This window comes from Paraburkholderia steynii, from assembly GCF_900100565.1.
GTDB classification, from domain to species: Bacteria; Pseudomonadota; Gammaproteobacteria; order Burkholderiales; family Burkholderiaceae; genus Paraburkholderia; species Paraburkholderia terrae.
Window position 1 is genome coordinate 1 of the sequence record NZ_FNDI01000043.1, and the last position, 56734, is coordinate 56734.

The 56734-nt window shown below is 61.7% G+C and carries 56 protein-coding genes and 1 tRNA gene (1 of these 57 cut by a window edge); 38 read left to right on the forward strand and 19 right to left on the reverse strand.

The features are described 5' to 3' along the window. Positions 1-461 precede the first annotated feature (461 nt). From BLT65_RS41840 to BLT65_RS41850, 3 genes are read right to left on the reverse strand one after another with little or no spacing between them, the layout of a single operon-like run. A complete protein-coding gene (locus BLT65_RS41840) occupies positions 462-1175 on the reverse strand; it encodes a diacylglycerol kinase (RefSeq protein ID WP_091789886.1) in 714 nt (237 codons plus the stop codon). A gap of 40 nt (positions 1176-1215) precedes the next feature. Then, a complete protein-coding gene (locus tag BLT65_RS41845; protein ID WP_042316805.1) occupies positions 1216-2247 on the reverse strand; it encodes a glycosyltransferase family 4 protein in 1032 nt (343 codons plus the stop codon). Between the two features lie 35 nt (positions 2248-2282). Next, positions 2283-3224, reverse strand: a complete 942-nt coding sequence (locus BLT65_RS41850) for a UDP-2,3-diacylglucosamine diphosphatase (RefSeq protein WP_042316807.1) — start codon at positions 3222-3224, stop codon at positions 2283-2285. A gap of 146 nt (positions 3225-3370) precedes the next feature. On the opposite strand from BLT65_RS41850, the gene BLT65_RS47515 reads away from it, so the two are divergent. Beyond that, positions 3371-3538 carry a hypothetical protein gene (locus BLT65_RS47515; RefSeq protein ID WP_167306648.1) on the forward strand — a complete coding sequence of 56 codons (168 nt, stop codon included), beginning with the start codon at positions 3371-3373 and terminating at the stop codon, positions 3536-3538. Between the two features lie 790 nt (positions 3539-4328). Here the strand turns inward: BLT65_RS47515 and BLT65_RS41855 are convergent. The 4 genes from BLT65_RS41855 to BLT65_RS41870 all read right to left on the reverse strand — a co-directional run bounded on the left by BLT65_RS41855 (position 4329) and on the right by BLT65_RS41870 (position 6680). Beyond that, positions 4329-4802, reverse strand: a complete 474-nt coding sequence (locus BLT65_RS41855; RefSeq protein ID WP_091789889.1) for an RDD family protein — start codon at positions 4800-4802, stop codon at positions 4329-4331. Between the two features lie 113 nt (positions 4803-4915). Then, entirely contained in the window at positions 4916-5674 is a 759-nt protein-coding gene (locus tag BLT65_RS41860) for a DUF3106 domain-containing protein (protein ID WP_091789892.1), read from the reverse strand. Between the two features lie 17 nt (positions 5675-5691). Beyond that, positions 5692-6120: a DUF3619 family protein gene (locus tag BLT65_RS41865; RefSeq protein WP_091789896.1), complete on the reverse strand. Its 429-nt coding sequence runs from the start codon at positions 6118-6120 to the stop codon at positions 5692-5694. After that, the gene (locus tag BLT65_RS41870; protein WP_007588182.1) at positions 6117-6680 is read right to left on the reverse strand and encodes an RNA polymerase sigma factor; all 564 of its coding nucleotides are present in this window, start codon (positions 6678-6680) and stop codon (positions 6117-6119) included. Before BLT65_RS41870 ends, BLT65_RS41865 begins: the two co-directional genes overlap by 4 nt. 420 nt (positions 6681-7100) lie before the next feature. On the opposite strand from BLT65_RS41870, the gene BLT65_RS41875 reads away from it, so the two are divergent. From BLT65_RS41875 to BLT65_RS41900, 6 genes are all read left to right on the forward strand, one after another. Further along, positions 7101-8864, forward strand: a complete 1764-nt coding sequence (locus BLT65_RS41875) for an acetolactate synthase 3 catalytic subunit (protein WP_042316827.1) — start codon at positions 7101-7103, stop codon at positions 8862-8864. A 111-nt stretch (positions 8865-8975) separates the two neighbouring features. Next, entirely contained in the window at positions 8976-9467 is a 492-nt protein-coding gene (gene ilvN, locus BLT65_RS41880) for an acetolactate synthase small subunit (RefSeq protein ID WP_007588180.1), read from the forward strand. 21 nt (positions 9468-9488) lie between these two features. Beyond that, positions 9489-10586, forward strand: a complete 1098-nt coding sequence (gene ilvC, locus BLT65_RS41885) for a ketol-acid reductoisomerase (protein ID WP_224100115.1) — start codon at positions 9489-9491, stop codon at positions 10584-10586. A gap of 123 nt (positions 10587-10709) precedes the next feature. After that, entirely contained in the window at positions 10710-11348 is a 639-nt protein-coding gene (locus BLT65_RS41890) for a phosphatidylserine decarboxylase (RefSeq protein WP_007588177.1), read from the forward strand. A 20-nt stretch (positions 11349-11368) separates the two neighbouring features. Beyond that, positions 11369-12241 (forward strand): CDP-diacylglycerol--serine O-phosphatidyltransferase, encoded by an 873-nt coding sequence (gene pssA, locus BLT65_RS41895; protein ID WP_007588176.1) that lies wholly within the window; start codon positions 11369-11371, stop codon positions 12239-12241. 1117 nt (positions 12242-13358) lie between these two features. Continuing rightward, complete coding sequence (locus BLT65_RS41900; RefSeq protein ID WP_091789899.1) at positions 13359-14909, forward strand: 2-isopropylmalate synthase; 1551 nt, start codon at positions 13359-13361, stop codon at positions 14907-14909. Between the two features lie 130 nt (positions 14910-15039). Here BLT65_RS41900 and BLT65_RS41905 read toward each other — a convergent pair whose 3' ends face one another. Further along, entirely contained in the window at positions 15040-15564 is a 525-nt protein-coding gene (locus tag BLT65_RS41905) for a hypothetical protein (RefSeq protein WP_091789902.1), read from the reverse strand. Between the two features lie 177 nt (positions 15565-15741). Between BLT65_RS41905 and BLT65_RS41910 the strand changes: the two genes are divergently transcribed. The 28 genes from BLT65_RS41910 (at position 15742) to BLT65_RS42045 (ending at position 42834) form a co-directional block, all read left to right on the forward strand. Beyond that, positions 15742-17025 carry a branched-chain amino acid ABC transporter substrate-binding protein gene (locus BLT65_RS41910; protein ID WP_091789905.1) on the forward strand — a complete coding sequence of 428 codons (1284 nt, stop codon included), beginning with the start codon at positions 15742-15744 and terminating at the stop codon, positions 17023-17025. A gap of 170 nt (positions 17026-17195) precedes the next feature. Further along, positions 17196-17468: a 30S ribosomal protein S15 gene (rpsO, locus tag BLT65_RS41915; protein WP_007588169.1), complete on the forward strand. Its 273-nt coding sequence runs from the start codon at positions 17196-17198 to the stop codon at positions 17466-17468. 316 nt (positions 17469-17784) lie between these two features. Further along, positions 17785-19923: a polyribonucleotide nucleotidyltransferase gene (gene pnp, locus BLT65_RS41920; protein ID WP_091789908.1), complete on the forward strand. Its 2139-nt coding sequence runs from the start codon at positions 17785-17787 to the stop codon at positions 19921-19923. Positions 19924-20050: 127 nt separating this feature from the next. Beyond that, on the forward strand, positions 20051-21067 hold the full coding sequence (locus tag BLT65_RS41925) for an NAD(P)H-quinone oxidoreductase (RefSeq protein ID WP_042314722.1): 1017 nt from the start codon (positions 20051-20053) through the stop codon (positions 21065-21067). Between the two features lie 155 nt (positions 21068-21222). Next, positions 21223-22002: a triose-phosphate isomerase gene (gene tpiA / locus BLT65_RS41930; RefSeq protein ID WP_091789910.1), complete on the forward strand. Its 780-nt coding sequence runs from the start codon at positions 21223-21225 to the stop codon at positions 22000-22002. A gap of 87 nt (positions 22003-22089) precedes the next feature. Continuing rightward, entirely contained in the window at positions 22090-22479 is a 390-nt protein-coding gene (gene secG / locus BLT65_RS41935; RefSeq protein WP_091789912.1) for a preprotein translocase subunit SecG, read from the forward strand. 112 nt (positions 22480-22591) lie between these two features. Then, positions 22592-22676, forward strand: a tRNA-Leu gene (locus BLT65_RS41940). A gap of 171 nt (positions 22677-22847) precedes the next feature. Further along, positions 22848-23207 carry an NADH-quinone oxidoreductase subunit A gene (locus BLT65_RS41945; RefSeq protein ID WP_007588164.1) on the forward strand — a complete coding sequence of 120 codons (360 nt, stop codon included), beginning with the start codon at positions 22848-22850 and terminating at the stop codon, positions 23205-23207. A 62-nt stretch (positions 23208-23269) separates the two neighbouring features. Beyond that, positions 23270-23749 (forward strand): NuoB/complex I 20 kDa subunit family protein, encoded by a 480-nt coding sequence (locus BLT65_RS41950; protein ID WP_006052903.1) that lies wholly within the window; start codon positions 23270-23272, stop codon positions 23747-23749. 21 nt (positions 23750-23770) lie between these two features. After that, entirely contained in the window at positions 23771-24373 is a 603-nt protein-coding gene (locus BLT65_RS41955) for an NADH-quinone oxidoreductase subunit C (protein ID WP_091789915.1), read from the forward strand. 9 nt (positions 24374-24382) lie between these two features. Beyond that, complete coding sequence (locus BLT65_RS41960; RefSeq protein ID WP_042314718.1) at positions 24383-25636, forward strand: NADH-quinone oxidoreductase subunit D; 1254 nt, start codon at positions 24383-24385, stop codon at positions 25634-25636. Between the two features lie 160 nt (positions 25637-25796). Next, a complete protein-coding gene (gene nuoE, locus BLT65_RS41965) occupies positions 25797-26282 on the forward strand; it encodes an NADH-quinone oxidoreductase subunit NuoE (protein WP_091789918.1) in 486 nt (161 codons plus the stop codon). After that, the gene (nuoF, locus tag BLT65_RS41970; protein ID WP_042314717.1) at positions 26279-27607 is read left to right on the forward strand and encodes an NADH-quinone oxidoreductase subunit NuoF; all 1329 of its coding nucleotides are present in this window, start codon (positions 26279-26281) and stop codon (positions 27605-27607) included. Before nuoE ends, nuoF begins: the two co-directional genes overlap by 4 nt. Positions 27608-27728: 121 nt before the next feature. Further along, the gene (gene nuoG / locus BLT65_RS41975) at positions 27729-30062 is read left to right on the forward strand and encodes an NADH-quinone oxidoreductase subunit NuoG (protein ID WP_091789920.1); all 2334 of its coding nucleotides are present in this window, start codon (positions 27729-27731) and stop codon (positions 30060-30062) included. Continuing rightward, on the forward strand, positions 30063-31127 hold the full coding sequence (nuoH, locus tag BLT65_RS41980) for an NADH-quinone oxidoreductase subunit NuoH (RefSeq protein WP_042314715.1): 1065 nt from the start codon (positions 30063-30065) through the stop codon (positions 31125-31127). It abuts the gene before it with no gap. 14 nt (positions 31128-31141) lie between these two features. Further along, positions 31142-31630: an NADH-quinone oxidoreductase subunit NuoI gene (gene nuoI, locus BLT65_RS41985; RefSeq protein WP_007588142.1), complete on the forward strand. Its 489-nt coding sequence runs from the start codon at positions 31142-31144 to the stop codon at positions 31628-31630. Positions 31631-31786: 156 nt separating this feature from the next. Next, positions 31787-32455: an NADH-quinone oxidoreductase subunit J gene (locus BLT65_RS41990; RefSeq protein ID WP_091789923.1), complete on the forward strand. Its 669-nt coding sequence runs from the start codon at positions 31787-31789 to the stop codon at positions 32453-32455. Between the two features lie 18 nt (positions 32456-32473). Continuing rightward, positions 32474-32779: an NADH-quinone oxidoreductase subunit NuoK gene (nuoK, locus tag BLT65_RS41995; RefSeq protein WP_007588140.1), complete on the forward strand. Its 306-nt coding sequence runs from the start codon at positions 32474-32476 to the stop codon at positions 32777-32779. Between the two features lie 18 nt (positions 32780-32797). Continuing rightward, positions 32798-34864 carry an NADH-quinone oxidoreductase subunit L gene (gene nuoL, locus BLT65_RS42000; RefSeq protein ID WP_091789925.1) on the forward strand — a complete coding sequence of 689 codons (2067 nt, stop codon included), beginning with the start codon at positions 32798-32800 and terminating at the stop codon, positions 34862-34864. Between the two features lie 23 nt (positions 34865-34887). Further along, positions 34888-36381, forward strand: a complete 1494-nt coding sequence (locus tag BLT65_RS42005) for an NADH-quinone oxidoreductase subunit M (RefSeq protein ID WP_091789927.1) — start codon at positions 34888-34890, stop codon at positions 36379-36381. A 25-nt stretch (positions 36382-36406) separates the two neighbouring features. After that, the gene (nuoN, locus tag BLT65_RS42010) at positions 36407-37882 is read left to right on the forward strand and encodes an NADH-quinone oxidoreductase subunit NuoN (RefSeq protein ID WP_091789929.1); all 1476 of its coding nucleotides are present in this window, start codon (positions 36407-36409) and stop codon (positions 37880-37882) included. Then, the gene (locus BLT65_RS42015) at positions 37882-38178 is read left to right on the forward strand and encodes a DUF2818 family protein (protein WP_091789931.1); all 297 of its coding nucleotides are present in this window, start codon (positions 37882-37884) and stop codon (positions 38176-38178) included. The genes nuoN and BLT65_RS42015 overlap by 1 nt, the downstream gene beginning before the upstream one ends. 41 nt (positions 38179-38219) lie before the next feature. Then, positions 38220-38810 (forward strand): NUDIX domain-containing protein, encoded by a 591-nt coding sequence (locus BLT65_RS42020; RefSeq protein WP_036003845.1) that lies wholly within the window; start codon positions 38220-38222, stop codon positions 38808-38810. 237 nt (positions 38811-39047) lie between these two features. After that, on the forward strand, positions 39048-39491 hold the full coding sequence (locus tag BLT65_RS42025; RefSeq protein ID WP_042314709.1) for a DUF1178 family protein: 444 nt from the start codon (positions 39048-39050) through the stop codon (positions 39489-39491). A gap of 54 nt (positions 39492-39545) precedes the next feature. Continuing rightward, positions 39546-40742 (forward strand): acyl-CoA dehydrogenase family protein, encoded by a 1197-nt coding sequence (locus tag BLT65_RS42030; protein ID WP_042314729.1) that lies wholly within the window; start codon positions 39546-39548, stop codon positions 40740-40742. A 10-nt stretch (positions 40743-40752) separates the two neighbouring features. Continuing rightward, a complete protein-coding gene (locus BLT65_RS42035; RefSeq protein ID WP_091789933.1) occupies positions 40753-41880 on the forward strand; it encodes an acyl-CoA dehydrogenase family protein in 1128 nt (375 codons plus the stop codon). A 34-nt stretch (positions 41881-41914) separates the two neighbouring features. Next, positions 41915-42373 carry a MaoC family dehydratase gene (locus BLT65_RS42040; RefSeq protein WP_042314707.1) on the forward strand — a complete coding sequence of 153 codons (459 nt, stop codon included), beginning with the start codon at positions 41915-41917 and terminating at the stop codon, positions 42371-42373. Then, positions 42370-42834 carry a MaoC family dehydratase gene (locus tag BLT65_RS42045; protein ID WP_091789935.1) on the forward strand — a complete coding sequence of 155 codons (465 nt, stop codon included), beginning with the start codon at positions 42370-42372 and terminating at the stop codon, positions 42832-42834. The genes BLT65_RS42040 and BLT65_RS42045 overlap by 4 nt, the downstream gene beginning before the upstream one ends. A gap of 26 nt (positions 42835-42860) precedes the next feature. Here the strand turns inward: BLT65_RS42045 and BLT65_RS42050 are convergent, their stop codons facing one another. The 6 genes from BLT65_RS42050 to BLT65_RS42070 form a co-directional block, all read right to left on the reverse strand. Further along, positions 42861-43562: a glutathione binding-like protein gene (locus tag BLT65_RS42050; RefSeq protein ID WP_091789937.1), complete on the reverse strand. Its 702-nt coding sequence runs from the start codon at positions 43560-43562 to the stop codon at positions 42861-42863. Between the two features lie 843 nt (positions 43563-44405). After that, complete coding sequence (locus BLT65_RS42055; RefSeq protein WP_091789939.1) at positions 44406-45623, reverse strand: acyl-CoA dehydrogenase family protein; 1218 nt, start codon at positions 45621-45623, stop codon at positions 44406-44408. A 66-nt stretch (positions 45624-45689) separates the two neighbouring features. After that, complete coding sequence (locus BLT65_RS42060) at positions 45690-46778, reverse strand: phosphotransferase (RefSeq protein ID WP_091789941.1); 1089 nt, start codon at positions 46776-46778, stop codon at positions 45690-45692. A gap of 33 nt (positions 46779-46811) precedes the next feature. Then, positions 46812-47543 carry a histidine phosphatase family protein gene (locus BLT65_RS42065; RefSeq protein WP_091789943.1) on the reverse strand — a complete coding sequence of 244 codons (732 nt, stop codon included), beginning with the start codon at positions 47541-47543 and terminating at the stop codon, positions 46812-46814. Then, entirely contained in the window at positions 47540-48328 is a 789-nt protein-coding gene (locus BLT65_RS47720) for an oxepin-CoA hydrolase, alternative type (protein ID WP_042314700.1), read from the reverse strand. The genes BLT65_RS42065 and BLT65_RS47720 overlap by 4 nt, the downstream gene beginning before the upstream one ends. Beyond that, positions 48329-49897 carry a 3-hydroxyacyl-CoA dehydrogenase gene (locus BLT65_RS42070; protein ID WP_208545891.1) on the reverse strand — a complete coding sequence of 523 codons (1569 nt, stop codon included), beginning with the start codon at positions 49895-49897 and terminating at the stop codon, positions 48329-48331. A gap of 127 nt (positions 49898-50024) precedes the next feature. Between BLT65_RS42070 and BLT65_RS42075 the strand changes: the two genes are divergently transcribed. Further along, the gene (locus BLT65_RS42075) at positions 50025-50672 is read left to right on the forward strand and encodes a glutathione S-transferase family protein (RefSeq protein ID WP_091789945.1); all 648 of its coding nucleotides are present in this window, start codon (positions 50025-50027) and stop codon (positions 50670-50672) included. A gap of 94 nt (positions 50673-50766) precedes the next feature. On the opposite strand, the gene BLT65_RS42080 is transcribed toward BLT65_RS42075, so the two are convergent. Continuing rightward, positions 50767-51957 (reverse strand): pyridoxal phosphate-dependent aminotransferase, encoded by a 1191-nt coding sequence (locus BLT65_RS42080; protein ID WP_091789947.1) that lies wholly within the window; start codon positions 51955-51957, stop codon positions 50767-50769. A 145-nt stretch (positions 51958-52102) separates the two neighbouring features. Next, positions 52103-52621, reverse strand: a complete 519-nt coding sequence (locus BLT65_RS42085) for a putative toxin-antitoxin system toxin component, PIN family (protein WP_091789950.1) — start codon at positions 52619-52621, stop codon at positions 52103-52105. 57 nt (positions 52622-52678) lie between these two features. Here BLT65_RS42085 and yaaA point away from each other — a divergent pair, with 57 nt between their 5' ends. Then, positions 52679-53461 (forward strand): peroxide stress protein YaaA, encoded by a 783-nt coding sequence (gene yaaA / locus BLT65_RS42090; protein ID WP_091789952.1) that lies wholly within the window; start codon positions 52679-52681, stop codon positions 53459-53461. Positions 53462-53490: 29 nt separating this feature from the next. Next, positions 53491-54657 (forward strand): M14 family metallopeptidase, encoded by a 1167-nt coding sequence (locus BLT65_RS42095; protein ID WP_091789955.1) that lies wholly within the window; start codon positions 53491-53493, stop codon positions 54655-54657. 123 nt (positions 54658-54780) lie between these two features. On the opposite strand, the gene BLT65_RS42100 is transcribed toward BLT65_RS42095, so the two are convergent. The 3 genes from BLT65_RS42100 to BLT65_RS42110 form a co-directional block, all read right to left on the reverse strand. Beyond that, positions 54781-55461, reverse strand: a complete 681-nt coding sequence (locus tag BLT65_RS42100; protein ID WP_091789957.1) for a BspC domain-containing protein — start codon at positions 55459-55461, stop codon at positions 54781-54783. A 198-nt stretch (positions 55462-55659) separates the two neighbouring features. Next, the gene (locus BLT65_RS42105) at positions 55660-56334 is read right to left on the reverse strand and encodes an energy-coupling factor ABC transporter permease (protein WP_007588105.1); all 675 of its coding nucleotides are present in this window, start codon (positions 56332-56334) and stop codon (positions 55660-55662) included. A 109-nt stretch (positions 56335-56443) separates the two neighbouring features. Continuing rightward, on the reverse strand, positions 56444-56734 hold the end of the coding sequence (locus BLT65_RS42110) for a response regulator transcription factor (protein ID WP_091789962.1). The gene runs 591 nt beyond the window's last position; only the last 291 of its 882 coding nucleotides appear in the window; its start codon lies beyond the right edge, outside the window — the gene reads right to left on this strand; it ends in the stop codon at positions 56444-56446.

A 56734-nucleotide genomic window follows, 5' to 3' on the forward strand; every position in this document is an offset into this window, starting at 1 on the left:
CTCGGCGCTCTGACAGGGTGGAGCGCGTGCGCTATCGGTCCGAAGTGATGCGTGTGGAGCACAAGGGGCCGACACACAGTTTGCCACCTGGGCGGCGGTGGACTATCTGGCAAGGTGTGCTGTGACGCGGGTGCATGAAGCGGGTGAGGCGTACAGGGAGAGCGTTAGCAACGAGCGCGGACTGGTGCGTTGCCGCGTGAAGCGTAAGAACCTTCGGGGGCCCTCAGGCAGGAACAAGAACTGGCGGTGTTAGCCGCTTTCTTTTGCCTACTTTTCTTTGCGGCGGCAAAGAAAAGTAGGTGCCGCCCCGCACAGGGGCGACGCGTGAAGCACGCGAACAAAACGCGGATGCCAGCGCAAAGGCCAAAACACCGAACAGCGACGCATGAAACACGAAGGCAAATCCCGGATGCCAGCGAAAAGCAAACCGTCACAGCGTCGCAGACATATCGAAACGAAATCTACTGCATTGCCCGAACCCACCCACTCACCCAACGCACAACAAGCGGCCCAACGAGCAAACCCCACGTCATCACGCAGATAAAAAGCGCAACCATAACAGCGGCGCTACCAAGATCCTTCGCACGCCGCGACAGTTCATGCCGCTCGAGCGAAATCCGATCAATAGCCGCCTCAACGCTAGAGTTGAGCAACTCGACAATCAGCACAAGAAACACAGACCCCAGCAACAGCACACGAGACACCGGCTCAACAGGCACCAAAACGCCGCACGGCAAAAGAATCGCCGCCAACGTCAGCTCCTGCCGAAACGCGCTCTCCTCACGAATCGCAACCCGAAACCCGGCAAACGAATTCTTCATCGCATGCCACGCGCGGGTGATCCCGCGATTGCCCTTGTATGGATTGAAGGGCAGCGGCGCGAGCGGATCATCGGGACCCAATGGCTCGAGCGATTCCGGCGCATCGGCTTTCGCGCCATTCAGCGCGTCTTCGCGAGCTTGCGCGGCATCGCGCGTAGTAGATGACATGGCAGAAACAGGAGTGGAGCTGGACTCTCCAGCATACCGCGCCCGCGCCTGCGGCGCGCCGTCCTCGTGCATATCATGCACATCATCGAACGGTTCGCCATACGGCTCCGCGTTCGACACTGCCGCCTTCGCGTCGCGCAGCGATTCCTGCGGAGCGCGCAATGCGTTCGATTGTCTCGTTTGCATGGGCGTAGCGAGAAGTGAGGGCGCTTGCGCGTCGGGCGGATCAGGCGGCGGCGCTTTCCTCTCGGTAAGCGGGACGCGACAGCGGCTTCAGATGCGCAGCGAACTGCTCGGACGCAGCCGCCCACGAAAAACGTTCGGCCCACGCGCGCGCATCGTTGCGATCGATCTTCAGCGCCTGCAGGCAAGCTTCGCGCAAGTCTTCGTGCATCGCGCCCGCGCCACCGTCGCCGAGTACATCGATCGGACCCGTCACAGGATACGCCGCGACAGGCGTGCCGCACGCGAGCGCTTCGAGCAGCACGAGACCGAACGTGTCGGTCCTGCTCGGGAACACGAACACGTCGGCGGCCGCATAGACCTTCGCGAGTTCGGCCTGCGTCAGCACGCCGAGATAGTTGGCGGCCGGATAGCGCGACTTCAGTTCGGCAAGCGCCGGGCCTTCACCGCACACCCACTTCGAGCCGGGCAGATCGAGCTTCAGGAACGCTTCGACATTCTTCTCGACGGCCACGCGCCCGACGTACAGAAAAATCGGCCGCGCGGTGTTGAGCACCTTCGATTCCATCTGCCGGAAAATCTCGAGATCGACGCCGCGCGTCCACAACACGACGTTCGTGAAGCCGAACTTTTCGAGGTCGGTCTTGACGACCGGCGTCGGCGCCATCACGGCAAGCGATGCCTTGTGAAACCAGTGCAGGAAGCGGTACGTCCACGCGACGGGAACGCCGAAGCGCGCCTCGACGTATTCGGGAAAGCGCGTGTGATAGGCCGTCGTGAACGGTAGCTTGTGCTCGATCGCATACTTGCGCGCTGCCAGCCCGAGCGGGCCTTCCGTCGCGATGTGCAGCGCGTCCGGCTGGAACTCGTCGATGCGCTGGCGCAAGTGGCGTCGCGGCATCAGCGACAGGCGAATCTCCGGATACGTCGGGCACGGAATCGTCTTGAACTCGAGCGGCGTCAACAGATCGACCTTGTGGCCGATCGCCGTCAGTTCGCGCGTCGTGTTCTTCAGCGTGCGAACGACGCCGTTGACCTGCGGTTCCCACGCATCGGTGACGATCATGATCTTCATGCGATTGGCCCTCTCGTAGTGGTGATGGTGTGCGCTCACGCTGTGGCGCGGGCTTTCGTCGTGTTCGCTTCAGGCGAGCGCATCACGGTCCAGTAGATGACCTTCAGCTCGCCTTCGTAGGTCTCGACGAGCGCCGACAGGCTCTCGACCCAGTCGCCGTCGTTGCAATACAGCACGCCGTCGATCTCGCGGATCTCGGCCTTGTGAATGTGCCCGCACACGACGCCGTCGCAGCCGCGGCGGCGCGCTTCATCCGTCATCACGTTCTCGAACGCCGAGATGAAGTTCACCGCGTTCTTCACCTGATGCTTCAGGTACTGCGACAGCGACCAGTACTGGAAACCGAGCTTGATGCGGATGCGGTTGAACCAGCGGTTCAGCACGAGAATCATCGTGTAGAGCGTGTCGCCGAGATACGCGAGCCACTTCGCGTGCTGGATCACGCCGTCGAACAGATCGCCGTGAACGATCCACAGGCGTTTGCCCTGCAGCGTGGTGTGGAACGCTTCGCCGCGCACGTGGATGTCGCCGAACGCGAGATCGCAGAACTGGCGCGCGCCTTCGTCGTGATTGCCGGGGATGTACACGACCTGGGTGCCCTTGCGAGCCTTGCGCAGGATCTTCTGCACGACGTCGTTGTGCGCCTGCGGCCAGTACCAGCCTTTCTTCAACTGCCATCCGTCGATGATGTCGCCGACGAGGTACAGGTACTCGGATTCGTTATGGCGCAGGAAGTCGAGCAGATAGTTCGCCTGGCAGCCGCCGGAACCGAGATGGATGTCGGAGAGCCAGATGGTGCGATAGCGGTGCGAATTCTCGTGACCGTCGTCGTGATCGCTTTCAGAAGGTGTTGGCGTCACCGGCAGATGCGGGAGCGGCGGCAGGCCAACTGAGGGGGTGCGGGGGCCGAAAGCGACGGGATCGACGCTCGGGCCATTCTGGCGGAAGAGGGAAGTCGCGGACGTGTTGTTGTCCATGGCTCACGCGTCGAGTTGCAGTACCCGCATTGCGCCATTGCTGCGTGACGGAGCCGTGACATTCACGAGAAGTTCTTATTACGTATCGGCAATTGTCGGCTTGATGCAACGTTGCGATTGATGGGTTCGTGATCGCGCGAGGGCGGATGCTTTCGTTCATCGTGACGCCCGCGATGGTTGGCGTGATGGGCGTCGCGAGGGTCGCCGCCGGGCTGGGTACGGCCGTCAATTCGATTTGTAGCGACAGCAACGCCACCACCGATATTGGGACTCTGCGCGCGTTGCCGTTGCCGTTTTGTGTGTTGGCGTTTTAGCTGGCATCCGCGTTTTGTTAGCGTGCGTCAGGCGTCGCCCCTGTGCGGGGCGGCACCTACTTTTCTTTGCCGCCGCAAAGAAAAGTAGGCAAAAGAAAGCGGCTAACACCGCCAGTTCTAGTTTTTGCCTGAGGGCCCCCAACCGGTCCCACACTTCACACGGCAACCTGCCTGTTCGCGTTCGTTGCCAACGCTCTAATCCAGCGCATCACCCACTTCACGCACCCGCGTTGCAGCACGCCGTGCCAGATGTCCTCCGCCGCCCAGGTGGCAAACTGTGTGTAGGCCGTAGCACCTCACACGCTTCACTTCGGACCGATTGCGCACGCGTTCCACCCTGTAAGAGCGCTAGGCTATACGCCGCGACAACCTACACACAGTTTGCCACCTGGGCGGCAGAAACCATTCGCCGCCGCTAGCTCGTGTACGGGTGTTTGAAGTGGGTGAGGCGTTCATTCGAAGCGTTGGCAACACACGCGAACAAGGACGTTGCCGTGTGAAGCGTAAGACCGGTTGGGGTCCCTCAGGCGGGAAGAAATGTTGGCGGTGTTAGCCGCTTTCTTTTGCCTACTTTTCTTTGCGGCGGCAAAGAAAAGTAGGTGCCGCCCCGCACAGGGGCGACGCGTGAAGCACGCTAACAAAACGCGGATGCCAGCGCAAAGGCAAACACACCGCGCCGGAGCTCGCGCAGCAAACACCATAGCGCGGATGCCAGCGAAAACCCAAGCACACCAAACTGCAAAGGAGCAAACCCCGCATCAACAGCAAAAAACCGCCGCAGGCAAAAAACTCACCGCGGTAGCGAAATAACCGCAGTCCCCGCCAACCGGTCATGCAGAAACTGTCGATTCACGCCGACCCGGCCAACGGCGGCATATAAAACGAACCACACAACAGCAACAATCAGCGTCTGCGGCACCGTAAGTCCAAAAAGCGGATGCACCGCCAACGGCGGCAAAAACCACAACCACGCAAACACATACCGCACCACCGCGCGCAGCACAGAAAGTCGCCCGCCATCCCTGGCGGCCACCACCCGTAATCGCCAGGTCTTCATCGGCAGCGTCTGGCCGCCGTGTGTCCAGAACCAGACGAAATACACCCCGACCACCAGCCCCACCCAGGCCGCGAGCCAGTTGTGATGAGTCAGCCCATTGCGCTGCTGCGTAAGCGTGCTAAACAGATACCCCGCCAGGAACACCACGCCAAACAGCAGCACACCTTCATACATCAGCGCGGCAAGCCTCCGACGCACAGTCGGCATCGACGGTTCTACGGATTCGGGTGGGAGCGGCACGGCTGCAGAGTCGACGGAAGTGGACACGGGCGAGGCCTCGGTTGCCGTTGATGAGCCCGCGACGCAGGCTCGCAGAGGGATTATGAGCCGTTGAAGATGGACGGCGCGTCGGACGGCGAGACGGGCGTCGGCGTCGCCGGCACGAAGCTCCCGGTCGCGGGAATGGCGGGCGCGCCGGGCGAGGGCGCCGCGACGCCGGCGGAGGCGCCTGCCGTCGCCGGCGGCACAGGCACGCTCGCGAGCTTGTCCTTGCCGTTCACCAGCCGGTTGATGTCCTTGATCTCGGACTTGCCCGAAGGCGGCGCGCTGACGACCGTTGGCCGGCGCTTGCGCTCGCTGGCAGCAAGTTTTTGCTTCTGCTCTTCAGGCAGCTGCTGGTATGCCTTCCACGCGTTCTGGCGCGCTTCACGCGGCAGCTCTTTCGAGACCTGATAGTTTTCGCGAGCGACGCGCCGCTGCTCAGGCGTCATGCGCACCCACTCCGCCATGCGCTCGTGCAATACCTTTTGCGCTTCCGGCGTCATCTTCGGATAACGCGACGCAATTTTCAGCCACTTGCGCTTGCGCTCCTCGCTGAAGGCGTCCCATTGCACTGCAAACGGCGCGAGCGCGACGTGTTCGGCGTTGGAAAGCTTCGACCACGCGAGCGGACTGGTCGAGATGGGCAAGCCCGGCAGGTCGACCGTCAACGCCGGCGCGGCCGCCTTCGCGGGTGTACCGCTGGCGGGCGCCGCGACAGGCGTGGGTGTCGGGTAGAAGCGCGGATAGGTGGCGGCGAATGACACCAAGGCTGCAATCACGCATCCGGATACAACGGCAAGGCCGCGCTTGTAACTCACCCGTCAACTCTCCCCGGTCAGTGGTTACGCGTCAGGTACGCGTTGAACCCGTGATCGAGATAGGCATTGAGCGGCAGGTCGTCGCTCAGCATGGCGGCATCGATATCGGCGAGCTCGGCCGTGCGCTGGTGGTCTTCCCACCACGCGATACCCGCGAGTCCGATGACCAGCGCGAGCACCGGCCAGGCGAGCGCGAGCTTGCGCAGGCGCGGCAGACGGCGCGACGGTTCCGGTTGCGGCATGTGGGCAAGCGTCCCCGCGCCGACGAACACGGGCGCGAAAGCAGGCGCATGCACGGCTTCAGGCTTCTTGCGAGCGAGGGCGGCGCGGCGCGCCGCGGCGAGCCGGTCGGTCGTGGCGGACGGAATGCGGGCAGCGTTTTCGTCGAGAGCGCGCCGAAGCTGCAGCGCAAACTCGAGTTCTTTTGTTTCGGGAGCGGAGCTCATAGCGTGATTCCTTTGGCCCTGAGCGCTTGCGCCAGCGTGTGCGTGGCTCGCGAGCAGTGCGTTTTCACACTGCCTTCCGAGCAGCCCATCGCGGCGGCAGTCTCAGCGACATCCATATCTTCCCAGTAACGCATCAGAAACGCCTCCCGTTGACGAGCCGGCAACTTTTGGATTTCGTCGTCGATCAACTGCAGGACCTGTTCGCGTTCGAGCCGCTGCTCGCTGCTTTCCACACCCGTCGAGCCGTCCTGGCTTTCGAACGTCTCCAGCGGGTCGAAGTCTTCGTCGTCGGCGTTGCCCAGCGACGAGAACAGGGTCACCCAGGTATTGCGCACCTTCTGCCGACGGAAATAGTCGTGCATCGCATTCTGGAGAATACGCTGAAACAAAAGCGGTAGCTCAGCGGGAGGACGGTCGCCGTATTTTTCGGCGAGCTTGATCATCGCGTCCTGCACGATGTCGAGCGACGCGTCATCGTCCCGCACGGCGTAGACCGTCTGCTTGAACGCGCGCCTTTCGACGCCCGCCAGAAAATCGGCGAGTTCCTTGTCTGATGCCATCCGTTGGGGGTCGGCGCAGCGAGTGTGCGCGGAATCGGTCGAAAAATGTCGTAAAACTCGCGGATGCTAACAAACTTTCACCCGCACCGGGGAAAAACGCCGCAGGCTTTTGCCCAGTATCGGCTTTGGGCCGCGAAATATGCCGCTTTCGTCAAGGCGACCGCAAGGTGCGCGTAACGCGTATGTAAACCGGTCAGAAGTGGACGACGAAAGCGGGTTTGCCGTCAATCATGGAAATATTTGCTTGACCATCGGACATATCGTAGATATCGTCTACGGTTCGCAACATAAGTGACTTGTCTCATTTGAGGTTGGCCCAAGAAGCCTTCCTGTCAAACTGGACGCGCCGCTTGAACCCGAGCCACAAGCCCGGCAGAGAGCACCCGATCAATTTTTTGCCGAAAATTCGAAAGGTGAACGATGAATATGCCCAGCGCGGAATTCTCCACGTCGGATACCACTCCACATCACGAAGCTGACTCTATCGGCGCCACCGTGCTCATGAAGGCACTGGCCGACGAAGACGTCGAATTCGTCTGGGGCTATCCCGGCGGCTCGGTACTCTACATCTACGACGAGCTTTACAAGCAGGACAAATTCCAGCACGTCCTCGTGCGCCACGAGCAGGCCGCGGTTCACGCCGCCGACGCCTACGCGCGCTCGACCGGCAAGGTCGGCGTCTGTCTCGTGACCTCCGGCCCCGGCGTCACCAACGCGGTGACGGGTATCGCGACGGCCTATATGGACTCGATCCCGATGGTGGTCATCAGCGGCCAGGTGCCGACTGCTGCGATCGGTCAGGATGCGTTCCAGGAGTGCGATACCGTCGGCATCACGCGTCCCTGCGTGAAGCACAACTTCCTCGTGAAGGACGTGCGCGATCTCGCTGCCACCGTCAAGAAAGCTTTCTATATCGCCCGTACCGGTCGTCCCGGCCCGGTGCTGATCGACATTCCGAAAGACGTGTCGAAGGCGCCTTGCCAGTACGAACCGCTCAAGAGCGTGTCGCTGCGCTCATACAACCCCGTCACGAAGGGCCACTCGGGCCAGATCCGCAAGGCCGTCGCGCTGCTGCTGTCGGCCAAGCGTCCGTATATCTACACGGGCGGCGGCATCATCCTCGCGGATGCATCGCGCGAACTGAACCAGTTCGCCGATCTGCTCGGCTATCCCATCACAAACACGCTGATGGGCCTGGGTGGCTACCGCGCGAGCGACAAGAAATTCCTCGGCATGCTCGGCATGCACGGCACGTACGAAGCCAACATGGCGATGCAGCACTGCGACGTGCTGATCGCGATCGGCGCGCGTTTCGACGACCGCGTGATCGGCGACCCGGCGCACTTTTCGTCGCGTCCGCGCAAGATCATTCACATCGACATCGACCCTTCGTCGATTTCGAAGCGCGTGAAGGTCGACATCCCCATCGTCGGCGACGTGAAGGAAGTGCTGAAGGAACTGATCGAGCAGTTGCAGACGGCCGAGCATGGCCCGGACACCGCGGCGCTCGCCGACTGGTGGAAGGACATCGAAGCCTGGCGCTCGAAAGACTGTCTCAAGTTCGACCGCAAGAGCGAGATCATCAAGCCGCAATACGTGGTGGAAAAGGCGTGGGAACTGACGGACGGCAATGCCTTCGTGTGTTCCGACGTCGGCCAGCACCAGATGTGGGCGGCGCAGTTCTATCGCTTCAACAAGCCGCGCCGCTGGATCAACTCCGGTGGTCTCGGCACGATGGGCTTCGGCCTGCCGGCGGCGATGGGCGTCAAGATGGCGCACCCGGACGACGACGTGCTCTGTATCACGGGCGAAGGCTCGATCCAGATGTGTATCCAGGAGCTGTCGACCTGCAAGCAGTACGACACGCCCGTCAAGATCATTTCGCTGAACAACCGCTATCTGGGCATGGTGCGCCAGTGGCAGCAGATCGAATACAGCAAGCGCTATTCGCATTCGTACATGGATGCGCTGCCTGACTTCGTGAAGCTCGCCGAAGCGTACGGCCACGTCGGCATGCGGATCGAAAAGACCGCTGACGTGGAACCGGCGTTGAAGGAAGCACTGCGCCTGAAAGATCGCACGGTGTTTCTCGACTTCCAGACTGATCCGACCGAAAACGTCTGGCCGATGGTCCAGGCCGGCAAGGGCATCACAGAGATGCTCCTCGGATCGGAAGATCTATAACGAGCGCTTTCCTGCGCCGGCTCCGTCATGCACATCTCCACAAAAGGTGAGCGCGGGCGGAGCAGTGCGGAACGCACGCATCGCATACATCGATATCTGGAAGAAGCGAACATGAGACACATTATTTCCGTACTGCTGGAAAACGAACCGGGCGCGCTGTCGCGTGTGGTTGGCCTGTTTTCCGCACGCGGCTACAACATCGAAACCTTGACGGTGGCGCCGACCGAAGACCGTTCGCTGTCGCGCATGACCATCGTTTCCATTGGCTCGGACGACGTGATCGAACAGATCACGAAGCATCTGAACCGCCTGATCGAGGTGGTGAAAGTGGTCGACCTGACAGAGGGCGCCCACATCGAGCGCGAGCTGATGCTGATCAAGGTTAGGGCGGTCGGCAAGGAGCGTGAGGAGATGAAGCGGATGTCGGATATTTTCCGCGGCCGCATCATCGACGTCACCGAAAAGACCTACACGATCGAACTGACGGGCGCGAGCGAAAAGCTCGACGCGTTCATCGAAGGGCTCGACGCCACCGCGATTCTCGAAACGGTCCGCACGGGCGGTTCCGGCATCGGGCGCGGCGAGCGTATCCTGAAGGTTTAACGACCCGGCAATATCGGTTCGATCCGCGCCGGGCGTTGCGTCAAGCGCCCGGCCCAAGCACTACACACGCAACATTTTTCTGAATTTCGCCAAGGAACAGACATGAAAGTTTTCTACGACAAGGACGCCGACCTCTCCCTCATCAAAGGCAAGCAGGTCACCATCATCGGTTATGGCTCGCAAGGCCATGCGCACGCGCTGAACCTGAAGGAAAGCGGCGTGAACGTCACGGTCGGTCTGCGCAAGGGCGGCGCATCGTGGAGCAAGGCTGAGAACGCTGGTCTCACGGTGAAGGAAGTGGCAGAAGCCGTAAAGGGCGCTGACGTCGTGATGATGCTGCTGCCCGACGAGCAGATCGCCGAAGTCTATGCGAAGGAAGTGCATGGCAACGCCAAGCAGGGCGCGGCGCTCGCGTTCGCGCACGGCTTCAACGTGCATTACGGCCAGGTGATCCCGCGCGCGGATCTGGACGTCATCATGATCGCGCCGAAGGCCCCGGGCCACACGGTGCGCGGCACGTACTCGCAAGGTGGCGGTGTGCCCCACCTGATCGCAGTTGCGCAAGACAAGTCGGGCGCAGCACGCGACATCGCGCTGTCGTACGCAGCGGCGAACGGCGGCGGCCGTGCCGGCATCATCGAAACCAACTTCCGTGAAGAAACGGAAACCGACCTGTTCGGCGAGCAAGCCGTGCTGTGCGGTGGTACGGTCGACCTGATCAAGGCTGGCTTCGAAACGCTGGTCGAAGCGGGTTACGCGCCGGAAATGGCGTACTTCGAGTGCCTGCACGAACTGAAGCTGATCGTCGACCTGATCTACGAAGGCGGCATCGCGAACATGAACTACTCGATCTCGAACAACGCCGAGTACGGCGAGTACGTGACGGGTCCGCGCATCATCACGGATGAAACGAAGAAGGTGATGAAGGAAGTCCTGAAGGACATCCAGACGGGCGAGTACGCGAAGAGCTTCATCATCGAAAACCGCGCTGGCGCGCCGACGCTGCAATCGCGTCGCCGTATCACGGCTGAGCACCAGATCGAGCAGGTCGGCTCGAAGCTGCGCGCGATGATGCCGTGGATCGCGAAGAACAAGCTGGTCGATCAGTCGAAGAACTAATCTGCCCGTTTTTCTTGCTCCGGCGCACGAAATGCGCCGGAAGCGTCAAAAAGCCGTCCAGGTGTGCTGAACCCTGGACGGCTTTTGCTATCCTACGGTTTTACAAAAAGACTGAACCCATTTATGAATTACCCTCATCCGATCATCGCGCGCGAAGGCTGGCCGTTCATTGCCATCGCGGCCGTCGTTGCGTTGTTGATCCACTTCATCGCAGGGTTCGGCATTGCCTGGATTTTCTGGCTGTTGCTCATCTTTGTCGTGCAGTTCTTCCGCGATCCGGCACGTCCCATTCCGACGCAGGCCAACGCGGTGCTGTGCCCGGCCGACGGCCGCATCGTCGCTGTCGAAACCGCCCATGATCCGTACGCGAACCGTGAAGCGCTGAAGATCAGCGTGTTCATGAACGTGTTCAACGTGCATTCGCAGCGCTCGCCCGTGGATGGCGCGATCTCGAAGGTCGAATATTTTCCGGGCGCATATCTGAACGCCGCTGTCGACAAGGCGTCGACGGAAAACGAGCGCAACGCGGTCGTGATCGAAACGGCGAGCGGCGCGACGGTGACGTCGGTGCAGATCGCGGGCCTGATCGCGCGGCGCATTCTCTGCTACGTCAGGGCGGGCGAGCCGCTCACGCGCGGCCAGCGCTATGGTTTCATCCGCTTCGGTTCGCGTGTCGACGTGTATCTGCCCGTGGGCAGCCGCCCGCGTGTGTCGATCGGCGAGAAGGTTTCGGCTTCGTCCACGGTTCTGGCTGAACTATAAAGCGGCACAGGGAGGGTTCGATGGCCGCATTCAAACCGCGTCGTCCTCGTAGCAGCGGTGCGCCGCAGCCGCGACCGTTCAGGCGCAACAAGCCGTCCGCCGTCACGGAATCCGTGATCGACAGCCGGCGCGCCGCGCGACAGCAGTTTCTGCGCAAGCGCGGGATTTACCTGCTGCCCAATGCGTTCACGACAGCGGCGCTTTTCTGCGGGTTCTTCGCCGTCGTGCAGGCGATGAACGTGCGCTTTGAAGTCGCTGCGATTGCGATTTTTGTCGCGATGGTGCTCGATGGCATGGATGGGCGTGTTGCGCGTATGACGCATACGCAGAGCGCTTTTGGCGAGCAGTTCGACAGTCTGTCGGACATGGTGTCGTTTGGCGTTGCGCCGGCGCTTGTGATGTATGAGTGGATTCTGAAGGATCTCGGGCGCTGGGGCTGGCTCGCGGCGTTTGTTTATTGCTCGGGCGCGGCGTTGCGGCTGGCGCGGTTCAATACGAATATTGGTGTCGTCGATAAGCGGTTTTTTCAGGGCATGCCGAGCCCGGCTGCGGCTGCGTTGATCGCTGGTTTTGTCTGGCTTGCTACCGATAATCGCGTGCCTTTGAAACTGGTCTGGTTGCCGTGGGTTGCTTTTGCTTTGACTATTTACGCGGGCGTGACCATGGTGTCGAATGCGCCGTTTTATAGCGGTAAGGCGCTGGATGTGCGGCATCGCGTGCCGTTTGCGGCGATTTTGCTTGTTGTGGTCGCGTTTGTGCTCGTTTCTTCTGATCCGCCTTTGATGCTGTTTGGGCTGTTTGTGCTTTATGGCCTGTCGGGGTATGTGTTTTGGGCGTATCGCGTGGTTAGGGGGATGGGGAATCCGGCTCGTTCCTCGCAGCGGCCGGGTTAGTGGGTTTTGGTTGTCTGCGACGCTGGTTTTGGTTTTTTTGGGTTTTCGCTGGCATCCGCGTTTTGTTAGCGCGCTTCACGCGTCGCCCCTGTGCGGGGCGGCACCTACTTTTCTTTGCCGCCGCAAAGAAAAGTAGGCAAAAGAAAGCGGCTAACACCGCTAGTTCTTCTTCCTGCCTGAGGGACCCCAACCGGTCCCTCACTTCACACGGCAACTTTCCTGTTCGCGTTCGTTGCCAACGCTCCAATCCAGCGCATCACCCGCTTCACACACCAGCGTCGCAGCGTGCCGTACCAGATATTCAACGGCCGCCCAGGTGGCAAACTGTGTGTAGGCCCAAGGTGCTCCGCACGCCTCACTCCGGACCGACAGGGCAAGCGTCCCACCCTGTAACAGCGCCGAGTTATACGCCGCGACAACCTACACACAGTTTGCCACCTGGGCGGCGCAGACCATTCGCTGCCGCTAGCTCTTGTTCGGGTGTTTGAAGTGGGTGAGGCGGTCATTCGAAGCGTTGGCAACGAACGCGAACAGAGATGCTGCCGTGTGAAGCGTAAAACCCGTTGGGGGCCCTCAGGCAAGAAGAAATGTTGGCGGTGTTAGCCGCTTTCTTTTGCCTACTTTTCTTTGCGGCGGCAAAGAAAAGTAGGTGCCGCCCCGCACAGGGGCGACGCTTGAAGCGCAAACACCGTAACGCGGATGCCAGCGAAAAGGCCGAAACACGGTAACGCCGATGCCACCGCAAACCCCAAAACACCAAACAAAACCGCCCGCGCCGCGAAGGCGCCAACCCGAATACCAGCGCAAAGCCACCTAAACCAAACCGCCCGCGCAGCAAAAACCCAAAACCAAACCAAAAAGCCCGGCCCGCAGGGCCCCCAATTGCACGTTTCCGGCATTGCCGCTATAGTCTCTGGCATGGCACTTTCCAAGTTCCCCTTCCTGTCTCTTCAAGCCGGCAAGCTACTACGCTCGCTAGCTCTAGCGCGCCTGCCGCGCTGATCGTTTTCGCCCTCCGTCTGCCTCGTTTGTTGTTTAGCGTCGTCTGCGGTGATGGCGCAAACACTCGAATTCCGTTTTCCAATTCAAATTGACCGAATCCCCCTGGAGACCCGAGATGGCAGACAAGCTCATCATTTTCGATACGACGTTGCGTGACGGCGAACAATCGCCCGGTGCGTCGATGACGAAGGAAGAAAAGATCCGTATCGCGAAGCAGCTCGAACGGATGAAAGTCGACGTGATCGAGGCCGGCTTCGCCGCCAGCTCGAACGGCGACTTCGACGCGATCCACACGATCGCCGGCATGATCAAGGACAGCACGATCTGCTCGCTCGCCCGTGCGAACGACAAGGACATCCAGCGTGCCGCCGAAGCCCTGAAACCCGCCGATCACTTCCGCATCCACACGTTCATCGCGACGTCGCCGCTGCACATGGAAAAGAAGCTGCGCATGACGCCCGACCAGGTGTTCGAGCAGGCGAAGCTGGCCGTGCGTTTCGCGCGCAAGTTCACGAATGACGTCGAGTTCTCGCCGGAAGACGGCAGCCGCTCGGACATGGACTTCCTGTGCCGCGTGCTCGAAGCCGTCATCGCGGAAGGCGCGACGACCATCAACATCGCCGATACCGTTGGCTACGGTGTGCCGGAGCTGTACGGCAACCTCGTGAAGACGCTGCGCGAACGCATTCCGAACTCGGACAAGGCCGTGTTCTCGGTTCACTGCCATAACGACCTCGGCATGGCCGTCGCGAACTCGCTGGCAGGTGTGCAGATCGGCGGCGCGCGTCAGGTGGAGTGTACGGTCAACGGTCTCGGCGAGCGCGCAGGCAACACGTCGCTCGAAGAAATCGTGATGGCGGTGCGCACGCGCAAGGACTATTTCGGCCTCGAACTCGGCATCGACACGACGCAGATCGTGCCGGCATCGAAGCTCGTATCGCAGATCACGGGTTTCGTCGTGCAGCCGAACAAGGCGGTAGTCGGCGCGAACGCGTTTGCGCACGCGTCAGGCATCCACCAGGACGGCGTGCTGAAGGCGCGCGACACCTACGAAATCATGCGCGCGGAAGACGTGGGTTGGACCGCGAACAAGATCGTGCTCGGCAAACTCTCGGGCCGCAATGCGTTCAAGCAGCGTCTGCAGGAACTGGGCATCTCGCTCGACAGCGAAACCGAACTGAACCTCGCGTTCCAGCGCTTCAAGGAACTCGCGGACCGCAAGTCCGAAATCTTCGACGAAGACATTATCGCGATCGTCACGGAAGAATCGGCCGAAGCGCAGGAGCGGGAGCATTACAAGTTCGTGTCGCTGTCGCAGCACTCGGAAACGGGCGAGCGTCCGCATGCGCGCATCGTGTTTTCGGTCGCGGGCAAGGAAGTGGTCGGCGAAGCGAACGGCAACGGCCCCGTCGACGCAACGCTGAACGCGATCGAAACGGAAGTGGGCAGCGGCTCGGAACTGCTGCTGTACTCGGTCAACGCCATTACGACGGGCACGCAGGCGCAAGGTGAAGTGACCGTGCGTCTGTCGAAGGCCGGGCGCATCGTGAACGGCGTCGGCACGGACCCGGATATCGTCGCCGCATCGGCGAAGGCGTATATCTCGGCGCTGAACCGTCTGTATGCCGGTCACGACAAGCTGAATCCGCAACGCTCGGAAATCTGATCCGCGTTGGCCGCATTCAGTCGCAATGAGAAAACCCCGCCGCGGCGGGGTTTTTCTTTTCGGCCGCGTGAGGAAGAATCATGAAAAAACCGCCTCGCGAGGCGGCTTTTCCGTTTGGCGCCGAAGCAACTCAGAACAGGCTGCGGCGATCCGGATCGTGCAGCGGATCGGGCGTCTTTTGCGTCAGACGCAGGATGCCCTGATCGTCGAAATAAAAGCTGTACATCATGTACCAGACGTTGTCTTCCAGATAGCGATACGTCCACACTTCGCGCTTCATCAGCGGGAAATAGTTCGTTTCGACCGGGCGTCCGAAGTTGACGAGCACGTCGTCCCGCGTCCATTTGCCGATTTCCGCGCGATAGAACTCGTTCGGCTGCAGCACCTGGCGCACGTTCACGATCTTGCCCGACGCGTCGACGTCGGCGGCCGTGGTGGTTTCGCCCATCGGCTGCGTCGGCCACATCAGGCGCTTGCCGCCGTTGGGCAGGTCGTACACTTCGCGCGGCGGACCGAGGCGGGCGACGATCGTCGACTGATCCGCGCCCGCCTGATAGTTCTGCCAGGGCTGCGCGCAGCCGGCGAGCGTCACGGCGCACGCGAGAGCCGCTAGCGCGCCGCGCGCCGGGCGCACGAATGAAAGGCGGTTGAACATGACACCTCCGGTGGTGTTCGATGAGTGGTTGTTCTTCTAGGCTGATATTTTGACACGCGCCGCGTCAAAAGATTTTCGGGCATTCGCCCGCCGGGACGGGCCTTCGCGCGCGATTCGCTTGCTTGCGGCCCGCACGCCGTCCTATGATCCGCGCTTCGATCGACAGATGAGACGCTGATGAAAGCAAAGTGGGCAAAAGCGATAGTGACGGCGATGACGCTGGCCGCGACGACGATTCCTGCAGCCAATGTGCATGCTCAGGGTGCGCAGGCAGGCGCGCCGATCCGTATCGCGATGATCGAAGGCATGTCCGGCCCGTTCGCGAACGCCGGCGCGGCTGTCGAGCGGAACCTGCGGTTCGGCGTTGAAACGGTCAACGCGCGCGGCGGCGTGAAACTGGCGGACGGCGTGCATCCGCTGGAGCTCGTCGTGCTGGACAGCAAGGGCAGCGCGGAAGAGGCGCTCGTGCAACTGCGCGCAGCCGCCGACAAACACATCGGTTTCATCGCGCAAGGCAACAGTTCGGCCGTGGCTGCCGCCTTGCTCACGGCGATCGACAAGCAGAACACGCGCGAGCCGGACAACCGCGAGCTATTCCTCAACTATTCCGCCGACGACCCGGCGCTCACCAACGCGAACTGCAGCTTCTGGCATTTCCGCTTCGACGCGCACGCGGGCATGCGGATGGACGCGCTCGCCGATGTCATCCAGAGCGACAAGTCGGTGAAGAAAGTCTATCTGCTGAATCAGGACTACAGCTTTGGGCATGACGTGAGCACGCTGGCGCGCGCCGCGCTCGCGTCGAAGCGGCCGGATGTCGCGGTGGTCGGCGACGAGTTTCATCCGATCGGACGCGTGAAGGATTTCGCGCCCTACATCGCGAAGATTCGCGCGAGCGGCGCGGACGCGGTGATCACGGGCAACTGGGGCAACGATCTGACGCTGCTCGTCAAGGCTGCTCGCGAGCAGGGCCTCGACACGAAGTTCTACACGTTCTACGGCAACAGTCTGGGCGCGCCCGCCGCGCTTGGCGACGCGGGCGTGAAGCGCGTGATCGCCGTGGCCGACTGGCATCCGAACGCGGGCGGCGCGGCGTCGGACGCGTGGTACGCGTCGTTCCGCCAGCGTTTCCCGGCTGCGCAGGACGATTATCCCGTGCTGCGCATGCCGCTGATGATTGAGATGCTGGCGGCGGCGATGACCCGTGCGGGCAGCGCGCAGCCGGAGAAGGTCGCGAAGGCGCTGGAAGGGATGAAGTACGACAACGGTTTTCATGCGTCGTGGATGCGTGCCGACGACCACCAGTTGATCCAGCCCCTTTACGTGATGGAAATGGACAAGGCAGGCACGCCGGGCGTCCATTTCGACAACGAAGGCTCGGGTTACGGCTTCAGAACGGTGCTGGCGCTGCCGCCCGAGCGCACGGTGCCGCCCACGACATGCCGGATGAAGCGGCCCTGAGCGGCCCGTGAACGTCCAGCCGCGGCCGGATTCAGGCCTGGGCAGAAGCACGGCCCGAAACCGTGGGGTTCGCCGGATGAATGGGCTGTGCTACAATACGCGACTCGTTTTGTTGTAACCACGGCACGGCCTTTCTTCCGTGACCGCCTGTCGATTCAAAGGAAATCAACATGTCCGTAGCTGAAATCACCAAGAAATCCGACGTCGTCGCGCAATTCGCACGCGCTGCTAACGACACCGGATCGCCCGAAGTTCAGGTCGCTCTGCTGACCACGCGTATCAACGAACTGACGGTTCACTTCAAGGCCCACACGAAGGACCACCACAGCCGCCGCGGTCTGCTGCGCATGGTGAGCCGTCGTCGCAAGCTGCTCGACTACCTGAAGGGCAAGGACGCTGACCGTTACCGCGCTCTGATCGAGAAGCTGGGTCTGCGTAAGTAATCCGGCGCATCGGACTTTCTGTCAGCAAGATGCCTGTGTCAGTTCCGCTGATACAGGCATTTTGTTTTTCAACGGTGCGCTTCGTGTGAGGTTTGCCGTTGATACCACCCGTCAGGCGTGCCGGTTGCGCCGCGGGTAAAGCGAAATAAAGCCGGGCTTCAGGGTAGGGCGCTGTGTCATTCCAGCGGTTCGCGTGCAAATGGTTGCATCCACGTGATTCTCTGGAATGGCATAACACTCCTCTACCCGAAAGGTCCGGTCCTGACGGTGCCGCGCGCGGTTTTGCGCGGCATGACCAAAAGATCAAGGAGGACAAATGTCTCTGTTTAACAAGGTCGTCAAAGAGTTCAAGTGGGGCCAGCATACGGTCCGCATGGAAACGGGTGAAATCGCCCGCCAGGCGAGCGGTGCCGTGCTGGTCGACGTCGAAGACACCGTCGTGCTGGCGACTGTCGTCGGCGCCAAGACGGCAAAGCCGGGCCAGGACTTCTTCCCGCTGACCGTCGATTACATCGAAAAGACCTACTCGGCAGGCAAGATCCCCGGCGGCTTCTTCCGCCGCGAAGGCCGTCCGTCGGAAGGCGAAACGCTGATTTCGCGTCTGATCGACCGTCCGCTGCGTCCGCTCTTCCCGGAAGGCTTCTACAACGAAGTGCAGGTCGTCATCCACGTGATGTCGATCAACCCGGAAGTCCCCGCTGACATCCCCGCGTTGATCGGCGCATCGGCTGCACTCGCCGTGTCGGGCCTGCCGTTCAACGGTCCCGTCGGTGCTGCGCGCGTCGCGTACATCAACAACGAGTACGTGCTGAACCCGACCCGTTCGCAAGTCAAGGAATCGAGTCTGGACCTCGTCGTGGCCGGTACGGAGCGCGCGGTGCTGATGGTCGAATCCGAAGCGGATCAACTGCCGGAAGACGTGATGCTGGGCGCTGTCGTGTTTGGTCACGAGCAGATGCAAACGGCTATCGACGCGATCCATGAACTGGTCCGTGAAGGCGGCAAGCCCGAGTGGGACTGGCAAGCGGCGCCGAAGAACGAAGCACTGATCTCGCGCGTCAACGAAATCGCGGGCAACGAACTGCTGTCGGCGTATCAGACGCGCGACAAGCAGGCTCGCTCGACGAAGCTGAAGGCCGTCTACGCAGCCACGCAAGCCAAGCTCGAAGAAGAAGCAGCGGCAGCGGGCACGGTGGCAGCGGACAAAGCATCCGTCGGCAACGTGCTGTTCGACATCGAAGCGAAGATCGTCCGTTCGCAGATCCTGAACGGCGAGCCGCGTATCGATGGCCGCGACACGCGCACGGTTCGTCCGATCGAAATCCGCACGGGCGTCCTGCCGCGTACGCACGGCTCGGCGCTGTTCACGCGTGGCGAAACGCAGGCGCTGGTCGTTGCGACGCTCGGCACGAAGGGCGACGAACAGATCATCGACGCGCTCGAAGGCGAATACCGCGAGCGCTTCATGCTCCACTACAACATGCCGCCGTTCGCGACGGGCGAAACGGGCCGCGTCGGCTCGCCGAAGCGCCGTGAAATCGGCCACGGCCGTCTGGCGAAGCGCGCGCTGGTTGCGTGCCTGCCGAGCGCCGAAGAGTTCGGCTACTCGATCCGTGTCGTGTCGGAAATCACGGAATCGAACGGTTCGTCGTCGATGGCTTCGGTGTGCGGCGGCTGCCTCGCGCTGATGGACGCCGGCGTGCCGATGAAGGCGCACGTCGCCGGCATCGCGATGGGCCTGATCCTCGAAGGCAACAAGTTCGCCGTGCTGACCGACATCCTCGGCGACGAAGATCACCTCGGCGACATGGACTTCAAGGTGGCGGGCACGGAAGCTGGCGTGACGGCACTGCAGATGGACATCAAGATCCAGGGCATCACGAAGGAAATCATGCAGGTCGCGCTCGCGCAAGCGAAGGAAGGCCGCATGCATATCCTCAGCAAGATGACCTCGGCTGTCTCGGGTGCGAACACGGAACTGTCCGACTACGCGCCGCGCATGATCACCATCAAGATCAATCCGGAAAAGATCCGCGACGTGATCGGCAAGGGCGGTTCGGTGATTCGCGCGCTGACGGAAGAAACGGGCACGACGATCGACATTTCGGATGACGGCGTCGTCACGATCGCGAGCACGAGCAGCGAAGGCATGGCTGAAGCGAAGAAGCGCATCGAGAACATCACGGCGGAAGTCGAAGTTGGCCAGGTCTACGAAGGCACGATTCTCAAGCTGCTGGACTTCGGCGCGATCGTCAACCTGCTGCCGGGCAAGGATGGTCTGCTGCACATCTCCGAAATCGCCAACGAGCGTATCAAGGACATCAACGACTACCTGAAGGAAGGCCAGCAAGTGAAGGTCAAGGTCATCCAGACGGACGAGAAGGGTCGTGTGCGTCTGTCGGCGAAGGCGCTCCTGAACGAAGCAGCACAAACGGAGCCGACGCCGCAGCAGTAACGCGGTGAAAGCAGGAACGGCCGGTAGTGCAACTGCGCTCCGGCCGTTTTTCATGTAGGGTGGATTGCAGTGCGAACGGGTTTGCACGGCCGGTTTGCAGCGCAATCCAGACCTGGGAGAGACGACGATGAACGCAATCGAAATCACCGAATTCGGTGCGCCGGAAGTCTTGAAGCTCGCCGAGCGGCCGATGCCCGAACCGAAAGCGGGTGAAGTCCTGATCAAGGTGTCCGCGTCGGGCGTGAACCGCCCGGACGTGTTCCAGCGTAAAGGCGGCTATGCACCGCCGCCGGGCGCATCGGACCTGCCGGGGCTGGAAGTGGCGGGCGAAATCGTCGGCGGAAACATCGACGAGAAGCGCAATCCGTTCGGTCTGAAGATCGGCGATCGCGTGTGCGCGCTGATGGCGGGCGGCGGGTATGCGGAATATGCCACCGTGCCGCTGCTGCAATGCCTGCCCGTCCCGAAGGGTTTCTCCGATATCGAAGCAGCTGCGTTGCCCGAGACATTTTTCACGGTCTGGAGCAATGTTTTTGACCGTGCGATGCTCGGCAGAGGCGAGGGCGGCGAGAACGAAACGTTTCTCGTGCAGGGCGGCTCGAGTGGCATTGGCGTGACGGCAATCCAGATTGCGCATGCGCTCGGCTTTCGCGTGTTCGCGACGGCTGGCACCGACGAGAAGTGCCGCGCATGCGAGGAAATCGGCGCCGAGCGGGCGATCAACTACAAGACGGAAGATTTCGTCGAGGTGATCAAGTCGCTCACGAACGACCGTGGCGTCGACGTCATCCTCGACATGGTGGCGGGCAGCTACGTGCCGCGTGAACTGAAGGCGCTCGCCGACGGCGGTCGTCTCTGCATCATCGCGCTGCTGGGCGGGGCGAAGGCGGAAGTGAATCTGAACGACATTCTGCGTCGCCGGCTCACGGTTACTGGGTCGACGCTGCGTCCGCGGCCTATCGAGTTCAAGGCGAAGATTGCGGCGCAACTGAAAGAGCGCGTCTGGCCGCATCTCGAAGACGGCACGATCAAGCCGGTGATCTTCAAGGTGTTCCCCGCTGCCGAGGCTGCGCAGGCGCACGAGCTGATGGAGAGCAGCACGCACGTCGGCAAGATCGTGTTGAATTGGGGCGCGGGTGCTTGACAGCGGTCGTTTAATTGAGTTTGACCCAGTCTGTCAGCACACAGTAAAATCGCGTGTTTTGCGCGTTCTGCATGGTTTTTGCATGCGGAGCGGGTACCGAGCGCCGACGAAGCGGACGCGTTCTTCACCCGTACCACGATAAAACGAGCGAGACGATGGCGAATCAACGAGCAAAACTGGTAGTCGGTAACTGGAAGATGCACGGCCGGCTGGCTGATAACCGCGTGCTGCTGCAGGCGGTATCGCGCGGCGCCGAAGATCTTCCGGACGATGTGCGAGTCGGCGTGTGCGTGCCGTGCCCGTATCTGGCGCAGGCGCAAACGCTGCTCGAAAGCGGCCGCGTTGCGTGGGGTGTGCAGGATATCTCCGCGCATACGCAAGGCGCGTTTACCGGCGAGGTCGCGGCTGAAATGGCTGCCGAGTTTGGCGCGTCGTACGCGATCGTCGGGCATTCGGAGCGTCGTGCGTATCATCGCGAAAGCCCCGAGATCGTCGCTGTGAAGACGCAGCGTGCGCTCGAAGCAGGTTTGACGCCGATCGTCTGTGTCGGCGAAACGCTTGAAGAGCGCGAGGGTGGCAAGACCGAGCAGATCGTTGGTGAGCAACTGGATGCAGTGCTCGTGAAGCTGTCGGTGGAAGAGGCGGCTCGCCTCGTGGTCGCGTATGAGCCTGTGTGGGCAATTGGCACTGGCAAGAGCGCGACGGCGCAGCAGGCACAGGACGTTCACGCGTTCCTGCGCGCGCGTCTCGTCGCAAAGGGCGGCGATGCCGCCGACGTGCCGTTGCTGTATGGCGGCAGCGTGAAGCCGGAGAACGCGGAAGACCTGTTCAGCCAGCCGGATATCGATGGTGGCCTGATTGGTGGCGCGTCGCTGAAGGACAAGGATTTCCTGGCAATCTGCACGGCAGCTGTCGCGGCAACGGCCGCGCGCTGAGCATCAAGGCAGAGTGCCCGGGCGAGGATGACCCATTGCGTGCAGCATGTCGTGCTGTGCGGTTAAATAAAGACTCAGGTGAGTGTGATGCTGTATTTGAAAACGTTGATCATTGTCGTGCAGTTGCTGTCGGCGCTTGGCGTCATCGGCCTCGTGCTTCTGCAGCACGGCAAAGGTGCCGATATGGGCGCCGCTTTTGGTAGCGGTGCATCGGGCAGTCTCTTCGGCGCGACAGGCTCTGCTAATTTTCTGTCACGTACCACTGCGATACTGGCAGCTGTGTTCTTCGTCACCACGTTGACACTGACGTACCTCGGCGCTTATCACTCGAAGCTTTCGGCGGGCGTCCTGGGTAGCATGCCGGCAACGGCACCTGTTGCTGCATCGGTTGCTCCTGGCGCTTCGGCACCGGCTAATGCATCGGCTTCAATTGCTGCGTCTGCAGCTTCTGCGCCAGGCCAAGACGTGCCGAAATAAATTTTCGGGAAAAACACGTTTGTGCGTTGAACAAACTGTTTGGCCGGGTTACAATTCAAGTCTTAAAGCGATTCGCGGGTTTTACAAGTTGTTTTCCCGGATTGCAGACAGTGCCGACGTGGTGAAATTGGTAGACACGCTATCTTGAGGGGGTAGTGGCGAAAGCTGTGCGAGTTCGAGTCTCGCCGTCGGCACCAATGTTATCTAATGCCAGCCGCTTGCTTCAGCTTCGGCTGGCATTTTCACTTCTGAGGTGGTGTTTGCTGTGGGCTTTCAACATCAAGCATCCCGAAGTGTTTCGCGTCAGGGGTTGTTCAGCGTAGTCAACGTCTCCTGACGTCACTCAGAACCAACCGATTGAGGATACTTTGAACCTCGCAGCCTATTTCCCCGTCTTGTTGTTTCTCCTCGTGGGCACCGGTTTAGGCGTAGCACTGGTCAGTATTGGCAAGATCCTCGGTCCGAATCGACCGGACACCGAAAAGAACGCGCCGTACGAGTGCGGCTTCGAGGCATTCGAAGATGCGCGCATGAAGTTCGATGTGCGCTACTACCTGGTCGCCATTCTCTTCATCATTTTCGACCTTGAAACGGCATTCCTGTTCCCGTGGGGCGTGGCCCTGCGCGATATCGGCTGGCCCGGCTTCATCTCGATGATGATTTTTCTGCTCGAATTCCTGTTGGGCTTCGCCTATATCTGGAAGAAAGGTGGTCTCGACTGGGAATGACGGGTTAATCGCCGGTATGTGTAGGTGGCGATGGCTCGCCGCCTGTCTGGAGTGGAAAACAAATGAGTATCGAAGGGGTCTTGAAGGAAGGGTTTGTCACCACCACGGCTGACAAGCTGATCAACTGGACGCGTACCGGTTCGCTGTGGCCGATGACGTTCGGTCTCGCGTGTTGCGCGGTCGAGATGATGCATGCGGGCGCTGCCCGTTATGACCTTGACCGTTTCGGCGTGGTGTTTCGTCCGAGTCCGCGTCAGTCGGACGTGATGATCGTCGCCGGCACGCTGTGCAACAAGATGGCACCTGCGCTGCGCAAGGTGTACGACCAGATGGCCGAGCCGCGTTGGGTGATCTCGATGGGTTCGTGCGCGAACGGCGGCGGCTACTATCACTATTCGTACTCGGTGGTGCGTGGCTGTGACCGTATCGTGCCTGTCGATGTGTACGTGCCGGGCTGTCCGCCCACAGCTGAAGCGCTGGTGTACGGCGTGATCCAGTTGCAGGCGAAGATCCGCCGGACCAACACCATCGCCCGTCAATAAAAGCCCAAGCCTCCCCACAATATGGCAAGCAAACTCGAGACTCTCAAAGCGAACCTCGAGGCGGCCTTTGGCGGCCGCCTGACGAGCATCACCGAATCGATCGGTGAGCTGACCATCGTCGTGAAGGCAGGCGATTACCTCGAAGTGGTGAAGCGTCTGCGCGACGACGCGACGCTGCGTTTCGAGCAGTTGATCGACCTCTGCGGTATCGACTATCAAACCTACGGTGAAGGCGCTTACGAAGGTCCGCGTTTTGCCGCCGTCCTGCATCTGCTGTCCGTGTCGAACAACTGGCGCCTGCGCGTGCGTGTGTTCGCGCCGGACGACGAAGTGCCGCTCGTCGCGTCGGTCGTCGACATCTGGAGTTCGGCCAACTGGTACGAGCGCGAAGCGTTCGACCTGTACGGCATCGTCTTCGAAGGCCACCCGGACCTGCGCCGCATCCTGACCGATTACGGTTTCATCGGTCACCCGTTCCGCAAGGATTTCCCTGTCTCCGGTTACGTCGAAATGCGTTACGACCCGGAAGAGAAGCGCGTCGTCTATCAGCCGGTGACGATCGAGCCTCGGGAAATCACGCCGCGCGTGATCCGCGAGGATCGCTATGGCGGCCTGAAACACTAAGAGAACGCCATGGCAGAGATCAAGAACTACACGCTCAACTTCGGCCCGCAGCACCCGGCAGCGCACGGCGTGCTGCGCCTCGTGCTCGAACTCGACGGCGAAGTGATCCAGCGCGCCGATCCGCACATCGGCCTGCTGCATCGCGCGACTGAAAAGCTCGCGGAAACCAAGACTTTCATTCAGTCCGTGCCGTACATGGACCGCCTCGACTATGTGTCGATGATGGTCAACGAGCACGGCTACGTGTTGGCCATCGAAAAGCTGCTCGGCATCGATGTGCCCATCCGTGCGAAATACATCCGCGTGCTGTTCGACGAAGTCACGCGCGTGCTGAACCACCTGATGTGGATCGGTGCGCACGCGCTCGACGTCGGCGCGATGGCCGTGTTCCTCTACGCCTTCCGCGAGCGCGAAGACCTGATGGACGTGTATGAAGCGGTGTCCGGCGCACGGATGCACGCGGCGTACTATCGTCCGGGTGGTGTGTATCGCGATCTGCCGGACGCGATGCCGCAGTACAAGGCATCGAAGATCCGCAATGCGAAGGCCTTGTCGAAGATGAACGAGACCCGTCAGGGCTCGCTGCTCGACTTCATCGAAGACTTCTTCAATCGCTTCCCGAAGTGCGTCGACGAGTACGAAACGCTGCTCACCGACAACCGCATCTGGAAGCAGCGTCTGGTTGGCATCGGCGTCGTGAGTCCGGAGCGCGCGCTGCAACTGGGCATGACGGGCGCGATGCTGCGCGGTTCGGGCATCGAGTGGGATTTGCGCAAGAAGCAGCCGTACGAAGTGTACGACCAGATGGATTTCGACATTCCCGTCGGCGTGAATGGCGACTGCTACGACCGCTATCTGGTGCGCGTCGAAGAAATGCGTCAATCCACGCGGATCGCGAAACAGTGCATTGAATGGCTGCGTAAGAATCCTGGTCCTGTGATGACCGACAATCACAAGATCGCGCCGCCGTCGCGTGTGGGCATGAAGTCGAACATGGAAGAGCTGATTCACCACTTCAAGCTCTTCACGGAAGGCTTCCATGTGCCGGAAGGCGAAGCGTATGCCGCTGTCGAGCATCCGAAGGGCGAGTTCGGCATCTATCTGGTGTCGGATGGCGCGAACAAGCCGTACCGCCTCAAGATTCGCGCGCCGGGTTATGCCCATCTGTCCGCGCTCGACGAAATGGCGCGCGGCCACATGATCGCGGACGCCGTGACGATCATCGGGACACAGGACATCGTGTTCGGTGAAGTCGATCGCTAACGCGATCGTCGCAAGCGGTTTTCATCAAGGCACGCGCTCACGTAGCCGATAAAGCATGAGAAGCGGAGCGCGCGTCAAGCAAAGGAACGCCGGGTCTGTCGCAACACGCAGTGCGCGACAGGTTTTCGTTCGGTAGGAATTGAAAGAGTCGTGTCTGAAAATGATCTCAGCTGAAGGCCTGAAAGAAATCGATCGCGCGATCGCCAAGTATCCCGCCGATCAGAAACAGTCCGCCGTTATGTCGGCGTTGGCGGTCGGCCAGGAAGAGCTTGGCTGGCTGTCGCCCGAACTCATGCAGTTCGTCGCGGACTATCTCGGCATGCCGGCCGTCGCCGTGCAGGAGGTTGCGACCTTCTACACGATGTATGAGACATCGCCCGTCGGCAAATACAAGATCACGCTCTGCACGAACCTGCCGTGCCAGCTCGGTCCCGATGGCGGTTCGGACAGCGCCGCCGACTATCTGAAGCAGAAGCTCGGTATCGACTTCGGCGAAACCACCGCGGACGGCAAATTCACCCTCAAAGAGGGCGAATGCATGGGTTCGTGCGGTGATGCGCCCGTGTTGCTCGTGAACAACCATCGTATGTGCAGCTTCATGAGCCGCGAGAAGATCGACCAGCTCCTCGAGGAACTTTCGAAATGACGTCTTTACACGATCGTCACATCAAGCCGCTGATTCTCGCCGGTCTGAACGGCGATAACTGGCATCTTCAGGACTACGTCGAGCGCGGCGGCTACAAGCAGCTGCGCCGTATCCTTGAAGAAAAGATTCCGCCCGAGCAGGTGATCGCCGACGTCAAGGCTTCGGGTCTGCGTGGCCGTGGCGGTGCGGGCTTCCCGACCGGCCTGAAGTGGAGCTTCATGCCGCGCCAGTTCCCGGGGCAGAAGTACCTCGTCTGCAATTCGGACGAAGGCGAACCGGGCACGTTCAAAGACCGCGACATCCTGCGCTGGAATCCGCACTCGCTGATCGAAGGCATGATCATCGGCGCGTACGCGATGAACATCTCGGTCGGCTACAACTACATTCACGGCGAAATCTTCGAAACCTATCGACGCTTCGAAGAAGCCCTCGAAGAAGCGCGCGCAGCGGGCTTCCTCGGCGACAACATCATGGGCTCGGGCTTCTCGTTCCAGCTGCACGCGCACCACGGTTATGGCGCGTACATCTGCGGCGAAGAAACCGCGCTGCTCGAATCGCTGGAAGGCAAGAAGGGCCAACCGCGCTTCAAGCCGCCTTTCCCGGCGAGCTTCGGCGTGTACGGCAAGCCGACCACGATCAACAACACGGAAACCTTCGCAGCCGTGCCGTTCCTGCTGGCTGTCGGCCCGCAGAACTACCTCGAGATGGGCAAGCCGAACAACGGCGGCACGAAGATTTTCTCGGTGTCGGGCGACGTCGAGCGTCCGGGCAACTACGAAGTCCCGCTCGGCACGCCGTTCGCGACGCTGCTGGACCTCGCGGGCGGCATGCGCGGTGGCAAGAAGATCAAGGCCGTGATTCCTGGCGGTTCGTCGGCACCCGTGATTCCGGGCGACCTGATGATGCAGACCGACATGGACTACGACTCGATCGCGAAGCAGGGTTCGATGCTGGGTTCGGGCGCCGTCATCGTGATGGACGAGACGCGCTGCATGGTGCGCTCGCTGCTGCGCCTGTCGTACTTCTATTACGAAGAGTCGTGCGGTCAGTGTACGCCGTGCCGTGAAGGCACGGGCTGGCTGTATCGCGTCGTGCATCGTATCGAGCACGGTCTGGGCCGCAAGGAAGATCTGGATCTGCTGAACTCGGTCGCCGAGAACATCATGGGCCGCACGATCTGCGCGCTCGGTGATGCGGCAGCGATGCCGGTGCGGGGCATGCTCAAGCACTACTGGGACGAATTCGAGTATCACGTCGCCAACAAGCGTTGCGTCGTCGGCGGTCATGCCGGCGCGGCGGCGGCCACGGAAACGGTCGCCGCTTAAGAGGTCAATGCGAGGCCGATACAAGGCCGACGTGAGCCAGAGTCAAACGCGGGTGCCGCCGCTGTGTAGCGGCGAGCGGGCGAACGATTGAGCGGTAACAGGTTAAGGAAGATTGACCATCATGGTTGAACTTGAAATAGACGGCAAGAAAGTAGAGGTGGCCGAAGGCAGCATGATTATTCAGGCTGCGCATAAGGTCGATACCTACATTCCTCACTTCTGCTATCACAAGAAACTGTCGATTGCGGCCAACTGCCGGATGTGTCTCGTCGATGTCGAGAAGATGCCGAAGGCCGTGCCTGCATGCGCAACGCCGGTGTCGGCGGGCATGATCGTGCGCACGAAGTCGGAAAAGGCGGTGAAGGGTCAGCAATCCGTGATGGAATTCCTGCTGATCAACCATCCGCTCGATTGCCCGATCTGCGACCAGGGCGGCGAATGTCAGCTGCAGGATCTGGCCGTCGGTTACGGCAAGTCGTCGTCGCGTTATAGCGAAGAGAAGCGCGTCGTGTTCCACAAGAACGTCGGCCCGCTGATCTCGATGGAAGAAATGTCGCGCTGCATTCACTGCACGCGTTGCGTCCGCTTCGGCGAAGAAGTCGCCGGCGTGATGGAACTCGGCATGCTGGGCCGCGGCGAGCATTCGGAAATCACGTCGTTCGTCGGCAAGACGGTCGACTCCGAACTGTCGGGCAACATGATCGACCTGTGCCCGGTCGGCGCGCTGACCAGCAAGCCGTTCCGCTACAGCGCCCGTACGTGGGAACTGTCGCGCCGCAAGTCGGTGAGCCCGCACGATTCCGTCGGCGCGAACCTCGTGGTGCAAGTGAAGAACAACCGCGTGATGCGCGTTCTGCCGTTCGAAAACGAAGCCATCAACGAATGCTGGATTTCGGACAAGGACCGTTTCTCGTACGAAGGCCTGAACAGCCCGGAACGTCTGACGCGTCCGATGCTCAAGCAAAACGGTCAGTGGATCGAGACGGACTGGCAGACGGCGCTCGAATACGTCGTCAAGGGTCTGAAGGGCATCTCGGCTGACCATGGCGCGAACGCGATTGCCGCACTCGGCAGCGCGCACAGCACAGTCGAAGAACTGTTCCTGCTCAAGCAGGTTGCGCAAGCCGTTGGTACGCCGAACGTCGATTTCCGTCTGCGTCAGACGGATTTCTCGGCCGCTGCAAACGGAACGCCGTGGCTCGGTACGTCGATCGCCAACCTGTCGATGCTCGACAGCGCGCTCGTGATCGGCTCGTCGCTGCGCCGCGACCATCCGCTGTTCGCAGCACGTCTGCGCCAGGCCGCGAAGGGCGGCGCAAAGATCACGCTGCTGCAGGCGACGCGCGACGACGCGCTGATCCCGCAAGCTGCACGCATCGCTGCTGCGCCGTCGGCGTGGTTGAACGAACTGGCGGGCATCGCTGCTGCCGTGTCGGAAGCGAAGGGCGTGGCGCTGCCGGAGGCCTTCGCAGGCGCGACGGCAACGGATGCCGCAAAGAAGACGGCCGCTGCACTTGGCGCCGGTGAAACGCGCGTCGTGCTGCTCGGTAACGGCGCGGTCCAGCATCCGGAGTTCGCGCGTATCCACGCAGCGGCTCAATGGATCGCCGAATCGACGGGCGCTACGCTCGGCTTCCTGACGGAAGCGGCGAACACGGTCGGTGCGCATCTCGTCGGCGCATTGCCGGGCGAGGGTGGCCTGAATGCTCGCGAAGTCTTCGAACAGCCGCGCAAGGGCTACGTGCTGCTGAACCTCGAACCGGAATTCGATACGGCCAACCCGGCGCAGGCGCTTGCCGCGCTGAACCAGGCGGAAATGGTCGTCGTGATGTCGCCGTTCCAGACGGGCGCCGAATACGCGGACGTCCTGCTGCCGATCGCGCCGTACACGGAAACGGCCGGCACCTTCGTCAACGCAGAAGGCACGGTGCAGATGTTCAACGGCGTCGTGCGTCCGCTCGGCGATGCGCGTCCCGCATGGAAGGTGCTGCGCGTGCTGGGCAACCTGCTCGGCGCGTCGGGCTTCGACTACGATACAGCGGAGCAGGTGCGCGCCGTGGCACTGGGCGATGGCGACCTCACGCCGCGCCTGTCGAACAAGACGTCGGCAAGCGTCGCGCGCAGCAACGGCGCGAAGGCCGCGGAAGGCACGTTCGAGCGCATCGCTGACGTGCCGATCTACCACGCCGATCAGCTCGTACGACGTGCGGAATCGCTGCATCTGACGGCAGCCGCGCGTGCCGCCAACTCGGTGGGGTTGCCTGCCGCGCTGTTCGACAAGCTGGGTTTGAAGGAAGGCGACGCCGTGCGCGTTCGTCAGGGCGATCGCTCGGTGCAGATACCCGCCGTGCGTGATGCGAATCTTGCGGAGACGGTCGTCCGCGTGTCGGCGGCTACGCCTGCCGGTGCAGCGCTGGGCAGCCTGTTCGGTGAACTGGTGGTGGAGAAGGCGTAAATGACCTTGTTCGAATCGATCAACGCGGGCGGCACCGAGATTCTCGGCGTGGCATGGCCCACGGTGTGGGCGCTGGTGCGCATCCTGGTGGTGGCCGTCGCGATCCTGCTGTGCGTGGCTTACCTGATCCTGTGGGAACGTAAGCTGATCGGCTGGATGCACGTGCGTCTCGGGCCGAACCGTGTCGGCCCCGCCGGTCTGCTGCAACCGATCGCCGACGTGCTGAAGCTGCTGCTGAAGGAAGTCATTCAGCCGACCCAGGCTAGCCGCTGGATCTACCTGATCGCCCCGGTGATGGTGGTGGTCCCTGCGTTCGCGGTGTGGGCGGTGATTCCGTTCCAGGCAGGCGCCGTGCTCGGCGACATCAACGCCGGTCTGCTGTACGCCATCGCGATTTCGTCGATCGGCGTGTACGGTGTGATTCTGGCCGGCTGGGCGTCGAACTCGAAGTACGCCTTCCTCGGCGCGATGCGCGCGGCGGCGCAGATGGTGTCGTATGAAATCTCGATGGGCTTCGCGCTCGTCGTCGTGCTGATGACGGCGGGCTCGCTGAACCTGTCGGACATCGTCGGCTCGCAGATGCGTGGCATCTTCGCCAGCCACGGCGTGACTTTCCTGTCGTGGAACTGGCTGCCGCTGCTGCCGGCCTTCGTCGTGTACTTCGTGTCGGGCATCGCCGAAACGAACCGCCACCCGTTCGACGTGGTGGAGGGCGAGTCGGAAATCGTTGCCGGCCACATGATCGATTACTCGGGCATGGCGTTCGCGCTGTTCTTCCTCGCCGAGTACATCAACATGATCGTGATCTCGGCGTTGGCCTCGGTCATGTTCCTGGGCGGCTGGAGCGCACCGTTCGAATTCCTGTCGTTCATCCCCGGCATTTTCTGGCTGGTCCTGAAAGTCTTCTTCCTGCTGTCGGTATTCATCTGGGTGCGCGCGACGTTCCCGCGTTACCGCTATGACCAGATCATGCGTCTGGGCTGGAAGGTGTTCCTGCCTGTCACCGTGATCTGGGTCGTGGTGGTCGGCTTCTGGATCATGTCGCCGTTGAATATCTGGAACTAAAGGGCGGACGAACCATGACCGCAATCCAAAACTTCTTCAAGACCTTCTTTCTGACCGAGCTGCTCAAGGGCCTCGCGCTGACGGGACGTTACACGTTCCAGCGCAAGATCACTGTGCAGTTCCCGGAAGAGAAGACCCCGATCTCGCCGCGTTTCCGTGGCCTGCACGCGCTGCGCCGCTACGAAAACGGCGAAGAGCGCTGCATCGCGTGCAAGCTGTGCGAAGCAGTGTGCCCGGCGCTCGCGATCACGATCGAATCGGAAACGCGCGCGGACAACACGCGCCGCACGACGCGCTACGACATCGACCTGACCAAGTGCATTTTCTGCGGCTTCTGCGAAGAAAGCTGCCCGGTCGATTCGATCGTCGAAACACACATCCTTGAGTATCACGGCGAAAAGCGCGGCGATCTGTACTTCACGAAGGACATGTTGCTGGCAGTCGGCGACCGTTACGAAACGGAAATCGCTGCAAACAAGGCAGCCGACGCACCCTATCGTTGATAGGTTGAAACAGCAGTTCGACGGCGCGCGGTCCGGCAGGCACAAGACCGCGCGACGCTGCCAGACCGCTCTGGCGCCGCGTCACGCAATACAGGCAGAAGACGACGCGCGCCAAAGCACCAAGCCTGACGATGGCCTAACGATGAATCGGTAATCATGGACTTCACGACCGTACTGTTCTACATCTTCGCGCTACTCCTGACGGTGTCAGGGCTGAAGGTGATCACTTCGCGCAACCCGGTGGCGTCCGCGTTGTTCCTCGTGCTCGCGTTCTTCAACGCGGCCGCGATCTGGATGCTGCTGCAGGCGGAATTCCTCGCGATCCTGCTGGTGCTGGTGTACGTCGGCGCGGTGATGGTGCTGTTCCTGTTCGTCGTGATGATGCTGGACATCAATCTCGACGTGCTGCGGCGTGACTTCAAACGCTTCGTACCGATGGCGACCGTGGTGGGCGCGATCATCGTGATCGAGACGGCGCTGATTCTCTGGCACGGCTACGGCGCGACGGTTCAACCCGTGCGCGACACGACGGCTGCTGTCGCAGGCGCTGCCGACTGGTCGAACACGCGCCTGATCGGCAAGGTCATTTACACCGACTACATCTTCGCGTTCGAAGTGGCCGGCCTCGTGCTGCTGGTCGCGATCATCGCGGCGATTGCGCTGACCACGCGTCACGGCAAGGACAGCAAGCGCCAGCGCGTGTCGGATCAGGTGAAGGTGCGCGCCCAGGACCGCGTGCGCGTGGTCAAGATGGCAGCGGAAAAGGAAAGTCCGGCTGAACCTGAAATTGTTGCTGGCGACGCTGGCGCCGGCAAGAACAGCTGAGCTCAGGAGGAGAAAAATATGTTGTCCCTTGCCCATTACCTCGTGCTCGGCGCGATCCTGTTCGCGATCAGCATCGTTGGCATTTTCCTGAACCGTCGCAACGTCATCATCATCCTGATGGCAATCGAACTGATGCTGCTGGCGGTCAACACGAACTTCGTCGCGTTCTCGCATTATCTCGGCGATGTGCATGGCCAGATCTTCGTTTTCTTCGTGCTGACGGTTGCGGCAGCGGAAGCGGCGATCGGTCTTGCAATTCTGGTGACCCTGTTCCGTAGCCTCGACACGATCAATGTCGAGGATCTCGATCAGCTCAAAGGTTAACTTCAGGCACAGGCTGTTATGTCAACGACACTCAATGAAAACCTGTTGCTGGCGGTAGCGCTTGCACCGCTGGCCGGCTCGCTGATTGCGGGGCTCTTCGGCAAGACGGTGGGACGTGCCGGTGCGCACTCGGTCACGATTCTCGGCGTCGCGATTTCGTTCGTGCTTTCGTGCATCGTGTTTCTCGATGTGCTCCACGGCGCGAGCTTCAACGCGACCGTGTACGAATGGATGACGGTCGGCAAGGTGAAGTTCGAAGTCGGCTTCCTCGTCGACACGCTTACGGCGATGATGATGTGCGTGGTGACCTTCGTGTCGCTGATGGTACACGTCTACACGATCGGCTACATGGCCGACGAGGAAACAGGCTACGAGCGCTTCTTCTCGTACATCTCGCTGTTCACGTTCTCGATGCTGATGCTCGTGATGAGCAACAACTTCTTGCAGCTGTTCTTCGGCTGGGAAGCGGTGGGTCTCGTGTCGTACCTGCTGATCGGCTTCTACTTCAAGCGTGAAAGCGCGATCTACGCGAACATGAAGGCGTTCATCGTCAACCGCGTGGGCGACTTCGGCTTCATTCTCGGCATCGGTCTGATCCTCGCGTATGGCGGCTCGATGAACTACGGCGACGTGTTCGCGAAGAGCCATGAGCTGGCCTCGCTGAGCTTCCCGGGCACCGACTGGGGCCTGCTGACCGTCGCGTGTATTTGCCTCTTCATCGGCGCGATGGGTAAGTCCGCGCAGTTCCCGCTGCACGTGTGGCTGCCCGACTCGATGGAAGGCCCGACGCCGATCTCCGCACTGATTCACGCGGCAACCATGGTGACGGCCGGTATCTTCATGGTGACGCGTATGTCGCCGCTGTTCGAACTGTCGGACTCGGCACTGTCGTTCATCACGGTGATCGGCGCGATCACGGCGCTGTTCATGGGTTTCCTCGGCGTCGTGCAGAACGACATCAAGCGCGTCGTCGCTTACTCGACGCTGTCGCAGCTCGGCTACATGACGGTTGCGCTCGGCGTGTCGGCTTACCCCGTCGCCGTGTTCCACCTGATGACGCACGCGTTCTTCAAGGCGCTGCTGTTCCTCGGCGCGGGTTCCGTGATCATCGGCATGCACCATGATCAGGACATGCGCAACATGGGCGGTCTGCGCAAGTACATGCCCATCACATGGATCACGTCGCTGGTTGGTTCGCTCGCGCTGATCGGTACGCCTTTCTTCTCGGGCTTCTACTCGAAAGATTCGATCATCGACGCGGTGAAGCTTTCGCATCTGCCGGGTTCGGGCTTCGCGTACTTCGCGGTCGTCGCGAGCGTGTTCGTCACGGCGCTGTACTCGTTCCGTATGTACTTCATGGTGTTCCACGGAGAAGAGCGCTTCCGCGGTCCGAAGCATCCTGATTCGCCGCTGGGTGCGGAAGCAACGGCGCACGGCCACGGCCATCACGACGATCACGGCCACGGTCATGACGACCATCACGCTCACGAACCGCACGAAACGCCGTGGGTCGTCTGGCTGCCGCTGGTGCTGCTCGCCATTCCGTCTATCGTGATCGGCGCGATCGCAATCGGCCCGATGCTGTACGGCGATTTCTTCCAGCACGGCGTGGCGTTCGAGAAGGTGATCTTCATCGGCGAAAACCATCCGGCGCTGCACGAGATGGCGGAAGAATTCCAGGGCTGGGCCTCGATGGGTCTGCACGCCGCGTCGGGCTTGCCCGTGTGGCTGGCGCTGGCTGGGGTAGTGGTCTCGTGGTTCCTGTACCTGAAGCGTCCGGATCTCCCCGCCGTCATCAAGCGTGGTTTCGGTCCGATCTACACGCTGCTGGATAACAAGTACTACATGGACAAGATCAACGAAGTCGTGTTCGCACGCGGCGCAGTGGCCATCGGCCGTGGGCTGTGGAAGGAAGGCGACATCGTGGTCATCGACGGTATTGTCAACGGGAGCGCGCGCTTTATCGGCTGGTTTGCGAGCGTGATCCGTTTCCTGCAATCGGGTTACATCTACCACTACGCATTCGCCATGATCATCGGCATGCTGGGGCTCCTGACCCTGTTTGTAACGCTCGGCGGCAAATAAAAAACAGGCTGGAGACATTTCTCATGCACACGACGTTTCCGATTCTGAGTATCGCGATCTGGATGCCGATTATTTTCGGCCTGGTGGTTCTGGCCATCGGTTCAGATCGCAATCCCGGTCCGGCGCGATGGATTGCGCTGATCGGGTCGGTGTTGAGTTTCATCGTGACGATCCCGTTGATGACGGATTTCGACACGAGTACGGCAGCATTGCAGTTCGAAGAAAAGGCTAACTGGATCGAGCGCTTCAACATCACGTACCACCTCGGCATCGACGGTATTGCGATGTGGTTCGTCGTGTTGACGGCGCTGATCACGGTGATCGTCGTGATCGCAGCATGGGAAGTGATCACGAAGAACGTCGCGCAGTATCTGGCATCGTTCCTGATCCTGTCGGGCATCATGGTCGGCGTGTTCTCGTCGGCCGACGGCATGCTGTTCTACGTGTTCTTCGAAGCGACGCTGATCCCGATGTACATCATCATCGGCGTGTGGGGCGGGGCGAACCGCGTGTACGCGGCGTTCAAGTTCTTCCTGTACACGCTGATGGGCTCGCTGCTGATGCTGGTCGGCCTGTTGTATCTGTACACGCAGACGGGCACGTTCGATCTGGCAACGTGGCACGCCGCGAAGCTGTCGATGACGCCGCAGGTGCTGCTGTTCATCGCGTTCTTCCTCGCGTTCGCCGTCAAGGTGCCGATGTGGCCTGTCCACACGTGGTTGCCGGACGCGCACGTGGAAGCGCCGACGGGCGGCTCGGTCGTGCTGGCCGCGATCATGCTGAAGCTCGGCGCATACGGTTTCCTGCGCTTCTCGCTGCCTATCGCGCCGGATGCGAGCCACTTGCTCGCGCCCGTCGTCATCACGCTGTCGCTGATCGCCGTCGTCTATATCGGTCTCGTCGCGATGGTGCAGGCCGACATGAAGAAGCTGGTTGCGTACTCGTCGATCGCGCACATGGGCTTCGTCACGCTCGGCTTCTTCATCTTCAACCAACTCGGTACGGAAGGCGCGATCGTGCAGATGATCTCGCACGGCTTCGTGTCGGGCGCGATGTTCCTTTGCATCGGTGTGCTGTATGACCGCATGCACTCGCGTCAGATCGCCGACTACGGCGGCGTCGTCAACACGATGCCGAAGTTCGCGGCGCTCGTGATGCTGTTCTCGATGGCGAACTGCGGCCTGCCGGGCACCTCCGGCTTCGTCGGCGAGTTCATGGTGATTCTGGCCGCTGTCCAGTACAACTTCTGGATCGCGTTCGGTGCGGCCGTCACGCTGATTCTCGGCGCGGCCTATACGTTGTGGATGTACAAGCGCGTGTACTTCGGCGCGGTGGTGAACGATCACGTGAAGAACCTCGTCGACATCAATCGCCGCGAGTTCTTCATGTTGGGCGTGCTCGCCGCGTTGACGCTGTACATGGGCATCTACCCGAAGCCCTTTACCGAAGTAATGCACGTGTCGGTGGAGAACCTTCTGTCCCACGTTGCGCAGTCGAAGCTGCCGCTGTCGCAGTAATGCGAAGCGGAGGAATTTAAAGATCATGCAAAACGCACCTATGACCGCCCTGTTACCCGACGCGCTAGTGATGACCGCTATCGTCGTTGCGTGGCTTATCGACACGTTCGTTGGCCCGAACAGCCGCCGCACGACGTATTTCATCGCGCTGATTTCCACGGTCGTGGCAGGCATCTGGTTCGCCATCGATGCCTTCTCGGGCACCGGGCCGCAATACTACTTCTCGCGCATGTACGTGGTGGACCCGTTCGCCAACGTGATGAAGGCGGTGGTGTCGCTGGGCTACGCGGTGTCGATCGTCTACTCGCGCAAGTATCTGGAAGATCGCGGCCTGTATGAGGGCAACTTCTTCCTGCTCGGCATGTTCTCGCTGCTCGGCCAGCTGGTGATGATCTCCGGCAACAACTTCCTGACGCTGTACCTCGGTCTGGAACTGATGTCGCTGTCGCTGTACGCCGTGATCGCGCTGCGCCGCGAACACGCGCCGTCGAACGAAGCCGCGATGAAGTACTACGTGCTGGGCGCGCTGGCTTCGGGTTTCCTGCTGTACGGCATCTCGATGCTCTACGGCGCGACGGGTTCGCTCGAACTGAACGAAGTGCTGAAGGCCGTGGCTTCCGGTCACATCAATGATGTCGTGCTGCTGTTCGGCGTGATCTTCATCGTCGCGGGTATCGCGTTCAAGATGGGCGCCGTGCCGTTCCACATGTGGGTGCCGGACGTCTATCAAGGCGCGCCGACTGCGATGACGATGCTCGTCGGCGGCGGTCCGAAGGTTGCCGCATTTGCATGGGGCCTGCGCTTCCTGGTGATGGGTCTGCTGCCGCTCGCCGTCGACTGGCAGGAAATGCTCGTCATTCTGGCCGCGCTGTCGATGATCGTCGGCAACATCACGGGTATCGTCCAGCGCAACATCAAGCGGATGCTGGCGTACTCGGCGATCTCGAACATGGGCTTCGTGCTGCTCGGCCTGCTGGCGGGCGTCGTGGACGGCAAGACGGGCGCAGCAGCAAGCGCGTACGGCTCGGCGATGTTCTACAGCATCGTCTATCTGCTGACGACGCTCGGCTCGTTCGGTGTGGTCATGCTGCTTGCACGCCGCGACTTCGAAGCTGAAACGCTCGACGACTTCAAGGGTCTCAACCAGCGCAGCCCGGTGTTCGCATTCGTGATGATGGTGCTGATGTTCTCGCTCGCCGGCATTCCGCCGACGGTCGGCTTCTACGCGAAGCTAGCCGTGCTCGAAGCGACGATGAACGCAGGCCTCACGTGGCTCGCGGTGCTCGCGGTGATCACGTCGCTGTTCGGCGCGTTCTACTACCTGCGCATCGTCAAGCTGATGTACTTCGACGACGCTGTCGACACGACGCCGATCGCAGGCGATACCTGCAAGCGCGCGCTGCTCGCGCTCAACGGCGTGGCCGTGCTGGTGCTCGGCATCGTTCCGGGCCCGCTGATGTCGCTCTGCCTGAACGCGATTACGCATACTCTGCCGCTGTAATGTCGGCAGCGGGGTGGTTCATCGTGCTGTTGGCGCTCGTCGGCGCCAACCTGCCGTTCCTGAATCAGCGGCTGTTCGGTGTCATGCCGCTGAAGGCCACGAAGAAAAGCGCGTGGCTCAGGCTCGGCGAACTGATCGTGCTGTATTTCATCGTCGGCGCGCTCGGCTTCATGCTCGAAGCGCGCGCCGGCAACCGCTTCGATCAAGGCTGGCAGTTCTACGCGGTCACGTTCAGCCTGTTCGTCGTGCTCGCCTTCCCGGGCTTCACGTTTCAATATCTCGTCAAACGGCGCTGACGGTTCCGGCCGTCGCGCTTCTTGCCGCAAAGAGGTCGCACATGGCAGAACTCCCCGATCACGACACCGCACTCAAAGAAACCTGCATCAAGAGCGAAGTCGCCTATCAAGGGCCGTTCATGACGGTCAAATGCGATACCGTGCGCTTGCCCGACGGCAAGCAGGCGACGCGCGAATACGTGCAACATCCCGGCGCCGTGATGGTGATCCCGCTGTTCGACGACGGCCGCGTGCTGATGGAAAGCCAGTACCGGTACGCGATGGGCAAGGTGATGTACGAGTATCCGGCTGGCAAGCTCGATCCGAACGAAGATCCGCTGGCGTGCGCCAAGCGCGAGCTGCTCGAAGAAACCGGCTACACGGCGCGCGAATACATCTATCTGACGCGCGTTCACCCCATCATTTCGTACTCGACGGAATTCATCGACATCTACGTCGCGCGTGGTCTGACGGCGGGCGAGCGCAAGCTCGACGACGGCGAGTTCCTGGAGACGTTCATCGCGAAGGTGTCGGATGTGTCGGAATGGGTGCGCACGGGGCAGTTGAGCGACGTGAAGACGATCATCGGCACGTTCTGGCTGGAAAAGCTGCTGTCGGGCGCGTGGCCGGAGAATGCACCAGAAGCGGACTGACGCTCGCGGGACGCCGCATCCAACGAAAACGGCAGCCTTGCGCTGCCGTTTTTCATTTCCGGCATTCGTCATACACAGCCATTCGAGCGTCGGCGCATCCCGCGCCAACGCGCTAGAATGGCTGATTCTCGTTCGCCACCGCGCCGTCCAGGCGGTAAAAAAAGCAAAAGCATTTAGCGAACGACCGTTCACAAATTTCTATTTTGCGCTAAACTCATACGCAAGCCCTGATTCCACATGAAGGTCCTCGATCTACAGTGCCCGCACGATCATCGGTTCGAAGGCTGGTTCGCTTCGGCCGATGACTTCGAATCGCAGTTGTCCCGCAAGCTGGTCGCATGTCCCATCTGCGGGGCGACGGAAGTGAGCCGTTTGCCGTCGGCGCCGCGCCTGAATCTGTCGGGTGCGACGAGCGCGTCGAACGCGTCGAAGGAAAAAGCGGCGGCGGACGCTGGCGAGCTGCAGGCGCACGTGATGCGCGCGCTGCGCGAGGTGCTGGAAAAGACCGAGAACGTGGGCGACCGCTTTGCCGAGGAAGCACGGCGCATTCACTACAACGAAGCGCCTGCTCGCAGTATCCGGGGCGTCACGACGCCTGAGGATGCGCGAGCCCTCGTCGAAGAAGGCATCGATGTGATGCCGCTGCCTGTACCCGCCGCACTGAAAGAGCCGCTGCAATAACCATTGCTTGCAGTGCTCCTGGCGGCGCTAGGCCGCGGCCAGGAGACACTGCGCATGGACCTGAATTATTCCCCCGCCGACGACGCATTTCGCGCCGACATCCGCGCCTGGCTCGAAGCGAATCTGCCTGACGAGCTGCGCGACAAAGTTCTCAATCACAAGCGCCTGAATCGCGATGACTTCGCGAGCTGGCACAAGCTGCTCGGCCAACGCGGCTGGTCGGCGCCTGCATGGCCTGCCGAATATGGCGGCCCGGACTGGAACGCGACGCAGCGCCATATCTGGGACGAGGAGTGCGCCCAGCTCGGCGCGCCGACGGTGCTGCCGTTTGGTGTATCGATGGTCGCGCCCGTGCTGATGAAGTACGGCAGCGAAGCGCAAAAGCGCCACTACTTGCCGCGTATTCTCGACGGCACCGACTGGTGGTGCCAGGGCTATTCGGAGCCGGGTTCGGGCTCCGATCTGGCATCGCTGCGCACGCGCGCCGAGCGGGTCGGCGATCATTACGTCGTCAACGGCCAGAAGACCTGGACGACGCTCGGCCAGCACGCCGACATGATGTTCTGCCTTGTGCGTACCGACAGCGGCGCGAAAAAGCAGGAGGGCATTTCCTTCCTGCTGATCGACATGAAGACGCCGGGCATCACCGTGCGCCCCATCATCACGCTCGACGAAGATCACGAAGTCAACGAAGTGTTCTTCGAAGACGTAAAGGTCCCCGTCGAAAACCTCGTCGGCGACGAGAACCGCGGCTGGACTTATGCGAAATATCTGCTCGGCCACGAGCGGACGGGTATCGCGCGCGTCGGGCAGTCGAAACGCGAACTCGCGTTCCTCAAGCGCATCGCGCTGAATCAGAAGAAGAACGGCAAGCCCTTGCTGCTCGATCCGCTGTTCGCCGCAAAGGTCGCGAGCCTCGAAATCGAATTGATGGCGCTCGAAGTGACGGTGCATCGCGTGGTCGCGAATGAAGCGGGCGGACGCGGGCCGGGGCCGGAGGCGTCGATGTTGAAGATCAAGGGCACGGAAGTGCAGCAGGGTTTGACGGAGCTGATGTTCGAAGCCGTCGGGCCGCTCGCCGCGCCGTTCGACGTGCCGTTCCTCGAAGGCGAACGCGCGCACAGCATCGCGGGCGACGACGATGCCGCGCCGCTTGCCGCGTACTACTTCAACTACCGCAAGACATCGATCTACGGTGGCTCGAACGAAATTCAAAAGAACATCATCGCGCAGATGATTCTCGGACTGTGAGGAGCGGCGCATGAACTTCAATTTCACCGACGAACAACAGCAATTCGCGGACGCGCTGCGCCGTTATCTCGACAAGCAGTACGGCTTCGAGGCGCGACAGGCGATCGTGCGAACGGAAGCGGGCGTATCGGACGAGCATTGGTCGGCGTTTGCCGAGCTGGGCCTGACCGCGTTGCCCGTGCCTGAAGCGCAAGGCGGCTTCGACGGCGGTGCGGTCGATATGCTGGTTGTGATGCAGGAACTGGGGCGCGCGATTGTCGTCGAGCCGTACTGGTCGACGGCTGTCGGTATCGAGGCGCTGCGGCTGTCCGGCACGGCTGACAGCGAGGATGCCGCGTTGCTCGAACGTGCGGCGCAAGGCGAGAGTAAGCTCGCCGTCGCCTTCCATGAGCCCCACGCGCGCTACGATCTTTTTTCGATCGACACGACGGCGACGCGCGAGGGCAACGGTTACGCGCTGAGCGGCACGAAATCGGTTGTGCAGCATGGCGCGCAGGCCGATCACTGGATCGTTCCCGCGCGGCTCGATGGCGAGATTGCGCTGTTCGTCGTTGCGCGCGACGCGGCGAACACGCAGGTCACCGACTATCGGACGATCGACGGCCAGCGCGCCGCGACGCTTACGTTCAACGCAACGCCGGCGCGCAAGCTGAACGGCAGGCACGCGGGCGCGGCCGCGCTGGAGCACATCGCAGATTACGGTGTCGTGTTGCTGTGCGCGGAGGCGATCGGCGCGCTCGACGCGCTGAATCACGCAACCGTCGAATACACGAAGACGCGCCAGCAGTTCGGCGTGCCGATTGCGCGCTTTCAGGCGCTGCAGCACCGGATGGTCGAGATGCTCATCCACACCGAGCAGGCGCGCTCGGCGACGTATCTCGCCGCCGTGCGATACGGCAGCGACGATGTCGACGAGCGTCGCCGCGCGGTATCGGCGGCAAAAGTGCGCGTGGGGCAAGCGGCGCGCTTCGTCGGACAGCAGGCGGTGCAACTGCACGGCGGCATGGGTGTGACCAACGAGGTCGCGGCCGCGCATCTGTTCAAGCGTCTCGCTATCATCGAAACCACGCTCGGCGACGTCGATCATCATCTGGCGCGCTTTGCCGCGCTGCCGGGCTTCGCAACGGCCGACGCATGAGCGCCGCCGCCAACACATGCAAACGAGGTGAAAGATGGGTTTGAGCTACGAGGACATGGAAGTCGGCAAGTCGTATGAAGTCGGCTCGCACACGTTCACGCGCGACGAGATCGTCCGGTTCGCGGAGCAGTTCGATCCGCAGCCGTTTCACGTCAGCGATACGGGCGCTGCCGCATCGCCGTACGGCACGCTGATCGCGAGCGGCTGGCACACGTGCTCGGTGATGATGGGCATGCTGGTGCGCAACGTGCTGGCGGGCTCGACATCGATGGGCTCGCCTGGCATCGACGATTTGCGCTGGCTCAAGCCGGTGCGCGTCGGCGACACGATCCGGATGATGAACAGCGTGCTCGACAAGCGCGTGTCGGCGAGCAAGCCGGATCGTGGCATCGTGTCGACGGAGTGGCAGGGTTTCAATCAGGACGGTGAACTGGTGATTACCGTGCGCTCGAAGGCGATCTTCGGGCTGCGCAATCCCGGAGCGGCCGCATGACGCCCGAGCTGACGCTCGCTTCGGCCGACGACGTGCGCGCGCTCGTTGGCCAGTCGCCGCGCATGAGCGCGTGGGTCGAGGTCGATCAGGCGAGCGTCGATCGTTTTGCGGTGGCGACGGGCGATCATCAATGGATTCACGTCGATCCCGAACGCGCGAAGCGCGAGTCGCCGTTCGGCGGACCCATTGCGCATGGTTTTCTGACGCTGTCGCTGATCCCCGCGTTGCTCGTCGATACGTTTCGTTTTGAGCAACGCATGGGTGTCAACTACGGGCTCAACCGTGTGCGCTTCACGGCGCCCGTGCCTGTCGGGTCACAGTTGCGCGCGAGCTTCGTTGTCGCGAGCGTGACGAATGTCGAAGAGGGCGGCGTGCAGATCGCGTGGAATGTGACGCTCGAGCGGCAGGGCAGCGAGCGTCCCGTGTGCATTGCGGAGTTCATCACGCGGCACTATTTCTAGTTGCATCCGCCAGCGTCGCGCGATGCTCAGTGCTTGGCGTACTGCGTCGCGCCGAACAGTATTTCCTTCGCTTTTTCGTCCATCAGCGGCACGCGCGCCGACGCGAGCACTTCGACGCCGCGTTGCACGGCGGGACGGGCGGCGATATCTTCATGCCAGCGCTTCACGTTCGGGAACTCGTCGATTTGCAGGCCCTGGTTTTGCCATGAACGCGTCCACGGGAACGTGGCGATATCGGCGATGGTGTAGTCGTCGCCTGCCAGATAGCGCGTCTTGCCGAGCTTGGTGTCCATTACGCCGTACAGGCGTTTTGTTTCGTTCGTGTAGCGGTTGATCGCGTATTCGATCGGTTGCGGCGCGTAGACGCGGAAGTGGTGTGTCTGACCGAGCATCGGGCCGATGCCGCCCATCTGGAACATCAGCCATTGCAGGGTTTCGTAGCGGGCCGCTGGGTCTGTCGGCAAGAACTTTCCGCTTTTTTCGGCCAGGTAGATCAGGATTGCGCCGGATTCGAATAGTGAGAATGGCTTGCCGTCCGGGCGCTTCGGGCCGTCGCTGTCGACTATGGCGGGGATTTTGTTGTTCGGGCTGATTGCCAGGAATTCTTGCGTGAATTGATCGCCTGCGCCGATGTTGATCGGGTGGGCCTTGTATTCGAGGTTCGTCTCCTCGAGCATGATGTGGATCTTGTGGCCGTTGGGTGTTGCCCAGCTGTAGATGTCGATCATTGAATGCTCCGGGTGGGTTGTTTTGTCTGCGACGCTGGGTGGTCCGCTTTGCTTTGCGCTGGCATCCGCGTTACGGTGTTTATGCTTTCGCTGGCATCCGCGATTTGTTATCTAGCTTCACGCGTCGCCCCTGTGCGGGGCGGCACCTACTTTTCTTTGCCGCCGCAAAGAAAAGTAGGCAAAAGAAAGCGGCTCACCCCGCCAGTTCTTGTGTTTGCCTGAGGGCCCCCAACCGGTCCCACACCTCACACGGCAACCTACTTGTTCGCGTTCGTTACCAACGCTCTAATCCAGCGCATCACCCACTTCACGCATCCGCGTTGCAGCATACCGTGCCAGATAGTCCACGGCCGCCCAGGTGGCAAACTGTGTGTAGGCCGTAGTGCCTCACACGCATCACTCCAGACCAATAGCGCACGCGTTCCACCCTGTAAGAGCGCCAAGCTATACGACGCGACAACCTACACACAGTTTGCCACCTGGGCGGCACATACCATTCGCTGCCGCTTGCCCGCGCAAATGCATTCGAAGCGGGTGAGGCGTTTATACAAAGCGTTGGCAACATGCGCCAACAGAGCCGTTGCCGTGTGAAGCGTAAGACCCTGTGGGGGCCCTCACGCAAACACAAGAATTAGCGGTGTTAGCCGCTTTCTTTTGCCTACTTTTCTTTGCGGCGGCAAAGAAAAGTAGGTGCCGCCCCGCACAGGGGCGACGCTTGAAGCTAGATAACGCATCGCGGATGCCAGCGCAAACACGAACAAACCAAACCGCACCACCCACCGCCGCAGACACAAAAAAATTACACCACAGATCCCCAAACCCCGCTGCCGCGCCGCCACCGCATCACTCCGAATACCGCCCAAGCTCAATCTTGGCAATAGCATTCCGATGCACCTCATCTGGCCCATCAGCAAACCGCAACCACCGCGCGGTGGTATAGGCATAAGCCAGAGGAAAATCATCACACATCCCAGCCGCGCCATGCGCCTGAATGGCCCAGTCAATCACCTGACACGCCATGTTGGGCGCAACAACCTTGATCATCGCGATCTCACCGCGCGCGCCCTTATTCCCGACGGTATCCATCATGTAAGCCGTCTTCAACGTCAGCAACCGAGCCTGCTCGATCAGACACCGCGCCTCGGCAATCCGCTCCTGCGTGACCGTCTGCGCCGCAATCGGCTTGCCAAACGCCACGCGCTGCAACGTGCGCCTGCACATCAACTCAAGCGCCCGCTCAGCAAGCCCAATCAACCGCATGCAATGATGAATCCGCCCCGGCCCGAGCCGCCCCTGCGCAATCTCAAACCCGCGACCTTCGCCAAGCAACATGTTCACGGCAGGCACGCGCACGTTATCGAGCGTAATCTCCATATGCCCGTGCGGCGCATCGTCATAACCGAACACGCTAAGCGGTCGATGCACCGTGATACCCGTCGCGTCAGCAGGCACAAGAATCATCGATTGCTGCGCGTGACGCGGCGCGTCCGGATCCGTCTTGCCCATCACGATGAAGAGCTTGCAGCGCGGATCGCCCGCACCCGACGACCACCACTTGTGCCCATTGATCACATACGCGTCGCCGTCGCGCACGATGCTCGTCTGAATATTGGTCGCATCCGATGACGCCACCTCCGGCTCGGTCATCAAAAACGCCGAACGGATCTGGCCTTGCAGCAGCGGCTCCAGCCATTCGCGCCGGTTCTCCTCGTTGCCGTATCGCTCGATCGTCTCCATGTTGCCGGTGTCGGGCGCATTGCAGTTGAACACCTCGGGCGACCACGGCACACGGCCCATGATCTCGCACAGCGGCGCGTATTCGAGGTTCGTCAGACCCGCGCCGCGCTCGGAATCGGGCAGAAACAGATTCCATAAGCCGGCATCGCGCGCTTGCTGCTTCAGTGCCTCGATCAGTTCCGTCGGCACCCACGCGTTGCCCGCCTGGCGGTTGCGAGCGACTTCGGCGGCGTAGGCCTGTTCGTTCGGATAGATGTGCTCGTCGAAGAATGCGAGCAGCTTGTCGCGCAATGCCTGAACCTTCGGGGTGTAGTCGAAATTCATCTTGCCCTCGTGGATGTCGTTGAATCCGGTCTACAGATTGAGTGCGTGGTGCCGCATGCACGTCACTCAGCGCACCTTCTGCGCGTAGCGCCACGCGAGTTCGGCCATCGGTCTCGCGCGCCGTCCCGCGTCCGCGGCCTGTTCGCTCGCTGCCGTGCCGTCGACTACGCGCTTCATGATTCCCTGCAAGATCGCCGCGATGCGGAACATGTTGTACGCGAGGTAGAAGTTCCAGTCGCCGGAAATCGTCAGGCCAGTGCGCTCGCAATAGCGTTGCACGTACCGTGCCTCGTCGGGAATGCCGAGCGCGGCCCAGTCGAGTCCAGCGATGCCGCGAAACTGCGCGGGATCGACATGCCACGCCATGCAGTGATACGCGAAGTCGGCGAGAGGATCGCCGAGCGTCGACAGTTCCCAGTCGAGCACGGCCAGCACGCGCGGTTCGTGTGGATGAAAGATCAGATTGTCGAGCCGGTAGTCGCCATGCACGACGGACGCGCGCTCGCCCGTTCCGGCGGGCATATGTTGTGGCAGCCATTCGATCAGGCGATGCATCGCGTCGATCGGTTCCGTTTCCGACGCCTGATACTGCTTGCTCCATCGGCCGATCTGGCGCGCGAAGTAGTTGCCGGGCTTGCCGTAGTCCGCAAGTCCAACCTTGTCGACATCGACGCTATGCAACGCGGCGATCACGCGGTTCATCTCGTCATAGATCGCGCCGCGTTGCGCCTGTGTCATGCCGGGCAGCGACGGGTCCCACAGCACGCGTCCCTGAACGAACTCCATCACGTAGAACGCGCGGCCGATCACACTTTCGTCCTCGCACAACGCAAGCATCTTCGCAACGGGGACGTCAGTGTCGCGCAGCGCATGCATCACGCGATACTCACGCTCGATCGCATGCGCGGACGGCAGCAGTTTCGCCGATGGACCAGGCTTCGCGCGCATCACATAAGCCCGCGTCGGGGTGATCAGTTTGAAGGTCGGATTCGACTGGCCGCCCGCGAACTGTTCGAGCGTCAGCGGCCCGGCGAAGTCTTCGACATGTCGCGCGAGCCACGCGGAGAGTGCGTCGATGTCGATGCGTTGCCGTTCGCTGATGGGCCGCGTGCCTTCAAAAGCGGAGTAGTCGGTAGGTGTCGCGTCTTGCGGCATGTCTCCTCCGTTGGGTGAACGATGATCGACCTGCTAGCTGCGCCTGGTTTGAATGAATTGCGCGTAAAGCATTTCCATCGATGTGTTGCGCGCGTCGCGGTGCAAAGGAGAGGGCGGTGCATGATTGATCATGCGCACCAGCCAGTCGCGCGGCGCTGCGCCGATGTCGAGCGCATTGATGCAGCCCGTCGCCTGCGCGAGATGGCCGAAGAACGTGCGGCCGCCCGTCGTGATCGCATGCGACAGAATCGCGCGATTGACGCCGCCATGCAGCACGAGCAGCGCGACGTCCCACGATGCGTCGGCGCGTAGCGCGGCTAGCGCCGGCAGCACGCGGTCGAACAGTTCGCCGATCGTCTCACCGCCGAGAAACTGTACGTCCTCGGCAACGATGCCGTCGAACGCGCCGATGAATGCCGCTTCGAGATCATAGGCGGGAATCGAGCCTGGTTTTCCGCCGCGTATTTCTTCCCACGCGGGCTCGATGTCGATCTCAGTTCGCTCGCCCATTTGCGCGAGCACGCGCTGTGCCGTCTCGACCGTGCGCGGCAAGCCGCTCGCGATCACGCGATCGAAGCGTACGTTCTGTTCGGCGAACGCGCGGCCTGCGGCATCGGCCTGCTCGCGGCCTTTTTCATTGAGCGGCACGCGCTCCGGGTCGATCGTGCTGCCCGACGCATCGAAGTACGTGACGTCGCCGTGCCGCATCAGATAGATGCGGCGGCGCTTCGGCAACTGATAGCCGGACCCGGTCGGCGTGCTCATTTGTAGTTGGGCGCGCGCTTTTCGAGGAACGCAGTGATGCCTTCGAGCCCGTCGCGATGATGCAGCGACGCGACGAAGCTGTCGCGTTCGGCAACGAGATGCTCGGGCAGCGATTGCGCGCCCGCTGCCGCGATCAGTCCTTTGATGCGCGCCTTCGCGTTCGGCGAGATCTTGCCGAGATCGTCGGCCCACGCGATCGCCGTATCGCGCGCGGCGCCCGGTTTCACGAGCCGGTTGACGACGCCGAGGTCATACAGACGCTGCGCGCCGATCGGCTTGCCTTCGATCAGTACTTCCGTCGCAACCTGACGCGGCAACGCGCGCGCGAGGAACCAGGAGCCACCGCCATCCGGCGTGAGGCCAACGCGTGCGTAAGACATCACGAATTTCGCGTCGTCGGCGGCGACGATCAGGTCACACGCGAGCGCAAGCGAAAAGCCCGCGCCCGCTGCCGCGCCTTCGACGGCCGCGATTACCGGTTTCGACGACGCCTGCAACGCGGCAATCCATTCGCCGAGCAGATCGATGCTTTGCGCCTGCACGGACGGATCTTTCGCGCGGTTTTCGAGCAGCCGGTTCAGGTTGCCGCCCGCGCAGAAGAAGTTGTCCGCGCCCGTGATGACGACCGCGCCGATCGACGCATCGCGCTCGGCCGTGTCGATCGCTTCGATGCCGGCGGCGTACATGTCCGGGTGCATCGCGTTGCGCGCGCCCGGGTTCGACAGGGTCAGCACGAGCGTCGATTCGCTTTCGGCTGGGCGGGAGGCGAGCAGTTCGGCGGCCATTTATGCAGTCTCCTTTGAGTTGTTCTGATCGGCGGCGTCGGCTTGCGTGAGCGACATGCCGAGTTGCGCGCGGCGAGCGAGCCACGGCGACGGACGGTAGCGTGGATCGCCGAGCACGCTGAACATGTTGCGCAGAATCGTCAGGATGGTCTGCGCGCCGAGCGCATCGCCGAGTGCGAGCGGCCCGCGCGGATAGCCGAGGCCGAGCGTCACGGCGAGATCGATGTCCTGCGGCGACGCAATCTGACGCTGCGCGATATCGCAGCCGATGTTGACGATCGTCGCGACCACGCGTTGCGCGACGAAGCCCGTCGAATCGCGGATCACCGTGACGGGCACGCCGTCGTGCGCGAAGAGGGCGTGCGCGGAATCGCGCGCGGCGCGTGTGGTGGCGGGCGTGGTCATCAGCGTGCGGCGTTTCGCGTCGACGAGCGGGAAGAGGGTGTCGATGGCAACGACGCGGCTCGCGTCGAGGTTCTCATCGAAAGCCGCCGTGGTCGCGTCGAAGCCGAGCGGCGTCACGACGATCAGCGAATCGGCGGCGGGCGTCGCGCCTTCGTCCACGGTGACGCCGGTCTTCGCGACGAGCGCGAGCACTGCGTCGCGCGCAGCGTGTACGCGCGCGCTGATCCAGACGCGCTTCGGCAGTTCGGTCGGCGCGGGTGCTTCGGCAGGCGCCTGCTGCTTGCCGTCGACATACACATAGAAGCCTTCGCCCGCCTTGCGTCCGATCAGCCCGCCCGCGAGCCGCGTGCCTGTGATCGGCGACGGCGTGAAGCGCGGTTCCTCATAGAACTGGTGATAGATCGATTCCATCACGGGATGCGACACATCGAGGGCGGTCAGATCGAGCAGTTCGAACGGCCCGAGACGAAAGCCCGCCTGCTCGCGCATGATGCGGTCGATATCGACGAAGCTCGCGACGCCTTCGTCCGCGACGCGCAAACCTTCCGTATTCATGCCGCGGCCCGCGTGATTGACGACGAAGCCGGGCATATCCTTCGCGCGCACGGGCGTGTGGCCCACGCGGCGCGCGAGATCCATCAGCGCATCGCCGGCGGCGGGATCGCTGCGCAGGCCGTCGATCACTTCGACAACCTTCATCAGCGGCACCGGGTTGAAGAAGTGATAGCCGACTACGCGCGATGGATCGGCGCACGCGGCCGCAATCGCAGTGATCGACAGCGACGACGTATTCGACGCGAGAATGCAGCGCTCGCTGACGATGCCTTCGAGTTCCTTGAAGAGCGCGCGTTTCACGTCGAGCTTTTCGACGATCGCCTCGACGACGAGGTCGCAGTCTTTGAGTTCGTCGATCGCAGTCGCGCCCGTCACGTTCGCGAGCGCGGCGAGCGAGCGCGAGTTGTCGAGCTTGCCTTTGGCGACCAGCTTCGAGAACGTGTCGGACAGATAGTCGCGCGCCGCGCCGATGGCAGCGGCATTCGTGTCGTAAAGCCTGACCGTGAGGCCCGCGAGCGCGGCGATCTGCGCGATCCCGCGTCCCATCGCGCCCGTGCCGACGATGCCGACAGTTTCGATGCTGTATTGGCGAGAGGTGTTCGGTGACATGATATGACTCACTCCATGATTATTCTAAAATAGTACGTTCGTTTCAATTTGTCGTGTCCGCGTGCATGCGCGTGAGCCGCGACGAATTGCAAGCGACTTTCGACAACCATCCGCAGGGAGACACCGGATGATCAAGCTGCACGGTTTTGCGCTGTCCAACTATTACAACAAAGTGAAGTTTGCGCTGCTCGAATTCGGCATTCCGTTCGAGGAAGTGTGCGTTGAGTTCAGCCAGGACGAGGCGATGCTCGAACACTCGCCGCTCGGCAAGGTGCCGTACATCGTGACGGAGCATGGCAGCCTGTGCGAGTCGCAGGCGATCATCGAATATCTGGCCGCTGCGTTTCCCGAGAAAGCGATGTTTTCGCGCGATCCGTGGGAAGCCGCGAAGGAGCGTGAGCTGATCACGTTCGTCGACGTGCATCTCGAACTGACGGCGCGCAATCTGTACAAGCAGGCGTTCTTCGGCGGCACGATCACCGACGCCACGAAAGGGCGCACGGAGAAGCTGCTGATCCATCACATCCGCGGCTTCAGGCGGCTTGCGAAGTTCACGCCGTATCTGCGCGGCGAGCAGTTCAGCATCGCGGACGTGGCGGGCTTCGTGAGCCTGCCGCTCGTCGGCATGGCGACGCAGGCGGTTTACGGGCGCGATTTTCTGCTCGATGTCGGCATCGACTGGAAGCCGTACGTGAAGGCGATCAATGCACGACCGGCCGCGCAGCGCGTGACGGAGGATCGCAAGGCCTATATGGAGGCGCAAAAGAAGAAGTGAGCACGCGGCTTGTCCGGGTGCCGGACAGGCGCCTCGTTGCTCCGCGCGCGATGACGAAGAACCGGGGTTCGTTCGTAGCATCGCGCGCGCCATCTCAGAGACGCGCCAGCCGTTCGAGCGCGGTGGCGAGCGTGTCTTCTTTCTTCGCGAAGCAGAAGCGCACGACGCCCGATTCATGTGACTCGTGATAGAACGCCGACACGGGAATGGCGGCCACACCGATCTCGCTCGTCAGCCACTGCGCGAATTCGGCTTCGGGCATGTCGCTGATGGCCGAATAGTCGACGCACTGGAAATACGTGCCCGTACACGGCAACAGCTTGAAGCGCGATTGCGCGAGACCGGCGCGGAAAAAGTCGCGCTTCTTCTGATAGAAGGCGGGCAGGTTCAGATACGGCGCCGGGTCCTGCATGTAGTGTGCGAGGCCGAGCTGCATCGGCGTGTTGACAGTGAATATGTTGAACTGGTGGACCTTGCGGAATTCCGCCATCAGCGCGGCGGGCGCGGCCACGTAGCCGACCTTCCAGCCTGTCACGTGATAGGTCTTGCCGAAGCTCGACACGACGAAGCTGCGCTGCGCGAGTTCCGGATAGCGCGCCACGCTTTCGTGCGGCGCACCGTCGTAGACCATGTGTTCGTACACCTCGTCGGACAGGATCAGCACATTCGTGCCGCGCACGATGTCCTCGAGCTTCTTCATGTCGTCCGCGCGCCAGACGGTGCCCGTCGGGTTGTGCGGCGTGTTGATCAGGATCATGCGCGTTTTCGGCGTGATCGCTGCGGCGAGTTTGTCGAACGGGATTGCGTAGTCGGGCGCTTCGAGCGTGACGAACACGGGCTTGCCGCCCGCCAGTTCGATCGACGGCAGATAGCTGTCGTAGGTCGGCTCGACGACGATCACTTCATCGCCCGGATGGACCGCGCACAGGATCGCTGTCAGAAGCGCTTGGGTCGCGCCTGCCGTCACCGTGATTTCGGTCGTGGCGTCGTAGCGGCGTCCGTACAGGCTTGTGATCTTGTCGGAGATCGCCTGGCGCAGCGGCGCGACGCCTGCCATCGGCGGGTACTGGTTGTGGCCTTCGCGCATCGCGTTGGCCACGGCATCGACGATGCGCGGATCGCAATCGAAATCCGGGAAGCCCTGGCCGAGATTGACCGCGTTCTTTTCCGCGGCGAGCGCGCTCATCACGGTGAAGATCGTCGTGCCGACGTTCGGCAGACGGGACGGGAACGATGGGGGCATGGTGGTCATAGGCGTGGTCGTCAGATCGTGCGGTGCGTTCATGTCACAGTGCAGATGCGGTCGTAGTCGTTGATGCCGTTGTGGTCAGGCGTGAAGCTCGATTGTAGGGAAAATCCGCGCGGCGGTTGGCTGTGCCGCCCGGTAGCGCGTCGCGTCCCGTCCCGTCGGCGGACTGCGCGGGCGCGCGTCAGGCCTCGACGGGCGCTTCGGCCGTCAGCGCACATTCGGCGACGAATGGCGCGGGCTGCGCGATCCGGAAACCGAAATCGCGCGCAATCCGTTTAGCGAGCTTCAGCACCGCGCGATCCTTCGAGACCAGCCAGTCCGCCTGCATCGCATAGGCGAGTTCGAGAAACTTCTGATCGTCGCGGTCTTTACATTTGGGCAGCGGGGGCACATTTTCGGCGGGCGCGGGCGGCTCGACCAGTGTCGACAGCCGCGCGAGCGTCGCGAGCGCGGCGGCTTTGTCGACGGCGCGCTTGACGAACTGCGGATAGTCGAGCACGTACGCCAGTTCGGCGAGGCAGCGCGCGTCGATCAGCGCGCGCAGCGCGCCGCTTTCGAGCGCGGCGAGAATGGGGCGCGTGTGCGGATCGTCGAACACGAGAATGTCGATCCACACGTTCGAATCGAGCACGACGGCGGGTGCCGCCGCGTTTCTTGCGGCAGGCGCGTTCTGTTCAGGCAAGGCAGGGGTTTCGGGCATTCGTTACAATCTGGCTTTCGTCTTTGACCGCCAGGCACGGCGTGCCTGAAAGCCTCTATGATAATCGTTCTGTCGCCGGCCAAATCGCTCGACTACGACACCCCGCCGCACGTCAAGAAGCACACGATCCCCGATTTCGTCGATGACGCCGCCGAGTTGATCGGCGATCTGCGCCGTCTGTCGCCGCAAGACATCGCGTCGCTGATGGACATTTCCGATCAGCTCGCGCATCTGAATTTCCAGCGTTATGCCGACTGGTCGCCGAAATTCGACACGTCCAATGCGAAGCAAGCCGTGCTCGCGTTCAACGGCGACGTGTACGAAGGCTTCGACGCGAAGTCGCTGTCCGCATCCGATCTCGACTATGCGCAGCAGCACGTGCGCGTGCTGTCGGGCCTTTACGGTCTGCTGCGTCCGCTCGATCTGCTGCAGCCGTATCGGCTCGAAATGGGCACGCGCTTCGAGAACCGGCGCGGCAAGGATCTGTACGCGTTCTGGGGCGAGCGCATCACGCAGGCGCTCAACCGGCAACTGGAAAAGAAGCAGGACGGCTCGCGCGTGCTGATCAACTGCGCGTCGACGGAATATTTCAAGTCGGTCAAGCCGAAGAAGCTCGCTGCGCCCGTCATCACGCCCGTATTCGAGGACTGGAAGGGCGGGCGATACAAGATCATCAGTTTTCACGCGAAACGCGCGCGCGGTCTGATGGCGCGCTATCTGGTGGAGAATCGCTTCGAAACGCCGGAGCAACTCAAGGATTTCGACGCTGAAGGCTACGCATTCGAAGCCGATGCTTCGAACGATTCCACCTACGTCTTTCGCCGGCGCATCGCGGACTGACGCCGCGCCGAACCAGCAGGAATACCAACATGACGCTATCCATTACCAGCAATTTCGACGCAGGCGCGATCGAAGTCCTGTCCTGCGCGCAGGCCGACAACATCCGCTTGCGCGTGCGTCCGGACAGCCACGCCGACTTTGCGCAGTGGTTCTATTTCCGGCTCTCGGGCGCGCGCGGCGAGCGCTGCGTGATGACGTTCGAGAACGCCGCCGACTGCGCGTTCGCCGACGGCTGGCGCAACTATCAGGCGTGCGCGAGCTATGACCGCGTGAACTGGTTTCGCGTGCCGACGTCGTACGACGGCCGCGTGCTGACCATCGATCACACGCCGGATTTCGACCGCATCTATTACGCGTACTTCGAGCCGTATAGCGAAGAGCGTCATTCGGAATTTCTCGGCGCAGTTCAGCAGATGCCGCATGCGGCGCTGACGGAACTGGGCAAGACGGTCGAAGGCCGGCCGATGTCGCTGCTCACGCTCGGCGCGCCGACCTTGCTCGAAGACGGCACGCTGAAGCCGAAGAAGATCATCTGGATCATCGCGCGCCAGCATCCGGGCGAGACGATGGCCGAGTGGTTCGTCGAAGGCCTGGTGAAGCGGCTCGCGGGGTGGGGCGACTGGTCGGGCGATCCTGTCGCGCGCAAGCTCTTCGATTACGCCGACTTCTACATCGTGCCGAACATGAACCCGGACGGCAGTGTGCATGGCAATCTGCGCACGAATGCGGCCGGCGCGAACCTGAATCGCGAATGGATGGAACCGGACGCCGCGCGCAGCCCCGAAGTGCTGCTCGTGCGCGACGCGATTCATGCGACGGGCTGCGATCTGTTCTTCGACATTCACGGCGACGAAGCGCTGCCGTATGTGTTCGTTGCGGGCTCGGAGATGCTGCCGAGCTTCACCGAGCGCCAACGTCAGGAGCAGACGGCCTTCATCGAGAACTTCAAGCGCGCGAGTCCCGATTTCCAGGACAAGTACGGTTATGAAGCGAGCAAGTATCGGCAGGATGCGCTCAAGCTCGCGTCGAAGTACGTCGGCAACGAGTTCGGTTGTCTGTCGCTGACGCTGGAGATGCCGTTCAAGGACAACGCCAATCTGCCCGACGAACGCGTGGGCTGGAACGGCGAGCGCAGCGCGTCGCTCGGCGCGTCGATGCTGCAGGCGATTCTGTGGCATATGGAGACGTTTGCCTGACGTGTATCGTTGATGCGCGGTAAAGGTATGTAAAAAAGCGAGGCCACGCATCGTGCGTGGCCTCGCTTATTTTGCTCGCGTGAATTGCCTGATCCGATGGTCGGATCAGGCGATGGCGCGACCTCAATGTGTCTTCTTCGTGGTCGACTTTTTCGCACTCGCTTTAGCGTTCGTCTTCGCGGCGCTGCTCTTGGTCGTCACGGCCTTGCCTGACGATTTGGTCGACTTCTTGTTGCCCGACTTGTTCGTCGTGCCTTTCGACTTGCCCGAGTTCTTCTTCGAACCCTTGCCGCTGACGGCGTGCTTGCCCTTCGCCGTGTTCGAGCCCGACGACGCCGTGCTTCGCGAGCGCAACGGCGGCACGGGGTCGTTCCAGCTGAACGCGAGCATCTGCGCGCCGACGTAGCCGCAGCGGAACTTGAGCTGCGCCGGGTCGCCGCCGCCTTGCGGAACGCCCAGGCCTTCGACGGTCACGACACTGTCGACCTTGACCTTCTGCTTGCCTTCGTCGAACGAATCGTTCCAGGGCGTGACGGCTGCGTGCGCGCTATCGAATGAGCTGGGCGGAAACTCGACGTGATCGAAAGCCGTCGATGTGCTCGCGACGAAGTTGCCATGCGCGGCGCAATCCGCAACGAGCGGATCGGCGTGCATATCGTTGATGAATTTGCTGACGAGGTCGTTGTGCTGCCCGAGTTGATCGGCGAAGGCAGGCAGCGAGCATGCGAGCGACGCGCTCGCAACCCACACCGCCAACCGGCCGACCAACCGCGGCAATCGGCGCGGTGCGTTGGTGCGATCCATCTATCTATGGTCAATGCTATGAAGACGTCAGGCACATAAGATGCCCGTCTGCAGGAAGGAGTTCAATCCTGGCACAAATATTTTCTCGTGTCGTGGTGAGGAGGCTCAACGAGCGAGAGATAGGCGGATGTTGCATGCATGGGCGAACGAGCCGGACAGGCGCATTCATCTCGATGCCGGTGCAGTGCAATTGAGGGATCAGGTGCGCGGGCCACCGAGGCGATAGCGGCGCACATCATAAGTCGTGACCCACGCGGGACGATAGACGGCGATCAGTGCCGTCGACATACCCGTGAACCACGATTCACCAGACGCAAGCAGGAACACGCTAAACGCATAGCCGGCCGGGATCACGGACATCGAACCGTCGGCGAGCGCGATATGCGTTGCCAACGCAACGGCCGATGCCACCGTAACCGCGATGGCGGGCGACACGAAGCCCTGGCCGAAGATGAACATGAAGAGATTGCGCGGCAGCCACGCGATGCATGCGCGTTGCAGGAGCGTCGATACGCCGACGGGCACTGCGCCGAACACGAGGAAGGTGAGCGCGATGCCTTGCCAGGGCGCGTCGAAGACGACGGCGGCAAGCCCCGTCACGATGGCCATCGCAATGAGCGCAAGCCCCCAGTCGAATAGCGTGACGACGAGCGTTGCACCGAGCAGGTGAATCACCGTGCCATCTTCGAGCCATGCGTTGGTCGCCCACAGCACCGATACGGCCACGATTATGGCGAGCCACACATGCTGGAGCACGGGTTCCTGCAAGCGCTTGAACGGGTTCTTCCAGAGTGCGAGCGCGAGCAAAGCCACAGCGGCGATCCAGCCACCGACAGCGACCCACAACGGAAGCGGTGTGTAGAGGAAACCCATGTCTTCATATTACTCGTTGAATAGCGAAACGTGTGAGCGGATTCCATGCCAGCGATGATTTATGTCTATTCACGGTGGATTCCTTTCGACCTTTACACCCGTTGCATCTTTACATCGCGCCATCGTCGCGTTCCGGGCGCTTGCGCCGTATGTCGTAGGGCGTCGTCGCTTCGGCGGCCATCGGCAGTGCGCCGGTAGTGTCGTTGGCAGGCAACGGATAGCGGAAAGTTCGCGGCTTGCGCTGGCGCAGTGGCGTGACGTTGGACGTCACGCGCGCCGGCCGCTGGATGCGATTGTGCCCGCTGCGCAGCACTTCGAGTTGCGCGGTGAGCCAGCCGTTGTAGATCGCGACGGCGGCGGCGCGGTTCGGTGCGCCCAGTTGCTGGAAGATCGTCGCTAA

Coding starts and splice junctions, on each gene's coding strand:
- BLT65_RS41865 (WP_091789896.1), bottom strand. CDS start 6,120: ATGAGCTCCGCTCCCGAAACAAAAGAACTCGAGTTTGCGCTGCAGCTT.
- nuoI (WP_007588142.1), top strand. CDS start 31,142: ATGACCGCAATCCAAAACTTCTTCAAGACCTTCTTTCTGACCGAGCTG.
- BLT65_RS41910 (WP_091789905.1), top strand. CDS start 15,742: ATGAAAGCAAAGTGGGCAAAAGCGATAGTGACGGCGATGACGCTGGCC.
- BLT65_RS41960 (WP_042314718.1), top strand. CDS start 24,383: ATGGCAGAGATCAAGAACTACACGCTCAACTTCGGCCCGCAGCACCCG.
- nuoL (WP_091789925.1), top strand. CDS start 32,798: ATGTCAACGACACTCAATGAAAACCTGTTGCTGGCGGTAGCGCTTGCA.
- BLT65_RS41955 (WP_091789915.1), top strand. CDS start 23,771: ATGGCAAGCAAACTCGAGACTCTCAAAGCGAACCTCGAGGCGGCCTTT.
- secG (WP_091789912.1), top strand. CDS start 22,090: ATGCTGTATTTGAAAACGTTGATCATTGTCGTGCAGTTGCTGTCGGCG.
- BLT65_RS42045 (WP_091789935.1), top strand. CDS start 42,370: ATGACGCCCGAGCTGACGCTCGCTTCGGCCGACGACGTGCGCGCGCTC.
- BLT65_RS42020 (WP_036003845.1), top strand. CDS start 38,220: ATGGCAGAACTCCCCGATCACGACACCGCACTCAAAGAAACCTGCATC.
- BLT65_RS41990 (WP_091789923.1), top strand. CDS start 31,787: ATGGACTTCACGACCGTACTGTTCTACATCTTCGCGCTACTCCTGACG.
- nuoE (WP_091789918.1), top strand. CDS start 25,797: ATGATCTCAGCTGAAGGCCTGAAAGAAATCGATCGCGCGATCGCCAAG.
- ilvN (WP_007588180.1), top strand. CDS start 8,976: ATGAGACACATTATTTCCGTACTGCTGGAAAACGAACCGGGCGCGCTG.
- BLT65_RS41875 (WP_042316827.1), top strand. CDS start 7,101: ATGAATATGCCCAGCGCGGAATTCTCCACGTCGGATACCACTCCACAT.
- rpsO (WP_007588169.1), top strand. CDS start 17,196: ATGTCCGTAGCTGAAATCACCAAGAAATCCGACGTCGTCGCGCAATTC.
- nuoN (WP_091789929.1), top strand. CDS start 36,407: ATGCAAAACGCACCTATGACCGCCCTGTTACCCGACGCGCTAGTGATG.
- BLT65_RS42050 (WP_091789937.1), bottom strand. CDS start 43,562: ATGATCGACATCTACAGCTGGGCAACACCCAACGGCCACAAGATCCAC.
- nuoK (WP_007588140.1), top strand. CDS start 32,474: ATGTTGTCCCTTGCCCATTACCTCGTGCTCGGCGCGATCCTGTTCGCG.
- BLT65_RS42095 (WP_091789955.1), top strand. CDS start 53,491: ATGACGCTATCCATTACCAGCAATTTCGACGCAGGCGCGATCGAAGTC.
- BLT65_RS41950 (WP_006052903.1), top strand. CDS start 23,270: ATGAGTATCGAAGGGGTCTTGAAGGAAGGGTTTGTCACCACCACGGCT.
- BLT65_RS42065 (WP_091789943.1), bottom strand. CDS start 47,543: ATGAGCACGCCGACCGGGTCCGGCTATCAGTTGCCGAAGCGCCGCCGC.
- BLT65_RS41850 (WP_042316807.1), bottom strand. CDS start 3,224: ATGGACAACAACACGTCCGCGACTTCCCTCTTCCGCCAGAATGGCCCG.
- BLT65_RS47515 (WP_167306648.1), top strand. CDS start 3,371: ATGCTTTCGTTCATCGTGACGCCCGCGATGGTTGGCGTGATGGGCGTC.
- yaaA (WP_091789952.1), top strand. CDS start 52,679: ATGATAATCGTTCTGTCGCCGGCCAAATCGCTCGACTACGACACCCCG.
- nuoF (WP_042314717.1), top strand. CDS start 26,279: ATGACGTCTTTACACGATCGTCACATCAAGCCGCTGATTCTCGCCGGT.
- BLT65_RS42100 (WP_091789957.1), bottom strand. CDS start 55,461: ATGGATCGCACCAACGCACCGCGCCGATTGCCGCGGTTGGTCGGCCGG.
- BLT65_RS41855 (WP_091789889.1), bottom strand. CDS start 4,802: ATGCCGACTGTGCGTCGGAGGCTTGCCGCGCTGATGTATGAAGGTGTG.
- BLT65_RS42005 (WP_091789927.1), top strand. CDS start 34,888: ATGCACACGACGTTTCCGATTCTGAGTATCGCGATCTGGATGCCGATT.
- BLT65_RS41905 (WP_091789902.1), bottom strand. CDS start 15,564: ATGTTCAACCGCCTTTCATTCGTGCGCCCGGCGCGCGGCGCGCTAGCG.
- nuoH (WP_042314715.1), top strand. CDS start 30,063: ATGACCTTGTTCGAATCGATCAACGCGGGCGGCACCGAGATTCTCGGC.
- nuoG (WP_091789920.1), top strand. CDS start 27,729: ATGGTTGAACTTGAAATAGACGGCAAGAAAGTAGAGGTGGCCGAAGGC.
- BLT65_RS42030 (WP_042314729.1), top strand. CDS start 39,546: ATGGACCTGAATTATTCCCCCGCCGACGACGCATTTCGCGCCGACATC.
- pnp (WP_091789908.1), top strand. CDS start 17,785: ATGTCTCTGTTTAACAAGGTCGTCAAAGAGTTCAAGTGGGGCCAGCAT.
- BLT65_RS41925 (WP_042314722.1), top strand. CDS start 20,051: ATGAACGCAATCGAAATCACCGAATTCGGTGCGCCGGAAGTCTTGAAG.
- pssA (WP_007588176.1), top strand. CDS start 11,369: ATGGCCGCATTCAAACCGCGTCGTCCTCGTAGCAGCGGTGCGCCGCAG.
- BLT65_RS42055 (WP_091789939.1), bottom strand. CDS start 45,623: ATGAATTTCGACTACACCCCGAAGGTTCAGGCATTGCGCGACAAGCTG.
- BLT65_RS41840 (WP_091789886.1), bottom strand. CDS start 1,175: ATGCAAACGAGACAATCGAACGCATTGCGCGCTCCGCAGGAATCGCTG.
- BLT65_RS42025 (WP_042314709.1), top strand. CDS start 39,048: ATGAAGGTCCTCGATCTACAGTGCCCGCACGATCATCGGTTCGAAGGC.
- BLT65_RS42015 (WP_091789931.1), top strand. CDS start 37,882: ATGTCGGCAGCGGGGTGGTTCATCGTGCTGTTGGCGCTCGTCGGCGCC.
- BLT65_RS42085 (WP_091789950.1), bottom strand. CDS start 52,621: ATGCCCGAAACCCCTGCCTTGCCTGAACAGAACGCGCCTGCCGCAAGA.
- BLT65_RS42080 (WP_091789947.1), bottom strand. CDS start 51,957: ATGAACGCACCGCACGATCTGACGACCACGCCTATGACCACCATGCCC.
- BLT65_RS42060 (WP_091789941.1), bottom strand. CDS start 46,778: ATGCCGCAAGACGCGACACCTACCGACTACTCCGCTTTTGAAGGCACG.
- BLT65_RS41890 (WP_007588177.1), top strand. CDS start 10,710: ATGAATTACCCTCATCCGATCATCGCGCGCGAAGGCTGGCCGTTCATT.
- BLT65_RS42075 (WP_091789945.1), top strand. CDS start 50,025: ATGATCAAGCTGCACGGTTTTGCGCTGTCCAACTATTACAACAAAGTG.
- BLT65_RS42105 (WP_007588105.1), bottom strand. CDS start 56,334: ATGGGTTTCCTCTACACACCGCTTCCGTTGTGGGTCGCTGTCGGTGGC.
- tpiA (WP_091789910.1), top strand. CDS start 21,223: ATGGCGAATCAACGAGCAAAACTGGTAGTCGGTAACTGGAAGATGCAC.
- BLT65_RS41870 (WP_007588182.1), bottom strand. CDS start 6,680: ATGGCATCAGACAAGGAACTCGCCGATTTTCTGGCGGGCGTCGAAAGG.
- BLT65_RS42040 (WP_042314707.1), top strand. CDS start 41,915: ATGGGTTTGAGCTACGAGGACATGGAAGTCGGCAAGTCGTATGAAGTC.
- BLT65_RS42035 (WP_091789933.1), top strand. CDS start 40,753: ATGAACTTCAATTTCACCGACGAACAACAGCAATTCGCGGACGCGCTG.
- BLT65_RS42070 (WP_208545891.1), bottom strand. CDS start 49,897: ATGTCACCGAACACCTCTCGCCAATACAGCATCGAAACTGTCGGCATC.
- BLT65_RS41900 (WP_091789899.1), top strand. CDS start 13,359: ATGGCAGACAAGCTCATCATTTTCGATACGACGTTGCGTGACGGCGAA.
- BLT65_RS41845 (WP_042316805.1), bottom strand. CDS start 2,247: ATGAAGATCATGATCGTCACCGATGCGTGGGAACCGCAGGTCAACGGC.
- BLT65_RS47720 (WP_042314700.1), bottom strand. CDS start 48,328: ATGGCCGCCGAACTGCTCGCCTCCCGCCCAGCCGAAAGCGAATCGACG.